We start from the raw sequence: 57671 nt of genomic DNA on the forward strand, positions 1-57671 counted from the left end.
CCACCCGGTCGTCGAGCACCACCACCGAGTACTGGCCGTCGACATCCCCGGCGTCCTTCTCCGCCGCCACCGGGTCGACGGTCGGCACGGACCGGTCCCGGGAGTTGGCGACCTGCAGCGCCGCAGCGATCCGTCGCATCGTGCCGGGAAGATCGGCGACCTCCCGGGTGTCCACCTTCAGCCGCCACTGCACCCCGGGGGTGAGCAGCACGGCACCGTCAGAGCCGACGACGTCGGCGGTCTTCGCCTCGACCCTGCGCAGCTCCAGGTGCTGCCCGTTGCCCAGGTCGGGGTGGAGCACGGTCGGAGCCCACCTCACCGACCAGTTCTCCCCGGACTTCGTCGCGGTGAGCGTGGCGTCATAGGTGAAGTTACGGTCCCCGGGCAGGTCCCAGTCCAGGGTGTAGGACGCCGTGGCCACGTCCCCGTCGGTCGTCACCGACTTCAGGGAGGACGCCAACCCCTCCGCCTGCAGCCCCGTCCACGTCGCGTCGATGTCCGCCGCAGCAGAATCCTTCATGTCCGTGTCGGAGGCGGCCGAATCGACGTCACGGTGGGACAGGGCGTCGAGGAAGTCGTCCACCGCGTCATCCGGACTGTCCGGACGGGGCGTGCAGGCGACGGTGGCGGCCACGGCCACGGCCAGGACAGTCGCGGAAACGGTACGGAGGGTGTGGCGCATGACCCGAGATTATCCGCCGAACCCGCCCCGGCCGCGAATCACGGCCGGTGAGTCGTCACCCCGTCGTCACCCCGTCAGCACCCCGTCAGAACAGCCGCACCGGGTTCACGACATCCGCGACCATCACCGTCAGGCCGAAGACGAGCAGCACAGCACCGACGACATAGGTGACCGGAAGCAGGCGGGTGTAGTCGGCGGGACCACCGGGGGCCAGGCCCCGACGCCGGCGGAACCAGTCACGGATCTTCTCGTAGACCACCACCACCGCATGCCCCCCGTCCATCGGGGGCAAGGGCACGAGGTTGAACGCCGCGAGGAAGAAGTTGAGGTTCGCCAGCAGCAGCAGGAACGCCATCCACTGGTCATGCTCGACAAGTTCCCCGCCCGCCCTCGACGCGCCGACGACGCTCACCGGTGAATCCTCGGCGCGCTGACCACCGAAGATGGACTCCACCACCGGCCAGTACCTGGACGGCAGATCCACCAGGGCCTGGGCCGTCTGGGCCACCACATGTCCGGAGTAGGCCAGGGATCCGCCCACCGCGCCGGGCACACTGTAGTGGATGAGTCTGGTGTTGGGGTTGTCCGCCCTCACGCCGATTGCCCCGGTGGACACTTCCCTGCCTGCCTCGTCGAGACGTTGGACGACCTCGACCTGCAGGTCCACGGTCACGGGGCGTCCGTCCCTCTCGACGGTCGCCGGCACCGTCACCCGGTCACCGACCGCCACACCGCGGGACGCCGCGTCCGAGCCGATCTTCCCGAGAACCTCGGCCATCGAAGAGAAGTCCGTGACGCCGGTCCCGTCGACCGAGGTCACCGTGTCCCCGGCACGCAGGCCGGAGTCGGCTGCGGGCCCCTGCCCGTCGCAGCTGCCGGCGCCGTCGTTCGCGCGGGCGTCGGCGACCGTGACCGGGGCGCACATCGTCTCGGCGACGACGGCGGGAACCGGGACCGTCTTCGTCGGCGGGAGCCCCCAGGTCAGCGCGACGCCGAAGATGATCGCTATGCCCAGCACGATGTTCACGGCCACTCCCGCGAGCATCACCGCGATGCGCTGCCACGCCGGACGGTCGACCATCAGGTACGGCTTCTCGTCCTCGGTGTACGGGTCGAGCGCGGTCATGCCGGCGATGTCACAGAAACCGCCGAAGGGTACGGCCTTCAGCCCGTACTCGGTGTGCCCTTTCTTCGTCGACCACAGCGTGGGGCCGAATCCGATGAAGTAGCGGCGCACCCTCATGCCGAATGCGCGGGCGGCGGCCATGTGGCCGGCTTCGTGAAGTGCGATGGTCACCGCGATGCCCGCGGCGAAGAGAATGACCCCTAGCGCGTAGTCCACTGACGCATCCTTTCGTGCGCGGCGGCACGGGCCGCACGTTCCGCCTCGAGCACGTCGTCGAGGTCACGGGGTCGGCCGGTGAACCGGGAGCAGTCGTCGAGTACCGCGGCGACGGTGTCCACGATCCGCGGGAAACTCAGCGTCCCCGCCAGGAACTCCACGGCGGCCTCCTCGTTCGCGGCGTTGTAGACCGCGGACATGCAGCCGCCGGCCGCCGCCGCTTCGCGGGCGAGCCTCACCGCAGGGAACACCTCGTCATCCAGTGGTTCGAAATGCCAGGTGAACGCCTCGCTGACGTCCAGCGGTACGACAGATCCGGGAATCCGCCGCGGCCATCCGAGTGCCACGGCGATGGGCAGCTTCATTGACGGTGGGGACGCCTGGGCGATGGTCGCCCCGTCTGTGAAGGTGACCATCGAGTGGACGGTCTGCTCGGGGTGGACGGTGACCTGCACCCGGTCCGCGGGGATACCGAACAACAGGGACGCCTCGATCACCTCCAGGCCCTTGTTCACCATCGTCGCGGTGTTCAGCGAGTTCATCTGCCCCATCGACCAGGTCGGGTGGGCCGCGGCCTGCAACGGGGTGACCGGTTCCAGCTGTTCCCGGGTCCAGCCCACGAACGGCCCGCCGGACGCCGTGAGCACGAGACTGTCCACCTCGTCCCGGGTGCCGGCGCGCAGGCACTGTGCGATCGCGGAGTGCTCCGAGTCCACCGGCACCAGCTGTCCCTCCGACGCCGTGTCGAGGACGAGCTGCCCCCCTGCCACGAGGGACTCCTTGTTGGCGAGCGCGAGCTGGGAGTCGCCCTGGAGTGTCGCGAGGGTGGCGTCCAGTCCCAGGGAGCCGACAAGGGCGTTGAGCACCACATCGCAGCCCCGTCCGCCGGCATCCTCGGCGAGCCGGCGGGCCGAGTCCGTGCCCCGGAGGACATGTCCGTCCAGTTCACGGTCGATCATGTCGGCGGCTATGTCACTGGCCACGGCAATTCTCGAACAGTCGAGGCCGAAGTCCCTGGCCTGCCGGAGCAGTGTCTCGGGACGGGACCCCTGGGCGGAGATACCGACGAGCTCGAACAGGTCCGGGTTGTCCGCGATGATCTCCAGGGCCTGCGTACCGATACTTCCGGTGCTGCCGAGCACCACTACACGCTTCTTCACCCGGACCATTGTTCCACGGATCGCGTCCTACCCGATCGGGGGCACCGTCCCGGCGGCCGGTGTTCGTCCCGCCACGCAGGATATGCAAGAATGGGAGCACCATATCTGGCAGTTGACTACTGCCGCTTACTTCAGGAGGAACACGAAGTGGCTGACCACGGCACGAAGGTCGAAGTGTACAACGGCGTTTCCACGGAGGACGAGCCCTCCGCCGGATGGGGCTGGCACCAGTTCCCGCGCAAGACCACGATCATCATCGGGTATGTCGCAGGGCTCAGTATCTTCGGCTTCCTCTTCGGCAACCACAAGGGCAGGATCGAGGACATCTACGTGGTCGTCCTCGGACTGGCGGTGCTGGTCGGCGTGACCCTCTACGCCCGTCACTCCTCCCCGAACTGGAAGCCGCGTCCCGCCCGCTCCACCCTGACCTCGCACAACAGGCCCGCCGGGCACGTGGAGCCGAACTGGACCGCAGACCAGCACAACCTCACCGGCCGGTACGCGGACCTCACCACCGCGGAGCTGCGGGCCTGGAACCTCCCCGGAGTCGGCGTGGACGGTGTCGAAGACATCCCCACCCCGTCCTACGGTCTCCTCCACCACAAGTAGGACAGGGGGCGGGCGGGGCCGACCTGATCTCCGCCTCCTGAGACAACGGACCCCGGTCGCAGGATTCTCCTGCGACCGGGGTCCGTTGTCTCTGTCACCGCTCCTCTGCGGCCAACTGTCCGCAGGCCGCGGCGATCTCCTGGCCCCGCGTGTCTCTCACGGTGCAGGCTACCCCCTGCTCGGTGACCCTGCGGACGAACTCCTCCTGGACCGGCCGCGGTGACGCGTCCCACTGTGAACCCGGTGTGGGGTTCAACGGGATGAGATTGACGTGGACCCGGTTCCCCAGCTTCCTCCGCAGCTTCTTCCCCAGCAGGTCCGCACGCCACGGCTGGTCGTTGACCTCCTTGATCAGCGCGTACTCGATGGAGACCCGGCGACCCGACGCATCAGCGTAGTAGGACGCCGCGTCGAGGACCTCGTCGACCGACCACCGGTTGTTCACCGGGACGAGAGTGTTCCGGAGTTCATCGTCCGGGCAGTGCAGGCTCACGGCCAGCCGCATGTGCATCCCCTCGTCGGCGAGACGCCGGATCGCCGGCGCCAGTCCCACCGTCGACACGGTGATACTGCGCTGGGAGATGCCGAAGCCCCCCGGGGCGGGAGAGGTGATACGCCTGATCGCCGCGATCACCCTCCGGTAGTTGGCCAGGGGCTCGCCCATGCCCATGAACACGATATTGGACAGGCGGCCTTCCCCGCCGTCCACCTCACCGTCGCGCATCGCCCTGGCTGCCGCGCGCACCTGCTCCACGATCTCCGCTGTCGACAGGTTCCGGTCCAGTCCGCCCTGACCGGTGGCGCAGAACGGACAGGCCATTCCGCAGCCGGCCTGGGAGGAGATGCACAGTGTCGCCCTGTCGGGGTAGCGCATCAGCACCGATTCCAGCAGTGTGTCGTCGTGGAGGCGCCAGAGAGTCTTGCGGGTCTGCCCGTCATCGCAGGAAATATGACGGACGGGCGACATGAGGGTCGGGAACAGTGCCTGTCTGACGGTGTCACGCAGGCTTTCCGGAAGATCGGTCATTGCACCGGGGTCGCCCTCGAGGCGACCGTAGTACTGCCGGGCGATCTGGTTGGCGCGGAAACCTGGAAGGCCGGCGTCCTTCACGGCGGTCGTGATCTCCTCGTCAGTGAGATCGGCCATGTGGGTCGGTGGCATGCCCCGGACAGGGGCACGGAACTGCAGTTTTACGGGTTCAGCCATGATCGGACCATTATTGCACCCCACAGGGGGCAGGAGCACATCGACGCACATCTGCCTCCACCACCGCCTACAATTGGCGCCATGACGAACAGGGAACGCGACTTCGCCGACGACACCACCCCCACCGCCGCCGGGACGCCGGACGCCCCACAGCCCCACCGTCCGACACTGGAGAGCACCACCGAGCCTGAACGGACGGGCAAGGCTGCGGTCACCCGGGGCGCGTCAGGTCACGGGCAGGTGGAGGACGCCGCGGCTTCCGGGGAGCCGGGTGACAGTGCAGGCACCGGCTCCGCCGGCAGCGAGGTGGGCCCGTCGGTGGCGGGTTCGACCTGGGTCGGTCTGATCATCGGGGCGGTGATCCTGGTCCTGCTGCTGGTGTTCATCCTCCAGAACGGTGACAGTGTCCAGCTGCACATGTTCGTCTGGCAGTGGAACTTCCCCATCGGTGTGGGGATGCTGATCGCTGCTGTCGCCGGAGCACTCATCGCCGCCTGTGTGGGAACTGTCCGCATTCTCCAGCTGCGCCACCAGGTCCGCAAGGGACGCTGACCGGTCCAACTGGCGGGATCCAACTGGCGCGTTCTTTCTGGCGGGTTCTTTCTGGCGGGGCCGCCTCTGTGACAGTGCCGGGGTGACGGTGACCGGCCCTGTCAGGACACGGCGTTGAGCATGACCCAGGTCAGCATCGCCGCGGGCAGCATCCCGTCGATCCTGTCCATCATCCCCCCGTGGCCCGGCAGCATGCGTGACATGTCCTTGATACCGAGATCCCTCTTGAACTGGGACTCCACCAGGTCCCCGAGAATCGCGCACAGGGACAGTCCCGTCCCCAGCCCCAGGCCCAGCACGATGTGCAGTGGGTCGTGGAACTTCAGCAGCAGTGCCATGCAGGCGACACCGACCGCAGATGCCAGCAGCAGTGAACCCGCGAAACCCTCCCACGACTTTGACGGGCTGATCGCCGGTGCCATCGGATGACTGCCGAAGAAGACCCCGGACGCGTAACCACCGACGTCAGAGGCGATGACACAGAGCATGAAAGTGAGGATGAACGCCCAGCCGGAGACCTCGTCACGGGAGATCAGTGACAGCATCGCACCGAATCCACCGCACAGCGGAATCCAGATGAGCACGAACACGGACACACCGGCATCCCTGAGCCAGTTCACCGGCTTGACGTCATTGCCCTTGTGGAACAGTCTCGCCACCACAGTGACAAGGGCGGACACTCCGAACGCCGAGAGCAGTCCGGTGGCGCCGAAAGGCCACGACAACCAGATCATCGCCTGTCCCCCGGTGAACAGTACCGGGAACTGGACGTCGTAGCCGTTCTCGTTGAGACGCCGGCACACCTCCCAGGTCGCCAACCCCATCGCCACCGCGATAAGCGGGTACCACGCGTGAGGGACGATGAGGCAGGCGACCACGAGGATCCCGAGACCCACGGCGACGCTGATGGCGACCGGCAGAGAACGGCCGGCAGAATTCTTCGGCTGCGGAAGATGGAACCGGCCGGAATCGGGGCGGGAGTCCACTAGACCTCCATCAGCTCCTTCTCCTTCGCCGAGACAACATCGTCAACCTGTCCGACGTAGGAGTGGGTGATCTTGTCGAGCTCCTTCTCCGCGGCCTTCACCTCGTCCTCGCCGGCATCCCCGTCCTTCTGGATCTTCTGCAGTGCGTCCATCCCCTTACGGCGGATGTTGCGGATCGAGATCTTGGCGTCCTCCCCCTTGGAGCGTGCCACCTTCACCAGGTCCCGGCGACGCTCCTCGGTGAGCTGCGGAATGGTCACACGCAGGACCTGGCCGTCGTTGGTGGGGTTGACGCCCAGGTCCGAGTTGCGGATCGCATTCTCGATGTCGTTCATCACCGACATCTCGTACGGCCGGATGATGAGCATCCGCGGCTCAGGCACACTGATCGTCGCCATCTGGGTGACAGGGGTCCGGACGCCGTAGTACTCGGCGAAGACACCGTTGAACATCGCCGGATTCGCACGACCGGTGCGGATGGTGGTCAGGTCCTCACGGATGTGGTCCACAGAGCGGGTCATGTGGTCTTCAGCGTCGAGCAGGATGTCGTCAATCATGATTGTCCTCATGTACAGGATTCGGGTTCAGTGTTCGCCCACGGCCGTCAGGCCGGGTTCCGGGACAGGTGCCGGGTTCTCGTCCTGGCGTGTGTGCATGTGTGCGGCGCCCGGGGGACGGCCACGGCAGATATTTCAACCGTGAACTTACCAGGTCCCCCGGACGCCCCGGGCCGGACCGCTCAGGCAGCGGGGGTGACGACCAGGGTGCCGATGTCCTCACCTGCGACAGCGCGGGCGATGTTGCCCTCCGTCAACAGGTTGAAGACCAGCATCGGCATCCGGTTGTCCATGCAGAGGCTGAACGAGGTGGCGTCCGCGACCTTCAGCCCACGCTCGATGACCTCACTGTGGCTTATCCGCGTGAACAGTTCGGCGTCGGGATGGGTACGCGGGTCGTCACTGTAGACGCCGTCGACAGCCTTGGCCATGAGCAGGACCTCACAGCCGATCTCCAGGGCACGCTGGGCGGCGGTCGTGTCGGTGGAGAAGTACGGAAGACCCATACCGGCACCGAAGATCACCACCCTCCCCTTCTCGAGATGGCGGACGGCACGCAACGGCAGATAGGGCTCGGCGACCTGCGCCATGTTGATCGAGGTCTGCACCCGGGTGTCGATGCCCTGCTTCTCCAGGAAGTCCTGCAGTGCCAGGCAGTTCATCACCGTCCCCAGCATCCCCATGTAGTCCGAACGGGCCCGGTCCATTCCCCGCTGCTGCAGTTCCGCTCCACGGAAGAAATTCCCCCCGCCGATGACCACCGCGATCTCCGTACCCCCGCGGGCGACCTCGGCGATCTGACGTGCGACATTCTCGACGACATCAGGGTCCACACCGACTTTCCCACCGCCGAACATTTCGCCGCCGAGTTTCAGCATCACCCGCTTGAAGCCGGGCCGTCTGTCGGAATTCTCGCTGCCAGTCACCGTGGGATCTCCTTGGGGAACTAGTGGGGATGTGGTCAATTGGTCCGGTGGTCAATCCTAGCCTGCCCGCAGTACCTCGTCGTGCACCAGCTCACGGTGCGCCGCGGGTGAATCCGTGAACTCCACACCCCGTACCGTCTCCACCGTGTCGGCGCGAGCATACGGCAGAGCCCGCCGTCCCACACTGTGGTGGGACGACGGGCTCTGTCAGCCTCAGGTGGTCTCCGGGACTGCTGCCCCGGCCGATCCCCTAGTTCTGGCCGACCTCGTAGCGGACGAACCCGGTGAGGGTCACGCCGGCCTCGTCGAGGACCTGCTTGACAGTCTTCTTGGACTCCGTCACGGACGGCTGGTCCAGCAGGCAGACATCCTTGAAGAAGCCCTTGAGGCGACCTTGGACGATATTCGGGATGATCTTCTCCGGCTTGCCTTCCTCGCGGGCGGTCGCGGCGGCGATCTCCCGCTCCTTGTCCTTGATCTCCTCAGGGACCTCGGCGTCGGTGAGGTACTGGGCCTTCAGCGCGGCAACCTGCATGGCAGCGCCCTTGGCGGCAGCTTCGTCGTCACCGGTGTAGGCGACGAGGACGCCCACGGCCGGGGGCAGATCCGCCGAACGGTGGTGCAGGTACACGGCGATCTTGTCACCGTCGAGGGTGACGGCGCGGCGCAGCTGCAGCTTCTCACCGATCTTGGCGGAGAGCTCGTCAAGAGCCTCCTGGGCGGTCTTGCCGTCGACCTGGACAGCAGCGAGCTCCTCGGCGGAGTTCGCACCGGCGGCCGCGGCAGCCTCGGCGACACGGTCGGCGAAGGCGATGAACTCCTCGGTCTTGGCGACGAAGTCGGTCTCGGAGTTGATCTCGATCATGGTCGCACCGGAAACCGCGATGAGGCCTTCGGCGGCGGTGCGCTCGGCGCGCTTACCGACATCCTTGGCACCCTTGATACGCAGAATCTCGACGGCCTTCTCGAAATCGCCCTCGGCCTCGTCCAGCGCCTTCTTGCAGGCCATCATGCCGGAGCCGGTGGTCTCACGCAGCTTCTTGACGTCAGCGGCGGTGTAGTTCGCCATGTGCGGCGATCCTCCTTGTACTTGAAGTTGTGGGGTCGGGGTCGACCCGACCCTAAGGTACTGCAGGAAAGGGGTACTACTCGGCGGACGGGGCCGACTCTTCCGCCTTGACCTCGGCCTCGGCGATCTGCGCGGCCTTCTCAGGCTCGGCCTGCTCGGCCTCGACGACGATCTCGGCAACCTCGGCGTCCCCGGCGGTCTCCTTGGCGGCAGCTTCCTGACGCTCGGCGCGCAGCTTGCGGCCCTCCTCCACGGCGGAGGAGATGATCGAGGTCAGGAGGTTGGTCGCACGGATGGCGTCATCATTGCCCGGAATCGGGAAGTCGACGACATCAGGGTCGCAGTTGGTGTCGAGGATGGCGACGACCGGGATGTTGAGCTTCTTGGCCTCGGCAACGGCAATGTGCTCTTTGTTGGTGTCGACGATCCAGAGTGCGGAGGGGACCTTGGTCATGTCCGCGATGCCGCCCAGGACGCGCTCGAGCTTGTTGCGCTCGCGGGTCAGCATGAGGACTTCCTTCTTGGTCCGGCCTGCGTAGCCGTCCTCCGCCGCATCCATGGCCTGCAGTTCCTTGAGGCGGTGCAGACGCTTGGCGACAGTCTGGAAGTTGGTGAGCATACCGCCGAGCCAGCGGTGGTTGACGTAGGGCATCCCGACGCGCTGCGCCTCGGAGGCGATGCCCTCCTGGGCCTGCTTCTTGGTGCCGACGTAGAGAATGTTCCCGCCGTGGGCGACGGTCTCCTTGACGAACTCGTAGGCCTCGTCGATGAAGGTCAGCGTCTGCTGGAGGTCGATGATGTAGATGCCGTTACGGTCGGTGAAGATGAATCGACGCATCTTCGGGTTCCAACGACGGGTCTGGTGACCGAAGTGGACGCCGGCGTCCAGCAGCTCGCGCATGGTGACAACAGCCATGGTGTTTCAGGGGAGTCCGCTGCCGGACCACCATCCCGGTGACCGGTGCCTCTCCCCTTCCTCGCTTTCACAAAGTCTGGGTTGACGGTTTTTCTCGGCCGGGCACTTCCCGTCCCTGTGACGGGGTCGTGCATCGGCTGACCTGGCAGGCATCCTGGATTGTCCCCGCCCAGTAGACCCCGCACGAGTGCGGGGAACCGTTGACGGACGGGCCCTTTGAGGATCACGCTGAACCTGCGCGATGTCAGCACACCTGTGACTGTGACCGTGAACTCAGGACCGTGTCGTCCGACCTTCTGCGTGGGAGGTGACAGATGACACGGCAGACCTGCCGACCACCGGACGGGCATACTGCAGGGACAGATACTACTCCTTGAGTGCATCATTCCCAAGTCCGCTGACCCTGCCTGTGGACACCCGCGGCAGCCCGGTCCACCGTGACACGGATCCTCCGGTCGAGCCCGCCCGGGCAGTCCATGCTGGAGACATGTCGCGTACCTCCGCCTTCTGCCTCCGTCTGCTCGTCCTGCCGGTGCTCCTGACCGGTCCGACCAGCGGATTCTCCGCCGCCTCCCTGGCAGCGGCACAGGAACGTCCACCGGTCGTGGTCACCCGCTCCGCAGACACTCCCGCGGTCTCCCCCACCCACACCAGGCCGGTCTCCGGTACTGTCCTGGTACCCGCGGACATTCCGGAGCAGAACTGGAGACCGGGGCACCGTGGCGTCGACCTGGACGCCCGGGCCGGTGACGAGGTGCGTGCAAGCGAGTCCGGGACTGTCCGCTTCGCCGGCGTGGTCGCCGGTACCCCGACGGTGTCCGTGGACCACGGCAACGGACTGCGCACCACCTATGAGCCGGTCATCGCCGCCGTGTCGGAAGGTGAGAGGGTGATCCGCGGCCAGGTCTTAGGCAGTCTCGCGGACGCCGGCACCTTGCCTGACTCCGCCCGGAAGGACGCCGGACTGCACTGGGGAGCTGTCCTGCAGACGGCTGAGTTCCCGGACTCCGGCACGGCCGGTGACGGTGCGCCGGGTCCGGAACGGTACATCGATCCGATGATGCTGCTCGCCCCGGTCCATGTCCGCCTGTGGCGCTGACCCCGGCGGTCGGGGACGTTGACAGTAACCGGGTGCGTGCTGTGACGCCCTCTTTCTAGTCCCGCGACCCGGAGCGGGGGTGGGCCCGGCGGTACACCTGCTGCAGTCTTTCGGCACCGACGTGGGTGTAGATCTGCGTGGTGTTCATCGAGGAGTGTCCGAGCAGCTGCTGGACGACCCTCAGGTCCGCTCCCCCGTCGAGTACCGCGGTCGCCGCGGAGTGTCTCAGCCCGTGCGGTGCGATTTCTGGGACACCGGCACCTGCGGTGGCACGGTGGACGACGGTACGGACCTGACGGACATCGATGCGCCCTCCCCGGACCCCGAGAAACAGGGCGGGACGACCGGTTCCTGCACCGTGTTCGGGCAGCAGTTCCGGGCGGACGGACAGCCAGTGTCTCAGGGCGTCTTCGACGGTGGGGCCGTAGGGGACGACCCGTGTCTTCCCGCCTTTTCCTCTGACGCGGAGGCTGCGCGCCCCCGGATCTCCGTTGCCTCCAAGGTCGGAGGTGTCTGCACCGGCGAGTTCCGAGACCCTGATTCCGGTGGCGTAGAGCAGTTCGAGCATCGCCCAGTCACGGACCGCCACCGGGTCAGGTGTGCCGGGTTCCCCCGCCGGTTCTGCACGGTTGTCTTCTGTGTGACCGTCACCGGCTCCGTCTTCTCCGCTGTCCCTGTGGTCCGCGGGTGCGCCCAGGGCGCGTGCGCGCGCCTCATCGAGCACCCGTGCGACCTGGTCCGTCCGCAGTACACGTGGCAGTGTTCTCGACGTTTTCGGGGTCTGCAGCGAACCGGCCGGGTTCGCGGGAACCTTACCGGTGTGCACCAGCCATGCTCCGAATCCGCGGAGACTGGAGGCGATCCGGGCGAGTGTGGTCTTCGAGTCTCCGTTCTCCACCGCCCAGTCCAGGACGTTCCGGCAGTGTTCGAGGGTGAATCCCTCCAGGGTCGGGACACTTTCGAACGCGGCACGCAGGTCTGAACCGTAGGCCCGGACTGTGTTCGCGGATCGGCCTTTCACCAGTTCGAGGTACTCCAGGTAGGTGTCGACCGCCCGGAGTGTCTCGGAACGGGTGCCAGCGGATGCGCCGGGCTGTGTCTCGGCATGTGTCTCGGCATGTGTCTCGGAGGACATGTCACCACCCTAGTTCAGTGTCCGGTCAGCACCCGGTGCGGCAGCGGTGGGCCGACTGCCGGGGAGCCGACGGGGTATCTGCCTGATTCTCCTCCCTCCACCCGGCGGCGTTCATCGGTCGTTCTTCAGCCACCGGTCTCCACTGCGCACGATCAGGCCGATATTCTCCAGTTCCCTTAACGTCCGCACCACCGCCACCGGTGGCAGGCCTGTCTGTCCGGCGATCTGTTCGATGCGTCCGGTGTCGTCGGAAACTATGCCGCAGCAGTCGAACACGGACAGCTGGTCACGGCTGAGCTGTTGTACCGGGGACGCGGTGAACTCCAGGTCAAGTTGACCGTCACAGTCCACACTGCCGAGCGGTTCAATGATCTCCCGTATCTCCGAGGAGCGGGTCACCAGTGTGCCGGCACCGTCTCTGATCCGCCGGTGGCATCCCACGAAAGCTGCGGAATCGACGGGCCCGGGGAGCACCATCACCGGCCGAAGCATGGCATCTGCCCAGTTGGCGGTGTTGACCGCGCCGGAGCGGTATCCGGCAGCCGCCAGGAACGTACCCCGTGTGAGCGCCGCGACCAGTCGGTTTCTGGTGAGGAACCGGTACCGTGCCGGAGTTGTCCCGGGCGGGTACTCGGTGACCAGTAGTCCGGTCCCGGCAATCTGCCGGAACAGGTCCGCATTGCTCCGGGGGTACACCACCCCTGGCCCGCAGGCCGCGACCATGACGGTGCTCCCGTCCGCCTCGAGTGCACCCCGGTGCGCTGCTGTGTCTGTTCCCAGGGCTCCACCGGAGACTACGGTGTAGCCGGCGGCGGCGAGTTCCCCGGCGAACCGGTGGGTGGTGCGTTCCCCGTAGGTGGTCGACGAACGGGTCCCGACGACAGCCACGCTCCTTTCCACCGTTCCTGACAGTTGTGCGGGACCGAGGCCCCACAGTGCGAAAGGTCGTGCCGCTGACCTGCGGACCCCTGTCTCCGGGGCATCCGAGGCGGTGACTCCCTGCCGTGCCCCGGCCTCTGCGCCACGCGGGCCCGGGGCCGTGTCTCCGTCATCAGCCGGTTCAGCGGTGTCCAGATCACCGATACAGTTGAACGCCTCATCCAGTCTCATGGTGGGCCACTCGTCGTCGTCCGGGGTGATCAACCGCCAGTGGTGGACGGAAGCCCATTCCAGATCCTCACGGGCACGACGAAGCACCAGTGCCGACCTGGCAGGTGTCAGCCCTCTCAGCGCCGGGGGTAGACTTCCGTTGCCCTTCCCGAGGGCGGAGACGACCCGCTCGACCTGGGCCGGGGCCGATGAATCCCCGTCCGGCCACAGCAGCCGGACAATGTCGGTCCGTGACGCCTCGACCAGTCTACGCAGCACCGCCCACGCCTCCCTGCGCGACAGTCCCTGCCCCTTCTTTCCCGTCACACCCCCACCTCCCCGACAGCTCCGGTGAACATCTCCACGGCGTCCATCACCTCGCCCACCCCGGGACGTCCCGCTTCCGCCAGGTCCGCCAACGTCCATGCCACCCTTAGCGCCCGGTCGACACCGCGCTGGGACAGGTCGCCGTGACGCAGTCGGTCCTGGAGCAGGAGCATCGCGGCGTCCGTCGCCGGGAACTCCCGTCGAAGCAGTGGACCCGGAACTCCTGCGTTGGTGCGAACACCGGGGTCCGTGCAGGTTCCGGGACTCCCGGAACACCCGGCACCACGGAAACTCTCCAGACGGGCGACAGTTCTTTCCCTTGCCGCACAGACCCGGTCACGAACCGACGCCGAACTGTCCACGGTGCCGGAGACGTTCACCGAACGGCCTCCACCTGTCCGTGCCAGGATGTCGATCCGGTCACGTAGCGGCCCGGAGATTCTCTGGAGGTAACGGTCCCGTGCTCCTGCCCTGCACCTGCAGTCCGCTGCTTGCTCCGCACCGCAGGGACAGGGGTTGGAAGCGAGGACCAGCTGGAAACGGGCGGGAAGGGTCACTGTCCTGCGTACCCGTTCAATGTTGACTGTGCCACGTTCCATCGGCACCCTGAGGCCTTCCAGCACTCCTCTGTCGATTTCCGGAGCCTCGTCAAGGAAGAGGACTCCGTGGTGTGCCAGGCTCACAGCTCCCGGACGTACCCGGCCGGACCCGCCGCCGATCAGGGCGGGCACTGTGAGGGACGGGTGCGGGGCGATGAAAGGACGGACGCGTGCCCAGATCCCGTCCATCCCTCCTTTCTCTGCTGCGACGGAGTGCACCGCGGCGGCCTCCAGTTGTTCAGGTTCGCTCAGTGGGGGCAGTATGCCGGGCAGGCGCCGGGCGAGCATGGATTTCCCCGTCCCCGGTGGCCCGGACAGCCAGAGATGGTGGCCGCCTGCCGCGGCAACTTCCAGTGCCCGGCGGGCGGCGGACTGACCTGCGACGTCGGACAGGTCCGGAATGCGGTGTCCGCCGTCGTCGACTGTGGGATCGGGGTCCTGCCGTTCATCTGTCAGAGCGCCGGTCGCCCAGGGTTGCAGCTGGGTGAGGTGACTGAGACCGGTCACCTCGATTCCGGGTACCCTGCGGGCCTCCCGGAGGTTCGATGCCGGAACGACAGCTCTGAGGAAGCCCGCCTGCCGTGCCGCGAGAAGCATGGGAAGGACTCCCGCCACTGCCCTGACGGTCCCGTCGAGCCCCAGTTCGCCGACGGCGACCGCCTGTCTGACACTCTCCGCGGGGACATCACCCTGTGCCACCAGGATGCCCAGGACCATCGGCAGATCGAATCCGGAGCCGGACTTCGGGACAGAGGCCGGGGAGAGACTCACCACTATCCGTGACCTCGGCCACCGCATCCCGCTGTTGATGACTGCGGACCTGACCCTGTCCCGTGCCTGGACCACTGCCGCGTCACCCAGCCCCACGATGCTCATTCCCGGCAGGCCTCTGCTGATGTCACAGTCGATGGTCACCGGTATTCCTGTGAGCCCGTCGATTCCCATGCCGTGGGACTGGCCGACACGTACCCGTGAGTGGTCCCCCACGGTCACCATTCTCCCACCCCCTCGTAGTGGGTGATCTCCTTCTCGGTGATGTCGAGGACGTCGAACCGGAGGTTCTCGGTGCGCTCCCGGGGGTTTTCCGCGAGCCACCGCACGGCGGCGTGCCGCATGGCGGCCAGTTTGACCGGGGTGACCGCTTCCGCTCCCCGGCCGTAGCGGTCGTCAAGTCTCCACTTCACCTCGACGAACACCAGGGCCGGGTGGTCCGGGTCTGACTCCGGGGTCCGGAGGATGATGTCGATCTCCCCCCGTGAGGTGAAGTAGTTTCTGCAGAGCAGTTCATACCCTCGGCCGGTGAACCAGGCTGCGGCTGTGTCCTCGCCCGAGGCGCCGACCTTCCGGAGGTTACGGCTGTGCTTGACTGTGTGATGGTCCATGTCCTGCACTGTGGCACCCGGTCCGGCGCGGCATGTCCTGCTGTCGACGGTCCCGCCTGCACCTTGTGGACAGGTCGACGCCTGTGGACAACAGCACAGGCGTGCCCTGGCCGTCCGCAACGATGTCAGGCCCGTCCACCTGTGTAGATTCCCCCCGACGATGCCGGTCGCGGTACCGGTACCGGTACCGTCGACAGCCGGTGAGGGCAGGCTGTCCGAAATCCGGCCCGGCAGGTAGGATGACCCGGGTCCACTGATCCCACGAAGGAGCCGTCCAGTGCCGGATACCGCACCGTCACCTGTCCGGGACAGGCAGCCCGTGTCCCCGGACAGACAGATCCGGGTACTCCTGACAGTCACCTTCATCACGGTTGTGGCACAGATGTCGCTGAGTCCCGTGATCGCACCGCTCGCCCGCACAGTCGGACTGGCCGACTGGCAGGTCGGGGTCACCGTCAGCGCGGCGGCTCTGATGGTCGCACTGACGAGCCCGGCGTGGGGACGTCGTTCCCAGTCCGCCGGACGCCGTAGTGTCCTCACCGCCGCGCTGGCGGCTGCAGCGGTCACGACTGCCCTGTTCGCCGGGGTAGCGGTTCTCGGCACTGCCGGAATTGTCGGGGGAACCGGTCTCTTCGTGCTCTTCCTTCTCCTGCGCGGGGTACTTTTCGGCGCCTCCGTCGCCGCGGTACCGCCGACCGCGCAGGCGGCGGTCGCCGACGCCACCACCTCCGCCGACGGCAGTGTCGACAGTGATGCGAGGGTCACCGGCATGGCCCGTCTCGGCGCGGTACAGGGTGTCGGTCAGATAGCGGGCTCTGCCCTCGGGGGCCTGCTCGCCGTGTTCGGGCTGGTGGTTCCCCTCGTGACGGTACCTGTCCTGCTGGTTCTGTCGGTACTGCTCGTACGGACCAGATTGCACAGTCAGCCTCCTGCGGAGCTTGTCAGGCGTCCCCGCCCGGTGCGTCCCACGGATCGTCGCGTCCTCCCGTTCCTGGTCTGCGGCTTCGGGATGTATCTCGCGCTCGGCTTCATTCAGATCATCGTCGGATTCCTGGTCCAGGACCGCATCGGTGTCAGCGAGGACCGCGCAGGCCTGCTCACCGGACTTGCACTGCTCACCGCCGGTGCCGGGGTTGTCACCGCACAAGTACTCGTCGTGCCACGGTCAGGGTGGTCCCCCGGGAAGCTGCTGCGCGTCGGGGCGACCACCGCGGCAGCAGGTTTCGTGGTCCTCATCCCGGAAACGTCCTCCGTCCCGCTGACCACCGCGCTGCTCTACGTGGGGGTCGCTGTGGTCGCTGTGGGAATGGGAACGGCAACTCCCGGATTCACCGCCGGCGCGAGCCTCCAGGTGACACAGGCGGAACAGGGAGGCGTCGCGGGTCTGGTGACAGCCACGATGGGGCTGACGATGGTCGTCGCCCCGACTCTCGGTACCGTGCTCTACGGCGTCGGGACCTCGGTACCGGTTGCCGCAGGTGCGGCGGTCACCGCGGCGGTGGCGGTGTGCACTGTCATCAGTCCGCGGCTCAGGAACTCGGCGAAAACGGGTGGACCGTCTATTCGGGAAGCCTGAGCTCCGGCTTGTCGAGTTCCTCGATGTTGACGTCCTTGTAGGTGATGACCCGGACGTAGCGGACGAACCGGGCGGGACGGTACATGTCCCACACCCAGGCGTCGGACATCCTCACCTCGTAGTAGACCTCCCCGCCAGAGTTACGCGGTATCAGTTCCACGGCGTTGGCGAGGTAGAAGCGCCGCTCCGTCTCGACGACGTAGCTGAACTGGCTGACCACGTCGCGGTACTCCCGGTACATGGAAAGCTCGACATTGGCTTCGTAGTCTTCAAGATCCTCGGCACTCACGGTGTACGGATCACCCTTTCTGCTGCATCTGAAGCCACCGCGCATGTGCGGTCGCCACGTTCGAGTAAGTGTAACGGTGTTCCGGCGTCCCACCGAGACGACTCACCGACTCCATGTGAGCCTTCGTCCCGTACCCCTTGTGCTCCGCCAGCCCGTAGCCTGGGTAGGCCCCGTCCAGGTCGACCATCAGTCTGTCCCGCGACACTTTCGCCAGGACACTGGCCGCGGAGATGCACCGGCACACCAGGTCACCCTTGACCACCGGAAGGTGGGGGCGGGTGAAACCGTCGACTTTCATCGCGTCGGTGAGAATGTAGCCGGGGCGGTGCGTGAGCCGGGCCACCGCACGCCGCATCCCGCCGAGATTGGCGTGCTGGATACCCCAGGTGTCCACGTAGGACGCCGGAATGTGAACTACCGCGTAGTCCACGGCGACCTCGACTATCGCCCCGAACAGCTGTTCCCTCTTCACCGGACTCAGTTTCTTGGAGTCGGTGAGTCCCCGCAGGGACGGCAGTGGGCCGGGAGGCAGGATGCAGGCCGCGATCGTCACCGGTCCGCAGCAGGCACCGCGGCCCGCCTCGTCCACTCCTGCGACGGGGTCGAGACCGGCCCTGTGCACCGCCCACTCCAGTGTCCGCCCGTCCGGCATGGAGCGGACGGGAACGGCACGTACCGTCGCGGTCACCTCAGGTCACCTCTGGATGTCCGGGTCGTCGACCCCGCCGATCCTGCCCAGCGGCCACACCCGGGCCTCGACCTTGCCCACGACGTTGGCGACCGGGACGGTCCCCTGCAGTTCATCACCGACGTGGTAGCGGGAGTCACCGGAGTTCGTCCGGTTGTCGCCCATCATCCACAGGTTTCCCTCCGGAACAGTGACCGGGCCGAAGTACGCTCCGCCACAGGCGTCGGACCCTGTCATCGGGTCCACCGGATACGTCGCAGGATCCTGGATGTAGGAACTGTCGACCTGCCGACCGTCGACCATGACGCCGGGATCACCTTCGATACAGCGGACAGTCTGCCCGCCTGTCGCAATGACTCGCTTGACCAGGGTGTTCTCGTCAGGTGCGAGGATCCCGATGTAGGACAGTCCGGTCTGGATCCCCCGGGTGAGGCTGTTGTCCGAGCGTTGGGAGACGTACCTGTCATTCCAGGAGTCGGGGCCCACGAAGACCACGACGTCCCCGGGTTCCGGCGTCCTGCCGAAATCGTAGGCCAGCTTGTTGACGAAGATCCTGTCGCCGGTGCACCCCTCACAGCCGTGGAGAGTGGGCTCCATGGACTCGGAGGGGATCTGGTAGAGCCTGCCGACGAAGCTGTTGAACAGTGCCAGCAGTGCCAGGGCGATGACGAGGATGACGGGAAACTCCACCCACCAGGGGTAGGTCTTCCTCTTCCCCCGCTTCTCCTCCTCGGCACGTCGCCGGGCGGCCACTTTCTCCCTCTCGGACATGGGTCGGGTCGGCTCTCCGGGGGCGGCGTCGCTGGGGTAGGTCACACGCCGTCACTTTACCAGCCGGTGCCGGCAGTTCCCGATCTCCACAGTTCCCGGGCCACGTGTTCTCCGCCCCGGTATCCCGTGCCCCGGCTGAGCCTCCCCCGGTGCTCCCCGGGTCTCCCCACCCAACTCCACCACCCAACTCCACCACCGGTGGCGGGGGCTGACCCGGATACGGCGAAACCCCGCCGTCGACAGTTCCGTGGGGGAACGGTACGACGGCGGGGTCTGCGGCTACCGCACGCCTGGGGCGGTGCGGGGCTAGCGGCGTTCCTTGATCTTCGCCTTCTTGCCCCGCAGGTCGCGGAGGTAGTACAGCTTGGCGCGACGGACCTTGCCGCGGCTGAGGACGTCGATGTGGTCGATGTTCGGGGAGTGCACCGGGAAGGTACGCTCCACGCCGATACCGAAGGAGACCTTGCGGACGGTGAAGGTCTCACGGATTCCGGAGTTCTGACGGCGGATGACCACGCCGCGGAACACCTGGATACGGCTCTTGGAACCCTCGATGACCTTGACGTGGACGTCAAGGGTGTCGCCGGGGCGGAAGTCCGGGATGTCGGACCGCAGCTGTGCGGCGTCGACCTTGTCGAGATAGTGCATGTGGCACTCCTAAAAGTTCATTTCGATCGGACAGAGGACCTACGTACCGCCTGTCCGGGAACCCCGTCGACGGTCAGCGCGTTCATGCCCACACCATTGAATTGTCCTTGTTGCCGGGCCGGGTCTCCGCGGACGGAGAATTTCACCGGTGAAGGTGACGTGGCACGCAACCGGTCAAGTATGCCAGTGCCGTGACCTCCCGGCCAAATCCGGGAGGACGCCGACACCGCACTACGTCACCGTCCGAAACCTGCCCGGCGCAGGGCCTCGGCCATCGACCCCGCAGCGGGCCCGCCGGTCCTGTCGCCGCCACGGCTGTCTCTGCCGCCACGGCCGCCGCGACCTTTCCTGCCGCTGTCTCCGTTGCCGCCGCGACCACCGGAACCGTGACCCGCATCGCGCTCCCCGCGCTGCCGGGGACCTGCTGCTGACTTTCCGCCGTGGCCCCGTCCTCTTCCATCTGCGGAGCCGCCCGCAGAAGCTCCGGCCGGACCGGGTTCGTCGTTGAGGCGTAGAGACAGACCGATACGCTGACGTTCCACGTCAACGTCCATGACCTTCACCTTGACCACCTGACCCGAGTGCACCACCTCGTGCGGGTCCCTGACGAACCTTTCCGACATCGCCGACACGTGCACCAGCCCGTCCTGGTGCACCCCGACGTCGACGAACGCTCCGAATGCGGCGACGTTGGTCACCGTTCCCTCCAGGATCATGCCCGGGACCAGGTCGGAGACCTTCTCGATGCCCTCAGCCAGGGTGGCGGTCCGGAACTCGGGTCGCGGGTCCCGTCCCGGCTTGTCCAGTTCGGCGAGAACATCGGTGACCGTCGGTACACCGAAAGTCCCGTCGGCGAAGTCTTCCGGCCGCAGTGAGGACAGCACCCTCGAATTGCCGATCAGGTCGGTGACCTCCACTCCGGTGGTGGAGGTGATCCTGCGGACCAGCGGATATGCCTCGGGGTGAACGGCAGATGCATCGAGCGGGTCCTCTGCCCCGTGGATACGCAGGAATCCGGCGCACTGCTGGAAGGCCTTCGGGCCGAGCCGCGCGACATCCAGCAACTGTCTGCGTGAGATGAACGCTCCGTGCGCCTCACGGTGCCTCACGATGTTCTCCGCCAGGGTGGGGCTGACACCGGCCACCCGGCGCAGCAGTGGTGCCGAAGCGGTGTTGACGTCGACCCCCACCGAGTTCACGGCGTCCTCGACGACAGAGTCGAGACTTTCGGCGAGCATCGCCTGGTTGACGTCGTGCTGGTACTGTCCCACACCTATCGACCGGGGGTCGATCTTCACCAGTTCCGCCAACGGGTCCTGCAGGCGGCGTGCGATCGAGACTGCTCCCCGCAGGGCGACATCCATGTCAGGGAACTCCTCCGCGGCGAGTTCGGATGCGGAGTACACGGATGCACCGGCCTCGGAGACGACGACGGGGGTCGGCCGGTGGCCGGTGGCGGCGAGGACCTTCTCCGCGGTCTCCCTGGCCAGTTTCTCGGTCTCGCGTGAGGCGGTGCCGTTGCCGACCGCCATGAGGTCCACCCGGTGTGCGGCGCACAATCTGGCAAGGGCGCCCACCGACTCCTCCCACCGGTTCCTGGGTTCGTGCGGGTAGATGACCACTGTGTCCAGGACTTTTCCGGTGGGGTCCACGACAGCGCATTTGACGCCGTGGGCATATCCGGGGTCAAGGCCCAGCGTGGCCCGCTGTCCCGCCGGAGCGGCGAGCAGCAGGTCCCTCAGGTTCCGGGCGAAGACATCCACGGCCGCGGCGTCGGCCCTCTCCTTCAGTCGCATCCGTACATCCACTCCTGTGGAGACCTGGAGCCTGGTGCGCCATCCGAAGCGGACGCATTCCGCCCGGAACCTGTCCGCGGCGTCACCCCGGGGTTCCAGGCCCCTGGCCGAGGCGATCATCGACTGGTAGACGGCGTCCTCCCCCGGGTCCAGGGTCAGCTGGAGGATTCCCTCGTTCTCTCCGCGGAGCAGTGCCAGAACCCTGTGGGAGGGAAGGTCGGTGAAAGGTTCGGAGAACTCGAAGTAGTCACGGTACTTCTGGGCTTCCTTCGAGGTCTCCCTGCCTTCGACGACGCCGGCGGACATGGAGCCGGTGGTGTAGAACCTCTCCCTGACCTCACCGACGAGGTCGGCGTCCGTGGAGATCTCCTCGAGCACTATCGCCCTGGCACCGGTGAGGACCGCCTTGGGGTCGGCGAATCCTTCGGTGACATAGGACGCCGCGAGCTCGGCAGGGTCCGTGGTGCAGTCCGACAGCAGACTCTCCACGAGTGGTTCCAGCCCTGCTTCACGAGCGACGGTGGCACGGGTACGACGGGTGGACTTGAACGGAAGGTACAGGTCTTCGAGACGGGCCTTGGTCTCGCAGGCGAGAATCCGCCCGCGCAGTTCGTCGGTGAGTTTGCCCTGCTCCTCCACCGCGGCGAGGACGACCGCCTTGCGGGCACCGAGTTCGCGCAGGTAGGTCAACCTGGTTTCGAGGGTGCGGAGCTGGGCGTCGTCGAGCCCGCCGGTGACCTCCTTACGGTAACGGGCGATGAAGGGCACGGTGTTGCCCTCGTCGAGCAGTGCGACAGTGGAGGCGACCTGAGTCTCCGCCACTCCGAGTTCGCGGGCTATCACCTCTGTCACAGGTGTCCCTGCGGTCGCTGCGGTCAACTGTCCGTTGTTCTCACGTACGGTCATTCGCAATATCGTAGCCGGACCCGGTGGCGGGTCTGCAGCCGCCGGCACCACCCGCCGGCGACACCCGCCGGCGACACCGGGCACGCGGCTACCGGTGTCCCGCAAGGACACCGACCGCCTCATCCGCCGCTCTGTCGACCACAGTGCCGAGACGGTGCACCGTCAGCACCGGCCCCGGGCCCTGCCGATCGGACGTGTGATCCGCAGAACTGGTCCGGGGAACTCCGCGCATCCAGTCGAGCACCTCTTTCTCGACAACCTGGTCGATGTGCAGGCTCCGGCCGTTCTCCGGTTCAGGGAGCCCTGCACCGCTTGATGCACCTCCTTCTGCACCGTCAACTGTGCCTCCTTCTGTTCCGCCATGGCGGATGCCGTGGTGGCCGGCATCGATCCTGGCCCTCACCCCGGGGTGCCGGTCAAGACGACGCCATACAGTGTCGAAATGGTCGATCGTCATTCTTCCGTCCTGCAGTGCCTCGGCGAACAGGACCGGCATCCGCCAGGACAGTTCAGTGGTGTGACGGAAACGGGCCAGATAGGCGGCTCCCCGCGTCCGCACCGCCTCGTCCACCGCACACCGTTCGGCGTACGGCCGACCTCTCAGATCAATGTCCGCCAGGCGCAGCTCGGCCCGGTGGAGCGGATAGACAGTCATCTCCCCCACCACCGAGCTGCTCCGCACCTCCCCGTACAACACCGGTCATACACCCCCTCCTGCTTGCTCAGACACCCCACGTGTCTGCTCCGGACATTCCGGACGCCCTGGCACGGACTCTATCGCCTGCAACGACGGCCGGACCCCGGCACCGGGCACAGAACACCGGACAGCTGTGGACAACTCCGCGGTTGTGGACCACGGGTCTGCCCGGGGCCGTGGCGTCCCCCAACCCGCCGATCAGTGCCCCACGCCACCCTGTGTCGACGGCTGCGCCCCGTCATCCCCGACCACCGTCGCCGGATCACGCCATGGCTCCGCCCCTTCCAGGGACGCCAGGACACGACGGTCCTCTCCACCCAACTCACCGGCCCTGTCGCAGGCGTCGACAAGCTCGGGTCGGACGGACAGTGTCCGGTGCAGTGACTGGTCCCTGCGCCACCTGTCCACCCGTCCGTGGTCACCGGAAGTGAGGATCTCCGGAACCTCCAGCCCACGCCAGATCCGCGGTTTCGTGTAGCAGGGCCCCTCGAGCAGCCCGTCCTGGAATGAATCCTCCTCGTGGCTGACACGGTTACCCAGCACTCCCGGAATGAGGCGCACCACCGCCTCCGTCATGACCAGGACCGCCACTTCACCGCCGATGAGCACGTAGTCTCCCAGAGACACCTCCTCGACCCGGTAGCGCCGGGCAGCGTCGGTGAAGACCCGCTGGTCGATACCCTCATAGCGTCCGCACGCGAAGACCAGCCGGTCCTCCTCCGCCCACCGCCGGGCGGTCTCCTGGGTGAAGGGTTTTCCGGCGGGCGTCGGGACGATGAGCAACGGCAGATCGCCGGCGTCCCCCGCGGCAGTACCGTCTGACCGTTCGACGGTCGCTTCCTGTCTGCCCGCCCTCAGCCCGGAACGGACATGCGGTGACGCCGTCTCCAGCAGAGGATCATCCGCAGCCGGTCCGGTCAGTGCCGCGACATCGTCGAGCGCGGGGCCCCACACTTCAGGTCTCATCACCATCCCGGGACCACCACCGAACGGGGTGTCGTCGACGGACCTGTGCACGTCGTGGGCCCACTCCCTGAGATCGTGGACACCCACACGGAGTATCCCCCGCTCAATCGCCCTGCCCAGGAGCGCATGCCGTAGCGGATCAAGGTAACCGGGGAAAATGGTGACGACGTCGATGCGCATTACTCAGATCCTAGCGGGGCTCACTCCAGCTCGAGCAGTCCCTCCGGCGGAGTGACAACCAGGGCCCCGTTGTCCGTGTCCACGATCGGCACGATCTCGCGACGGAACGGGACCAGGACCGTGGAGCCGGCGGTGGGAAGCGCGGCGTCCTGATCGACGGCGACTTCCAGCAGCGTCCCTGCCGGACCGTGGGTGACCCCGGTGACCTCGCCGATGTCCACCGGTTCCGGCTCGGCCCCCTCATAGGCCCGGGCGTTGGCGGTCGCGGCGTCCACCGGTCCGCAGTTCAGGACGCGCAGACCCTCAAGTTCGTGGTCGTAGTACGCGTCGTCGTCGCCGTCGAAGACGGGGGGCGCGAAGAAACGCAGTCCACGCAGTGACTCCGCGGCTGTCCGGTCGGTGATCTCCTCCACCGTCACGAGCAGGCGGTTCTGGTGGGGTCGGACGGAGCGGACGGTGAGGGAGACCTCCCGCCCCGCCCTGCCGGCGCCCCCCTGGCGTCCGGTCAGGACCGTGCCCACGGCGAATCGGTGGGACGGGTCGTCGGTGGTGGGGTCGACCACCAGTTCCCCACGCACCCCGTGAGGCTTGATGACCCGTCCGATCTGCAGTTCTGTCATGTCCTACAGACTAGATGACGCCCTGGGCGATCATCGCGTCGGCGACCTTCTTGAACCCGGCGATGTTGGCGCCGACAACGTAGTCGCCCTCCACCCCGTATTCGGCGGCGGTGGACGCCGCGTTCTTGAAGATCTTGCGCATGATGTTCTGGAGACGCTTGTCGGTGTACTCGAAGGTCCAGGAGTCCCGGGACGCGTTCTGCTGCATCTCCAGCGCCGAAGTTGCCACACCTCCGGCGTTGGCTGCTTTGCCGGGGGCGAAATCGATGTGGCGCTTGTGGAACACCCGGACTGCATCATGGGTACAGGGCATGTTCGCGCCTTCGGTCACGTACTTCACACCGTTGTCCGCCAGCAGTTTCGCGGACTCGTCGTCCAGTTCGTTCTGCGTGGCGCAGGGCAGTGCGACATCCGCCTCGAGCTCCCAGATGTTCCCTCCCTTGTGGAAGGTCGCCCCCGTGGCCTCCTTCGCGTAGTCGGAGACCCGCAGACGGCGTACCTCCTTGACGTCCTTGAGCAGTTCGACGTCGACTCCGTCGGGCGTGGACACGTAGCCGGAGGAGTCGGAGAAGCCCACGACAGTGGCCCCGAGCTCCTGGGCTTTCTCGATGGCGTAGATCGCGACGTTTCCGGACCCGGACACGATCACGCGTGCCCCGTGGAGGCGCTCCCCGCGTGCCGCCATCATCTCCTGGGTGAAGTAGACGCACCCGTAGCCGGTGGCCTCGGTGCGCACCAGCGATCCGCCCCACTGAAGACCTTTACCGGTCAGGGTGCCCGACTCATGGCGCCCGGTCATCCGGCGGTACTGGCCGAACAGGTAGCCGATCTCACGGCCGCCGACCCCGATGTCCCCCGCCGGAACATCGGTCTTGTCCCCGATATGCCGGTGGAGTTCAGTCATGAACGACTGGCAGAACCGCATGACCTCCAGTTCACTGCGGCCTTTGGGATCGAAGTCGGAGCCACCCTTTCCGCCTCCGATGGGCAGACCGGTCAATGAATTCTTGAAGATCTGCTCGAATCCGAGGAACTTGATGATACCGAGGTTCACGGAGGGGTGGAACCGCAGACCACCTTTGTACGGTCCGAGAACTGAATTGAACTGGACACGGAATCCGCGGTTGACGTGGACCTGTCCGTCGTCGCCGATCCACGGGACCCGGAAGATGATCTGCCGCTCCGGCTCCGCGAGACGTTCGATGAGGCCGAGGTCGGTGTAGTGGGGATCCTGGCGGAGGACGTAGCGGAGGCTGTCCAGAACTTCCGCGACCGCCTGGTGGAACTCCGGCTCCCCCGCATTGCGCTGCAGAATCTTCTCGTAGTAGCCCTTGACTGTGGAATCGACGTCCATCGCTCTCCTAAGGTGCGTAACAGGTACGTAACATTGTAACCTGTTCAGTTTACAGTGAGGGCACTACGTGCGTAACACGTCTGCAATATCCGGAGCATTGATTTACCTGTCCGTAATAATAGTTCCACAGTGTGAGATGACGGGGGTGGGCAGCGGCACCGGACCGGGGGAGGGACGCCGGATCCCTTAACATTCGCGCGTCCGACGGTGGTCACGGGTGCCGTGTCCTCCCGGTCTTCCCACGAATCAGCCCGGGCATGAAGAAACCCCACCGTCGCAGCACTGCTGCGGTGGTGGGGTCACGTACCGAACCTCATGTCGGCCCGGGGAACTACGCCGGAAGAACCGAGAGAAGAGGTCGGGGGCGGCGGAGAAACTACTCCGCAGACTCCTCGGCGGGAGCGTCAGCCTCTGCAGCGTCCGCAGCCTCGGCCTCTTCGGCGGCCTTGGCCTCGGCAGCTGCCTTGGCCTCACGCTTCTTGGTGGTGATGGCCTCCGCAGTGGGGCCGTCGGCGGCCTCAGCCAGGGCGGCGTTGAAGAGATCGAGCTTCGACGGCTTCGGCTCTGCGACGCGCAGGGTACCCTCGGCACCGTCGATGCCCTTGTACTTCTGCCAGTCACCGGTGACCTTCAGCAGTGCGAGGACGGGCTCGGTCGGCTGGGCACCGACGGAAAGCCAGTGCTGCGCACGCTCAGAGTCGATACGGATCACCGAGGGGTCGGCCTTCGGCTCGTAGATGCCGATGTTCTCGATCACCTTGCCGTCACGGCGGGTACGGGCGTCGGCGACGACGACACGGTAGTGGGGGGTCCGGATCTTACCGAGACGCTGGAGCTTGATTTTGACGGCCATGACTGGTCCTCTTTCTGTTGACGGTCACCGGGCAGTTCAGACACCCGGCGCCCTCTCAGAGGCACCGGGCCGGTTCAACCCTTGGATTTATCCTGCGCGTGACCACCGGCCGACCGTGGTCGGTGACGGTGTTACGCAGACCGTCAAACGATACCCGACAGGTCGCCGTCCGGACAAACCGTCGGACACTCCGGCTCACTTGCCACCGAAGTTGAGCTTTCCAAGGTCGATGTTCTCGAAGCCGGGCGGCATCTGCTGCTGCATCTTCTGCAGGTCGGCCATCGACGGCATCGCCTGGGGCATGCCGGCCCCCGGCAACCCCTGCGGCAAACCGGCGGCACCGGGCATCCCCTGGGGGAGCCGGTTCTGGCCGCCGCCCTTCTTCGCCGGCTTCCGCTTACCGTTCTTGCCCTTGCGGCCCTTCGGCTTCTTCTTCGTCGCCGAACGGTTCATTCCGCCCATCCCGAACTGTCCTGCCATCCGGCCCATCATCTTCTTCGCCTCGAAGAAACGGTTGACCAGCTGGTTGACCTCCGAGACGGAGACACCCGACCCGTTGGCGATACGCTTACGCCGTGACGCGTTGAGGATGTCCGGGTTCTGCCTCTCCGCCGGGGTCATGCCCCGGATGATGGCCTGGATCCGGTCGAGCTGCTTCTCGTCGACGTTGTCCGCCATCTGGCTCATCTGCTTGCCGCCGGGCAGCATCTTGAGCACATTGCCCAGCGGGCCCATCCGCCGGATCATCATCATCTGTTCGAGGAAGTCCTCCAGGGTGAGCTCCCCGGATGCCATACGCTCGGCCGCGGTCTGGGCCTTCTGCTGGTCCATGACCTGTTCGGCCTGCTCGATGAGGGTGAGCACGTCACCCATTCCGAGGATCCGGTTGGCCATGCGGTCAGGGTGGAAAACGTCGAAGTCGTCGAGCTTCTCCCCTGTCGAGGCGAAGAGGATCGGCTTGCCGGTGACCTCCCGGATCGACAGTGCCGCGCCACCGCGGGCGTCACCGTCGAGTTTGGTGAGGACGACACCGGTGAAGTCCACACCGTCGCGGAAAGCCTCTGCGGTGGTGACGGCGTCCTGGCCGATCATGGCGTCGATGACGAAGAGGACTTCGTCGGGGTTGACCGCGTCGCGGATGTTGCGCGCCTGGGTCATCAGTTCTTCGTCGATGCCCAGACGGCCTGCTGTGTCGATGATGACCACGTCGTGCTTCGTCCGACGGGCTTCCTCGATACCGGCCCTGGCCACCGCCACCGGGTCACCGTGGCTGGTGCCCATCTCATGGTCGAGGGAGTCGAGGGAGGTTCCCGGGTCGGGTGCGAAGGTCTCGACCCCGGCCCGTTCCCCGACGATCTGAAGCTGCTGGACGGCACCGGGCCGCTGGAGGTCACAGGCCACGAGCATCGGCGTGTGGCCCTGTTTGACGAGGTGCCGGGCCAGCTTGCCGGCCAGGGTGGTCTTACCTGCACCCTGCAGGCCGGCGAGCATGATGACGGTGGGCGGGGTCTTCGCCAGGTTCAGCCGGCGGGTCTCACCTCCGAGGATCTCCTTGAGTTCCTCGTCGACAATCTTGATGACCTGCTGGGCGGGGTTGAGTGCCTCGGAGACGACGACACCGTTGGCCCTGTCCTTGACGCGTCTGATGAATCCGCGGACGACCGGGAGGGAGACGTCCGCCTCCAGCAGCGCCAACCGGATCTCCCTGGCTGTGGCGTTGATGTCGGCTTCGGTGAGCCGCCCTTTGTCCCGCAACCCCTTGAGGGCGCCGGTGAGACGGTCGGACAAGGACTCAAACACTGTGGAACTTCTCCCTGCAGGTTACGGACGACACGTGACCCCACCACACTACCCGGTGACCGGAGGAGAGGAACACCCGGGAGAGGCCGGGAGCAGGGTCAGCCCTTGGTGGACGCACCCGCGGCGTCCTGCTCGACCTCCAGGGCGGTCAGGTTGCCCATGTGACTGTCCCCCGAGTAGGCGGACTCGGCGTGGAGGACGGAGTCGATGCCGGTGACCTCCTCGTCGCCGGAGATACGCCACCCCATGACCTTCTTGAGGATGACCGCGATGACTGCAGTGACGATCGCGGTGTAGACCAGGGCGACGACCGCGATGACGATCTGGACGACGAAGAGCTTGAAGCCGTCTCCGCCTCCACCGGTGAGGAGTCCGTCGTCGGTGGCCAGCAGGCCCACACCGATGGTTCCCCAGAGGCCGGCGACCAGGTGCACACCGACGACGTCGAGGGAGTCGTCGAACTTGAACCGGTACTTCAGCCCCACACCGACGGCCGAGAGGGCACCGCCGATCGCGCCGAGGATGATGGCCGTGACAGGGGTGAGGTTACCGGCGGCCGGGGTGATGGCGACCAGACCGGCGACCACGCCGGACGCGGCGCCGAGGGAGGTGACGTGCTTGTCACGGAGCTGCTCGACAGTCAGCCAGCCCAGCATCGCGGCACAGGTCGCCACAGTGGTGTTGAGCCAGGCAAGGCCGGCGTCACCGTTGGCTCCGAATGCGGAACCGCCGTTGAATCCGAACCATCCGAACCACAGGAGTGCGGCCCCCAGCATGACGAGGGGAAGGTTGTGCGGCCGGGCCTCTTCCTTCATGAACGAACGGGACCGTCCGATGATGAGGGCCAGGATCAGGGCAGCCATGCCGGCGTTGATGTGGACGACGGTACCGCCGGCGAAGTCGATCGGGGCGATGGTCGCTTCACCGTCGGTGGTACCGAACATCTTCGCGGCGAGACCGTCCTCGGAACCGGAGAGCAGGCCGCCGCCCCAGACCATGTGGGCCAGGGGGAAGTAGGCGAGGGTGACCCAGATGCCGGCGAAGACCATCCAGGTGGAGAACTTGACGCGGTTGGCCAGCGAACCGGAGATGATGGCCACGGTGATCACCGCGAAGGTGAGCTGGAATCCGATGTCGATGACATTGGCGTATCCGGATGAACCGGCGATGTAGTTGCCGTCGGCGTCGGTGACAGAGTCCCTCAGGCCGAAGAACTCGAAGGGGTTGGAGAACCATCCGGCAAAGGACTCGTTGCCGTAGGACATCGACCAGCCCCAGAGGACGTAGATCACGCCTACGAGTCCGAGGGTGCCGAAGGACATCATCATCATGTTGATGGCGGACTTCTGCCGGGACATTCCGCCGTAGAACAGCGCCAGGGCCGGTGTCATGAGGAGCACCAGGGCGGCACTCATCAGCATCCAGGCAGAGTCGCCTGAAGCGGTCACCATTTCCTCAGGGGTCATTTTCCATCTCCTCGTGGGTCATGTCACCGGTGTCATCGACCGGTCACTGTGCCCCAGTCAAGTGCAGCCGTGTTTCCTGGGTCCGACCCTGTATATTTCGCCCCGGTGAAATGAGCACCCCTGACTGTTACGGACACATTTCACCCTCCCGCGCGGGGGGACACACTGCCGACACATTCCGGCGCCGCACTCCGGTCTGCCGGAGGCACCGGCGTGACCCCGTCGTCAGCCCAGCAGGGCGTCGACGAAGCTCTCGACCTCGAACGGGGCGAGGTCGTCGGCCCCCTCCCCCAGCCCCACCAGTTTGACGGGGACGCCCAGTTCCTCCTGCACCTGGAAGACGATTCCGCCTTTCGCCGAACCGTCGAGTTTGGTCAGCGCGACTCCCGAGATGTCCACGACGTCCCGGAATGTCCTCGCCTGTGTCAGTCCGTTCTGTCCCACGGTGGCGTCGAGCACGAGGATGACCTCGTCAACCTTCGCCTTTTTCTCGATGACCCTCTTGACCTTCCCCAGCTGGTCCATCAGCCCGACGGAGGTGTGGAGTCGCCCGGCAGTGTCGACGACCACGACATCGACACCCTCCTCGACTCCCCTGGCGACCGCGTCGAAGGCGACGGAAGCCGGGTCCGCACCTTCGCGTCCCCGGACGGTCTGTGCACCGACGCGACGCCCCCATGTCTCGAGCTGGTCAGCGGCAGCGGCACGGAAGGTGTCGGCTGCACCGAGCAGCACCGAGTGTCCCATGCCGACGAGCACCCGCGAGAGTTTGCCGGTGGTGGTGGTCTTGCCTGTCCCGTTGACGCCGACGACCATGATCACCGCGGGCTTGCCGTCATACGGCACGGCGTGAATGGAACGGTCGAACTCGGGGTGGCACGCCTCGATGAGGCATTCCCGCAGCATCGCGCGGGCCTGTTCCTCACTCTGCACGCCACCTGCGGCGATGCGGTCGCGCAGTTTCTCGACGACGCTGACTGTGGTCCTGGTACCGAGGTCGGCCATGATGAGCGTGTCCTCGATCTCCTCCCAGGCGTCCTCGTCGAGGTCGCCTGCCGAGAGTATCCCGAGGACGCCTCGACCGATGACATTCTGGGACCGGGACAGGCTGCCCCTGAGCCGACCCAGCCTGCCTTCGACCGGGGCGATGTGCTCGATCTGGTCGCCTTCGTGGGCCGCCACGGGTGCCGCAGACTCTTCAGGCTCTGCGGGCGCCTCGGACCGTCCGGGAGCTGCGGGTGCCTCAGGTTCTGCAGAAACTTCAGGCTCTTCAGGCTCTTCACGAGACGCAGGCTGTTCGGTCTCCACACTCTCAGCAGACTGTCCGGGCTGAGGGGAAACCTCTGCGGTATCCTGTTCCGACTCAACCGGCTCAACCGACTCAGCCGGCACATCCGACTCGACCGGCGCATCCGGCGCATCCGGCGCATCCGGCGCATCCGGCACCTCTGCCACAGTGCCACCGGTCTTCCCGGCTTCCGGAACGTCCACGGGCCGGCCGACGGGCGGCACCACGGGATCGTTCACCACTTCCGGTGCACGGACCTCCTCCACCAGGCCGGCGGCGGTCCCCGAGCTGAAGTTGAAGCCACCCTTGGCCTGGTAATCACCCGAAGTGGGCTTCTTCTGCTCGAGCTCCGCCTCTTTCTCGAAGGAGATCTGCCTGGCCTTCCCACGGCGGAGGCCGAGCAGGACCAGCAGAGCGAGTACGACTATGACCGCGACTACGGCGACAATGATCCAGATGACCGAGTTCATGGCCTCCAGTGAACCAGAGGAGGCGGGAACGGCGCTGCGGCACCCCGGTCACGGGGGCTTCACCGTGGTCGCGGCGTCCTCGGTGTCCTGCCCTGCCGTGGGGTCCGCGGAGCCCGTCGGTCCGCACCGCCTTCCCCGGTCACGGCATCCTCCCCGGCTGTCCCGGCTTCCCCGGAGGTCCCGGCGTCCCCGGCGTCCGAGGAGCCCCCTGCCCTGTCCGTCGCCGGTTCCTTCCCCGGTGCAGCAGGCTCCGTCGGCAGGACCGGGTCGGCGGATTCGTCCGGGCCGAAGACCCCGAGGACCATCGCGTCGGCGGAAACGAGGTCACCGGTGACGAGATCCGGGACGATCCGGGCGAGCTGTGCCCACCCGTGGTAGGAGGAGGTGAGCTGGCCGGGCGAACCGAACCGGCCGTGTGCGCGCAGCCTGGCCGCGATCGCCAGCACCATGCTGATCACCGGGGCGAGGGCCCACCGGTTGGCGGGGTTGTCGGTGTCGACGTTGTCGAGTTTGTCGAACCGCACCCGGGCGGAGGTGAACAGCTGCCGGTTGGTCTGACGGATTCTGCGCAGCAGCGCCAGGGCGGCCCGCAGCAGCTCCGGGTCTGCGAGAACCTCGTTGAGCTCGTCGCGGCGGCGGAAGGTCTCGAACACCGCGATGAGTCGGGAGTTCTCCTCCGACAGTGCCCCCGGGACCAGACCCGATCCCGCGAAGAACGCACTGAGCACCGCATCCTGCTGCGCCGGATCCAGTTGCGCGATCTGCACCGTCGTCGCGTCGATGCACGCCGTTTCCAGGGTGGCGTCCCTGCCGGATTCAACGGTGCGTGCCAGTTCCGCTCCCCCGACCGTCGTCAACCGTTTCCCGATCTCACGGCGTGCGGTCGTGTCCTCGTCGTCGGTGGCGGCCAGTTCACCGAGGATCTCCAGCGCTGCGATCCACGCCACACCCGGAGTCGGGTCAGATTCGTCGGTGCGCAGCGGTGCGTGCACCAGTCCGGAGAGAATGAACTGGGCGGGACGGTCGGTGGAGGGCACCAGTGACCGTGACATCGCACGCAGAGCCTCGCGCGGGTGGTGCGCCAGGGCGGTGCGCATCGCATGCCCGGCGGAGTCCGGGGTTCCGTCGGACAACCAGCCCGCCAGCACATCCCACAACGTGGTGAGCACGTCGATGTCGTCGGGGGCTTCGTCGGACTCCCCTGCGAGGAATGCCGAGAGCCTGGTCCAGGGCCCCCCGTCATCCGGGTGGGCGTGGCCGGGGGCGTCCGCGGTCAGGGCGGAGGGGCCGGGGGTCGCCGGGGCGTGAAGCGAGGAGAACCGGTCCCCGTTGAACAGCTGGACCCTCAGCGGTCCGGAGTTGACCAGCTCGGAGGGGAGGGTGACCCGGCCGTTGTCGAGGGTCACCGCCGTAGCGGACCTCCACGGCGCCGTGAGCTGCCACAGCCAGGCACCCGCTGGACGGTCCGGGGCTGTCTCCGGGGCCGGGCTGACGGTGAGGACGTCGTCAACGACTGTGACGGACCGTTCCACAGGCGGCCTCAGGGCCGCCAGACGCACCGAATGGGACCTGCCGTCGGCGACGAACTCCAGCTCGCAGGCGCCCTCGCGCAGCAGCGACAGGGAACCCTCCAACGGCTTCAGCGACACCGACCAGGTCACGTCGTCGACGGTGCCGAGGCGCAGGGTACGCACCGGGGCACCGTGTCGGTCGCGGACCACCAGCCGGGGGGATTCGACGGGCAGCCCGGGGCGGATCCGGAAACGTGTGGAGACGTCGACCGAGTCCGCGGAGATACTCACAGCCTCCGTGCGCCACATCGGGTCCTCCCCCGTGAGGGGGAGCTGGTAGCGCAGTCGCGGCGGTTCGACGATGAGGGGCAGGGCGTCCCCGGCGTCGGTCTCGGCGATGACCCGGACCTGCTTCTCCATCGGGCCCAGTTCCACACTCCTGGCGATGACCAGGGGTTTGTCCCCGCCGCGGAAGGTCACCGTCACCGGTGACAGTCCGGCGGCACGGGCCAGTCGCGGAGCCTCAGGTGCGTCGACGTGGAGATCTTCGACGATCGCGTACTCGTGGCGGAAGGATTCGTTGCGCGGTCCCCGCAGCCGGACAAGGTACTCGCCGACCCAGGGGGTGTCGTAGGCCTCGGGGTCGAAGACGTCGAACAGGCCGCCGTCGGCGGGCACCTCCAGGGGCTCCTCCTCGGTGACCTCCTCCCCTGTCTCCTCCGGGCCCGCCCACGAGCTCACGGACAGGAACCAGATCTCCGGCGCGCCGGAGACCGTCGGGGGGAACACCGCCTGCAGGCTGACGGAGTGCACGGGCAGTCCGCCGAGGGAACGCAGCGACGGGCAGGGCTCGTCAGGTTCGGCGAAGACGACCCGTTGACGTGGGTCGACACACCGCACCCTGCCCATCGGGGGCCGTTGCACCCCGGGCCGGTCGATGTGGAGGGACACCGCGCCCGAGAGGTCGATGTCCCGGATCACCCACCCCTGCCAGGTCTTCATCTTCCACTGCCCCAGCACCGGGAGAACACGGTCGCGTACCACGTCGACCGCGGTGGAGTCCTCGGGGCAGACCACGAGGACGCGGTCGTGGTGCAGGGAGACCCGGTCGGTGAGGTCCTTGCCACGCCGGGTGAACACCAGGACGGGGTCGTAACTGTCGACCCCCTGGACGACCCATGCGTCGTCGTGGGTGAGGTCCCGGACCCCGATCTCGCGCACGGGCCGGCGCATGGGGATGTCGAGGACGCCGGTGACCGGGCGTCCCGGAGAGTCCGAACGCCGGGTCCGGAAGCCCGTCGGGCGTCCCTCGACATCGATGTGCCACCGCACCTCGGGGGATTCGTCGGCGTCGAGGAGCACCTCGGGCAGCCGCAGGACGACCCTCTGCCGGGCCAGGTCGAGGGAGAGGCGGGGCTGGGTTTCCCGGGACCCGACACCGACCCGGTGACGGCGGGCGGTCGTGCCGGCGGGGCGTTCGGAGAGCTCCTCGACGACGTCCTCGAGGATCAGCGGCGGAACCTCCGCCACCGCCCCTGAGGTCAGACCGTGACGCCAGTGACCGGGGTGGGCTGCCGCGTACCTGACGACCCGTACGACCGGGGCGATCAGTCCGGCCGCCAGCTCCGGAAGCACCGCGCACAGGGGGCCCGCCTGCAGCGACTCCTCGGCGAGGACTGCGACCACGGCGTCTGCCTCGGCGTCCGCGTCAGTGTCCGCTGTCCCGTCGAGCCGGCGTGAGTCGATCAACTCGATGAGTTCCGGAACCCAGTCGGTGGCGATGCCGACGTGGGCGAAAAGGCGTCCCTTCTCCCCGTCCGATCCCGTCGCGGCGATGTCGACGGGGTCGAGCCCGGCGCGGGTGAGGATCCCGGCGTAGGTGTCCGGGGCGACGAGGGCGGTCCGCTCGGGGGTGGGTTCCAGCCCCAGGCCGGACCAGAATTCGGAGGCCAGTTCACTGACGTCGTTGAGCCTGGCCGCGCGGAACAGCAGGGTCGAGGCGGTCAGTGCGGGGCAGGTGGCCAGCAGCTGGCCTTCGTCTCCGCCGGCGGCGAGCTGGCGGGCGAGGAAGGTTCCGTAGAAGGTGGTGATCCGTTCGAGCTCGTCACCGGTCGTGTCGAGCCGGACGAAGATCGGCGGAGTCCCGGGAAGTTCCCCCAGCCGGCGGGTCAGGTCCAGTTCGGTACCGGAGGCCCAGGCGAGAAGGGGGTCCGACAGGTCTGCGATAGGGCTCGGTGCACTCACGACGACTCATTCTAGGGCGCGTCGGATGCGGCGACATCTGCGGGGGCGTTCTGCCCGTCTGCCCTGTTCACGGGGGTCTCGACCGGGTGCATGCGCTGGGATATGACCCTGGTCACCCCGTCTCCGCGCATGGTCACCCCGTAGAGGACGTTGGCGGTGTCCATGGTGGGCTTCTGGTGGGTGATCACGATGAGCTGTGAATCCTGCCGCAGTTCGAGGAACAATGCGATGAGCCGTCTCAGGTTCACGTCGTCGAGGGCCGCCTCCACCTCGTCCATGACGTAGAAGGGGCTGGGGCGGGCACGGAAGATCGCCACCAGCAGTGCCAGCGCGGTCAGAGACTTCTCACCACCGGACAGCAGTGACAGTCTCCTGACCTTCTTGCCCGGCGGCCTGGCCTCCACCTCGATTCCCGTGGTCAGCATGTCGTCGGGGTCTGTGAGAACCAGTCTCCCGGACCCTCCGGGGAAGAGTGTGTCGAAGACTCTGGGGAACTCCGCCTCCACGTCGGCCCAGGCGTCGGTGAACAGCTGGAGGATCGTGGAGTCCACGTCCCTGATGACCCCCTCCAGGTCTGCCCGGGCCTTCTCCACGTCGTCGAGCTGGGTGGCGAGGAAGCGGTGGCGTTCCTCCAGGGCCGCGAACTCTTCGAGGGCGAGCGGGTTGACCTTGCCGAGGGAGCGCAGTGACTTCTCCGCGGCGGCGAGCTCCCTGGCGGCGGTGTCCCTGTCGAAGTCCTCGCCCGGGGCTTCGGCGAGGAGCTGGGGTGCGGACATGCCCAGCTGTTCCATGGCGCGTTCCAGTGCCTGTTCGATGCGCAGCTGTGCCTGGCTGCGGGTGATCTCCGCCTGGTGTGCCCGTTCGTTGAGGTGGTTGAGGCGCAGGGTGAGGGTGTCGACCCGGTCGCGGCAGCGGGCGAGTGTCTCCTGCCAACGGCGGTGGGCTTCGGCGGTGCGGGTGCGCGCGTCCTCGGCTCTGCCCAGGGCGTCCCTGATCCGCAGGTCGACCCGCTGTGCCAGGGCGTGGACCACGTCGGCACGGTGGCGGGCGGCCCGTCGCCGTGAGGCGGCCTGTTCGAACCGTTGCCGGGCGGCCTGCTCCTGACGTGCCTGGCGGCGCAGCGCCTCCGCCCTGCCCCGGTGGTTTCCGGCCCGTTCCTCGGCGGTGCGCAGGGACAGACGGGCCTCCATTTCCATGGCTCGGGCCTGGGTCAGGGCCCTGGCCGTGGCATCACGTTCGGCGGTGGAGGGTTCTTCTCCGGTGTCCTGTTCCCCGACCCGGGCCAGTCGGTCGGCGACCTCGTCGGCTTCGACGTCGAGTTTCTCCCGGCGTTGCTCCGCCTCGTCGCGGGCGGCCGTTGCCCTGGCAAGGAGTCGGGCCGCCTGTTCTGCGGCGCGGGAGGACGCCTCGACCCTGCGTTTCGCCGCGGCCAGCCGGACCTCGTGGTCACGTACGGCGGCTTTGGCGGAGGCGGCGGCGGTGCGCAGTTCCTCCGCGGCCTGCCTGGCTCCCTTCAGTGAGGCCTGCAGGTCGGAGAGTTCACCGCGCACCCGGTCCGCCTCCTCGGCCGCGCCTGAGATCGCGGCGGCCAGCTCCACCGGTGCCGTGCCTCCGGAGCCGGCGGCGGTCCAGCCGGTGCCCAGCAGAACTCCGTCGCGGGTGACGACGCGGAGCCGGGGGTCGCGTTCCACCAGGTCTCTGCCGGTGGCGACCGGGTCGGCGGTGTCCACTGCGACGACGTCGACGAGCAGTGCGGTGACCGGTGCGGTGACCGCCGGGTCGATGTCGAGGTGGTCGAGGAGCCATGTGACGCCGGTGTCCGGTGCCGCAGGGACCGCCGGGGAGTCCAGACGCCACGGGCGGGTGTCGGGACCGTCCCCGGAGGTGGCGGTGACGAGCATGGTTCGTCCCCGGGCTGCGGTGACGAGGGCCCGGGTGACGGTGCCGAGCGTGGCGGTGTCGAAGATGTCCCTGCCGGCGACGAGTCCTTCAGGGAGGACGGCCGCGACCGCGGTCTCCCACCCGTTCTCCACCGTGACCTGCCCGGACAGTCGGCCGGGTTCACCGCGGCCGAGTTCCCGCACGGTCTCGACCGCCACGGCGGCACCGTCGGTGGGGCGCAGCCGGTCGCGCCACCCGTCGATGCGGGCCTCCAGGGTGGCCAGTTCTCTGTCGAGGTCGCGTTCGCGGCGGCGCAGGGACTCCACCCGGGCGTCGGCGTCCGCGGACTCTTCGGCGGCACGGGCGGCTGCACCGGCGAGCCCGTCCCCGGCGGCCTCTGTCTCGTCGAGGGCTGCCACGGCGTCGTCGAGTTCGGCCCCGGTGCTGTTGTCCATGGCGTCGCGTTGTTCGGCGACGGTCTGTTCCAGCCGGGTGATCTCCTCGTCAAGGGCGGTGCGCCGCTGGGTGAGGGAGTCCTGCTGTGCCAGGAGTCTGACGATCCCTTCTCTGCGGTCGGCGACGGCCCTAACCCGGGCGAGATGTTCCTGCTCCGCTTCGCGGGCGGCGTCGGCACGGTCCTCGACCTCCTCACGGACCTGTTCGAGCTTCTCGGTGGCGATCTCCACCTCCTCGTCGAGCAGGGCCTGCTCCTCGTCCGCTTCCGTCGCGCGGGCGAGCAGTTCCTCCGGGTCGGCGCCGGTCCAGGTGTCGACCGTGCCGTTGTCGGAGGCCCGGTCGGCGGCGATGCGCAGGGTGGCGGAGTTCTTCTCGGCGACGGTGGACAGCCTGAACCACAGGTTCTTCGCCGCCTCAGCCTCCTCCAGGGCGGTGCGCAGACCTTCCTCGGTGGTGGAGAGTTCCCCGGTGTACTCCTCGAGTTCGGCGCGGACGGCACCGGCGTCAGCGGTGAGTTCTGCAAGTTCGGCGTCCGCCTCCTGCAGTTCCCCGGTGAGACGGCGGACGGTGTCGGCGGTGAGGAGCAGCCGGTTCTCCCGGATCGTGGACTGGACCTTCTCCGCCCTGCGGGCCGCCTCCGCCTGTCGTGCCAACGGCTTGAGCTGGGTGGACAGTTCGTCGGTGAGGTCGTGGAGGCGGTCGAGGTTGCCCTGCATGGACACGAGCTTGCGCTGTGCCTTCTCCCTGCGGCGCCGGTGCTTGAGAACCCCGGCGGCCTCCTCGATGTAGGCGCGGCGTTCCTCGGGGCGGGACTCGAGGATCTGGGCCAGACGCCCCTGACCGACGATGACGTGCATCTCCCGGCCGATACCGGAGTCCGAGAGCAGTTCCTGGATGTCCATGAGCCGCGCCCGGGCACCGTTGATCTCGTACTCGGACGCCCCGTCGCGGAACATCCGCCGGGTGACGGACACCTCCGAGTAGTCGATGGGCAGGGCTCCGTCGGAGTTGTCGATGGTTAGTGTGACCTCCGCCCTGCCGAGGGGTTTACGGTCGCCCGCACCGGCGAAGATGACGTCCTCCATCTTCCCGCCGCGCAGGGTTTTCGCCCCCTGCTCCCCCATCACCCAGGCGAGTGCGTCGACCACGTTGGATTTGCCGGAACCGTTCGGACCGACGACCGCGCAGATACCCGGTTCGAACTTCAGGGTCGTGGCGGAGGCGAAAGACTTGAAACCCTTGAGGGTGAGGGACTTCAAATGCATCGGGTGACGGGGACCTTCCGGGGCGCAGGGACCGGACAGGAGGGCCGGTGGTGTGGATCAACGGATTTCGAAGTCATGGTACCCGCCGCGGGGCCGGCCCACGGCGTCCACCACGGTGTCCACCCGGCCCGGGGTTGACCCGCCGCGCAACCAGGCGGCCAGGGCGCGGGTACTGTCGGCAGGTCCTTCCGCGACGACGAGGACGCGACCGTCCGGGTAGTTCGAGGCGAAGCCGACCAGGCCGAGAGACAGGGCCGTACTCCGGGTCGCCCAGCGGAACCCCACGCCCTGGACGTGTCCGTGGACCCAGGCGGTGAGGCGCACAGCAGTCTGACCGGCAGGAGCCTGACCGGCAGGGTGCGGGGCACCGTTGTACGGGGCGTCGTGGTCCGGGTGAGTCACAGTTCCGAGCCTAGCGCCCGGGACTGCGGCCCCGCTGCCGGCCGCCGCCTCCCCCGCCGCTGACATTCCGGGCAGAAGTGGGACGACCTTCCCCCCGTCACCGTCCTTTCGATCGGGGTCCCGCACCGGTGACAGGGCAGTCCCGTACGCCCGTAGACGTGGAGGGAACGGGAGAAGTACCCGGACGCGCCGTTGACGTTGACGTAGAGATCGTCGAAGGAGGTGCCTCCGGCTTCCAGTGCCTTCAGCATTGCCCCCGCCGCGCAGTCGAGCAGGTGGACGACGTCACGTTGCCGCATTCCGGACGCCCGCCGGTGCGGGTGGATCTGCGCCGACCACAGGGCCTCGTCGGCGTAGATGTTCCCGATCCCGGAGACCACGGTCTGGTCCAGCAGCACCCGCTTGATCTCGGAACGGCGGGTCCGGATCCGCCGGGCAACCGCCGGTGTGTCGAAGCCGGGGGTCAGCGGGTCGTCGGCGATGTGCGGGACCGGATCGGTGACGCCGTACCCGGTCAGCTCCCAGCGTCCGAAGGTGCGCTGGTCGACGAAACTCAGTTCCAGGACGGACCCGTCGGCCGTCACCAGGCGGGAGCGGATACGCAGGTGGGGCGAGGTCACCTGACCGGGGGCGCCCAGGAGCATCTGGCCCGACATGCCCAGGTGCACGAGAAGGCAGCGGGTGTGGCCGGGGCGCCCCAGTTCCGCCCACAGGTACTTTCCCCGGCGGTGCAGGGCGACCACCAGGGCATTCTCCAGTCCCTGCTCCAGTGCGGCCGCCCCGCCGGGCTGGCCCCGGACGGCGCGCGGGTGCAGCACGGTGGTTCCGATGAACACCGCGCCGGTGAGATGTTCGGCCAGTCCGCGGCGCACCACCTCAACTTCGGGCAGTTCAGGCACCGGTCAGCTCACCCCGGCGGTGACGGGGACGCCGCCGGCGCCCGGAGCTGCCGGTCTCCGGTTCAGTGGTCGAGGCCACTGAAGTACCGGTAGGCGGCACGGGCGGCATGGTGCTCAGCCTCTTTCTTCGTGTGACCGGAGCCGGTTCCACGGACTTCCCCGTCGACTGTCACCGTGGCGTTGAACGTCTGGTCGTGGTCGGGTCCCTGCGCTGTGGCCTCGTACACGGGTTCCGCGTGGAGCTGCAGATCGGACAGCTTTTCCAGCAGCACAGTCTTCCAGTCCATCGTCAGTCCGGTCGACGGTGCTGTGGTGATCCTGCGTTCGAAGATTCTCAGGACGGTGGACCTGGCGACATCGAAGCCGTGTTCCAGGTAGATGGCTCCGAGCATCGCCTCGACGGAGTCGGCGATGATGGAGTTCTTGTCCGATCCGCCGGTGAGCATCTCACCACGTCCGAGGATGAGGTGGTCCCCCATCCCCAGTTCCCTGGCGACGTCGGCCAGGGCGTACATGTTCACGACACCCGCGCGCATCTTGGAGATATCCGATTCCGAACGGTCCGGGAACTGGCGGTAGAGCTGCTCTGCGACGGACAGTCCGAGGACGGCGTCACCGAGGAACTCGAGGCGTTCATTGTTGGGCAGGTTCCCGTTCTCGTTGGCGAAGGAACGGTGTGTCAGTGCCAGCCGGAGCATGTCGTCGGACAGCTCGACGCCCCACGCCCGGAGCAACGGGGTGTGGTCGATCCGTCCGTACGCGGCATTGAGTGCAGCCTCACCGGTGAGGCGACGTCGTCTCGACATCAGGCGTCATTCCTTCTGTCCCTGGCTTCGCCGGCGCCCTCGGCACCCGCACCTTCCCCGTCATCGGTGAGGTCGCCCGCCAGTTCGGCCAGTCCCGCCCACCGGGGATCGGGCGCGGCATCGTCGCCACCGGAAACACCGTCCGGGGCGGGGGTGTCGCCGGCGCATTCACGCCCGTAGTCACCGCACACCGGGCTGAAGGGAAGGGTCAGCCCCGCTTCGTCGAGGACGAGCTGGGTGATGTCGACCATGTCGTCGTCGACCATGAGGGGTTCGAAGTCATCGTCGTCGTCACCTGCCTCCGCACCTGACACACCGTCGCGGGTGATGAAGTCCGGGGTGGTCCCGAAGACGTCACTGACATGCACCGAAAAAGGTTCGTCAAGGTCGGCGAGGCAGCGGGAGCACTGGCCGGTGGCCCTGGCGTACACGGTCGCGTCCACCAGGAGCGACTCACCGAGGTTGGAGACGTCGGCGACGACCTCCACGGGGGTCCCCTCCTCCACGCCGAGCATCTCACCGCCGAGCCGGACCGGTGACGGCCCGGTGGCGGTCAGGTGCTGGGGCAGGCCGGTGGCACGGAGTGCCTCACGGACTTCGAGCTGGAACGGATCTGTAGTCACCCCGTCATTCTTACCCTTGACCCGTAGCGCGGGCTAATCACCGTGGGCCCCGGCGTGCCGCCGTCTCAGAGGCGGGATCCGCGTTCCCCCCGGGGCTCGGCGTCACCGCGACCGTCACCCCATCCGTCGGCCCTGCCGTCACGGGGTTCACGGGGGTACCGGTTCCCTGAGACTCCGGCCCCCTTGCGCAGGGCGGAACGGTCCCTGGACACTGTCCGCAGTGAACCGTTGAGGGACTCCTCGAACTGCGCGAGAGTGCTGTCGACGTACTGGTCGCATTCCCGCCGCAGTCGGTCAGAGTCGGCGTGGGCGGACTCGATGATGCGCCGCGCCTCGGCGTCCGCCTCCCTCACGACCTCAGACTCACTGACCAGCCGGCGCTGTTCGGCGATCCCCTCGTTGACCGCCCGGTCGTAGAGGTTGTTCCCCTCCTCGATCAACCGAGCCTTCTCCGCATCCGCCCTGGAGGTGGTCTCCTGGTACTCCCGGCGCGCGTCCTCCTCCAGACGCACCGCCTCCGCCTCAGCACGGGCGACGGTGCTCTGGGCCCGCTCCTCGGCGTCGGCGATCATGTCCTCGGCACGCTGACGGGCCTCGTCGAGGATCCGGTCACGCTCCGCTTCAGCCTCGGCGACCAGTGCGGACGCCTTGTCCTCCGCCTCCGACAGGATGGCGTCCTCCCGGTCCAGCACGTCCTGGGCATCGTCCAGGTCGCCGGGGATGGAGTTACGGATCATGTCAAGAAGCTCCGCGGCTTCGCCCCGGGGGACCATGCAGTTCGCTGTCATGGGGACGCCGTAGGCGCGCTCCACCATATTCTGGAGCTGGTCAATGCCCTCGAAAGTCTTGTACATGACTGCCAGCATGCCAGAAAACTGCCCCGCGACCACGCTGTGACACGCTCTGTTGTCCGGCTCATCGGGGCTCATCGCCCGGGCGCGCTCACCGGCCGGCGTACTTCTCCCTCACCGCTGCAGCGACACTGTCCGGCAGCAGTCCCCGGACATCACCTCCGTACCTGGCAACCTCCTTGCAGATCGTCGAGGAGACGTACCCGTACTCCGGATTCGTCAGGAGGAAGAAGGTCTCCACCCCGGTGAGACGCTGGTTCATCTGCGCCATAGGCAGTTCGTACTCGTAGTCGAGGGAACTGCGCAGACCCTTGACCATCGCGGGGATCCCGTGTCCGTCCAGGTAGTCGACCAGGAGACTGTCCCAGGTGTCCACGGTGATCCTGGACGTCTCCGGCCGGCCGGTGGCGTCCAGGGCGTCACGGATCAGGGCCATCCGCTCCTCGGCGGTGAACAGTCCGGACTTGTTCGGGTTGTAGGTCACGAGGACGGTGACTTCGTCGAACATCCTCGCGGCCCTGGTGAAAATGTCCAGGTGGCCGTTGGTGACAGGGTCGAAGGATCCGGGGCAGCAGACTCGCATGCCCACAGTCTAGGTCCTCATCTCCTGCCGTCGCCTCACGCCGCGGGCCCCCGCCAGATGGCCATGTCCATCCTGGCGATGCCGAAGGTGCGTTTCTTCAGCTTCTGACCGGTGGTCTCGAAACCTTCCGGCCAGTCCACCTCCGCAGAGTCGACGTGACGTTCCACCACGACCACGGCGTCCTTCCGGAGCACCGGGACCAGGGCACGGACCATCTCGTCGACGGCGGTGTCACTGAGATCGTAGGGGGGGTCGGCAAGCACCATCGTGTAGTGGTCGCGGGCCGCTCCGGCCAGGAATGCGGAGGCCCTGGACTCGACCACCCTGACGGCAGGATGGCCCACCACCTCGGCATTGGCGCGGGCAGTCTCGCACGCCCTGTGGTTGTCGTCGACGAGGGTGACCTCCGCCGCGCCACGGGACGCCGCCTCCAGTCCCAGTGCACCTGTACCTGCGAACAGGTCCAGGACGATCTCACCGTCGAAGCCGAAACGGACCTGCAGGGACGAGAACAGTCCTTCCCTGGCCCTGTCGGAGGTCGGACGGGTGCCCTCGGGCGGGACCTTCAGTTTCCTGCCTCTGGCTGATCCCGAGATGATGCGGGTCACAGCTCTGCCCCGCCGGTCCGGTCCCGGGTGTCGGGAAGCTCGTCGAGGTGCAGGAGCAGGTCTCCTCCGGCCACGGCGCTGAAGTTCTCCGCGGCGTCCCGGCGCACCACCCCGGGCCCGGGTGCGGCGACGGGGGCCTCGATCTTCACGGCCTCGACGACGGCGAGATGCTCTCCGGCGGCGACGGACTGCCCGTCCACCACCTCGAACCTGACATGCCCGGCGAACGGAGCGAAGATATCCATGCCTGGCAGTGTAGTAGGGCTGTGACATGCCCGGGCCACGTGACCGGCGGAGCTGTGTCCGGAGCAGCGGGGACGCCCTCCCGCCGCGCTGTCAGCTGCGTTCGATGTACTCCTGGTCGTCGTCGGCGATGTCTGCGACGAGGGCCCGGGACAGGTCCGTGTCATATTCCACGAGAGCTGCGGCGTACCGACGGGCCTCGTCGACGATGTCCGCGTCGTCTGCCAGGGACAACAGGGTCACCCTGCGGGCCCGGGACCCGGACTGGGTCTCCCCGAGCACATCCCCCTCGGTCCTGGTCCGCAGGTCAAGTTCAGCCAGCTCGAATCCGTCACCTGTCCGGGCGACGGCCTCCAGCCGACCGTATGACGGTTCCCCCTCCTGCACCCCGGTACACAGGAAACACCAGGAGTCCGCTGCCCCGCGACCGACCCGGCCACGCAACTGGTGCAGCTGTGAGACGCCGAAGTTCTCGGCGTCCATCACCGCCGTCACCGTGGCTTCGGGGACGTCGAGTCCGACCTCGATGACGGTCGTGGCGACCAGCACGTCGAGCTCACCGTGGGCGAACGCCTCCATCACCTGGTTCTTGTCCCCGGTTCTGCCGTGCAGGCGGCCGATCCTCAGTCCGGACAGCGGACCGGACTCCAGACGGGACGCCACATCGTCGACACCTCCCTCACCGTCGATCCGGGGAACGACCACATAGGCACGGCGACCGGCGGCGACCTGCTCACGGATGACCTCGAAGACCCGCTGCACCCACCGTGGTCTCGAGGTGGGGACCACGAAACTGTGCACGGTCCCGCGACCGGCCGGAGCGCCGGTGAGGGTGCAGACCGACAGGTCACCGAACACGGTCATGGCCACAGTACGGGGAATGGGGGTGGCGGTCATCACCAGCAGGTGCGGTGTCCTGTCCACCGGTGCCCTCTCCCTGAGCCGGTCACGCTGGCGGACGCCGAAGCGGTGCTGCTCGTCGACCACCACCAGTCCCAGGTCGAAGAACTCGACCGAGTCCTGGATGATGGCGTGGGTTCCGACGACAATGTCCGCGGTACCGGAGACGGTGTCGAGCAGGGCACTCCGACGTTCGGCCGCGGACATCGACCCGGTCAGCAGAGTCACCGTCACCCCGAGTCCGTCGAGCAGCCCGGTGAGGGTGTCCGCGTGCTGTGAGGCGAGGACCTCCGTGGGAGCGAGGAAGGCACACTGCAGACCTGAGTCCACGACCCTCAGCATCGCCAGCAGCGCCACCACCGTCTTTCCGGATCCGACGTCGCCCTGCAGCAGCATGCTCATCGGGGTTGTCGCCCCGTCGCCTCCGGCGGCGTCAGCGGCGTCTGCGTCGGCACCGCTGTCCGGCCCCATGGCCCTGCCGATGGTCTCCAGCGCCGCCTTCTGGGTGTCGGTGAGTTCATAGGGGAGGTTCGCTGTCAGAGCCGCATAACGCGAGTCTGCGGTGACCGGCACCACGGACGGCGCGGACCTCGCCGTGGACTCGGACCTCCTCAGCGCCATGACGATCTGGAGTCCCAGAGCTTCGTTGAACTTCAGACGGGTGCGGGCCTCCTCCGGCCCCTCCTCCGGAGGCTGGTGGACCTCGTGGAGGGCCCTGCTGAAACTGATGAGGGGCCGCCCCCGGAGACGGGGCCACTCCGGTGCCCCGGGATGGTCGGGCAGCATCTCGGACGGTTCCCCCGTCGCGGCGAGCACCCGGTCCATCACTGCGGTGACCTCGGCGGTGGTGGTCCCCGGCCGACGTCGGTACATCGGCAGCCAGGGCCGGGACAGCAGTTTCTGGGCCGCTCTCATCCCCCCGGCGACCTCGACGACGGTGGCGAGGGGACCGTAGGCCCCGAACGCGGCCTCATGCTCCTCCGGGGTACGCCGGGCACCGCCCTGCGGGGGCGCAGGCTGGAGGGTGATGTAGGAGGGGTTCTTCAGCTGCCACTGGTCCCGCCAGACGCCGAGTGTTCCGGAGAGCATGAGCTTCGCCCCGGCGGCGACGAAGGGCACGTGCATGCGCACATTGCCGAACAGGGCCGAGGAGAAGACCGTGTCCCCCACCCGGAAGGTGAACGAGAGGATTTCCCGGGGTCCCCGGCGTCCCCGGTTGTCCTGGACGTGTGCCCCCGTCACTTCGGCGAGGCAGGTGAACCTGTCACCCTCCCCCGGGGCGTCCGGTCCGTCATCCGTGAAAGCGCCGGTACCGCTGCTGTGGACGTAGGAGACGGGGAAGTTCATCAGGGCCTGTCCCATGGTGGCCAGCCCGGGCCGGCCCGCCAGGGCCCTGGCCCTTTCGGGTGGAATGACCAGGCTCAGTGGCCGGGGATCGTCCCAGCCCAGCATCTACTCCACCCCCACCTGGGCGTCGACAGGCAGACCCGGCACGGTGACGACGTGGACCTCGGCGTCCGGGTGTGCTTCGCGGACCGCCCCGGCGACCGCGTCGCCGATCCCGGGACCGCATTCGGCACGGCAGAGAACCGTGACCAGTTCCCCGCCGTCGGCGAGCAGGGCATTGACCGCCGCAGCGACCGCCTCCACGACGTCCACCACGTCCACCACGGGGTCCTGACCGGTCTGCTGCCCCGCCGGCGGCACGGTCACGTCAGTCCACCGCTGCCCGTGCACGGCGTCCGCCATGTCCTCGGCGTCGTCGTCAGGGTCCGCTCCCGGACTGTGCACCGCCAGTGCGGCGAGCCCTCCGACGAAACTGCCGGTGTCCACCACAGTGACCTCCCGGCCGAACTCCCTGCCGACCCGGTCAAGTCCGGCGAACACCTCAGCGGTGTCCTGACCGTTGGTCAGCACGATCCCTGGTCCGGGCAGTGCACCGAGCGCCTCGGCGAGCGACTCCGAGGTGTCGCACACCTCCGCGCCGGCGCCACGGAAGAGATCGGCCAGCCCGCCGGTGGCGGCACCGGCAGGAAGGAGGGCGATGACCGGGGAGACGGGTCGGACGCCACGGGCCGCAGGCTGTTCGGGCAGCGCCTCGACGCGCAGTCCGGTGACACTGCCCAGGGCGAAGATCCGCTCGATGAGCTGACCCGGGTGACGGGTGTGGACGTGGGCACGGTGCGCGTCAGCGCCGTCACCGACGACCACCACGCTGTCTCCGAGTTCTCCGAGGGCGGTACGCAGGGCCGCCGCGTCACCCCGGAACGTGAAGACCAGTTCGAGGTGGGGTTCGCTGCCTGCACCGTGGGACGGGTCGGCGGGCCCGGTCCCGACGGACCCCCGGAAACTCCCGGTACCGCCTGCTGCGCCCGTTTCTGTGCCTGTTTCCGTGCCTGTTTCTGTACCTGTTTCTGTACCTGTTTCCAGGGCGTCGACCAGTGCCTGGAGGATCACGACGAGGCCACGTCCGCCGGCGTCGACGACTCCTGCCTCACCAAGGACGTCAAGCTGTCCGGTGGTCTGTTCCAGGGCGGTGACGGCCGCGTCACGCGCGGCGGTGACGACTGTGCCCAGAGAAGCCTCCGGGTCAGCGTCGACGACCGCCTGCGCACCGTCACCGGCCTGCCGCAGCACAGTCAGGATCGTCCCTTCCACAGGGTGCGACAGCGCGTCGGTGACCAGCTTCCCTGCCCTGGAGAGCATCACCGGGACCGCCCTGGCCGACAGGTCACCGGTGGCCGACATGGCGGCGGTGTCCGCGACGGCCCGGAGAATCTGGCTGAGCACCATGCCGGAATTTCCCCTGGCCCCGGTAACGGCGCCGGCGGCCAGAGCGGCGGCTGTCTCCGCGGCGTCGGCGTCACCGGTGGAACCGGCGGAACCGGCGGAACCGGTGGCGTCCTCCAGCCGGGCGACGGCACATTCCATGGTGGCGGTCATGTTCGTGCCGGTGTCGGAGTCCGGGATGGGGAACACGTTGAGCCGGTTGATCTCGTCACGGTGACGCCGCAGTCCCGCGAGCGCCCTGACTGCCCAGGACCTGAGGTAGGGCCCCGTGAGTGCGGTGGTCACCGGACCACCTCCTGGTCCGCCAGCGACCAGTCCACCGGTTCCGCCCCCTGGGCGACGAGGATACCGTTGGCCCGGGTGAACGGACGGGAGCCGAAGAAACCGCGGTAGGCGGACAGGGGTGAAGGGTGGGCGGAGAGCACGCACCGGTCCCGGCCCACCGTGCCGGCCACCTCCCCTGCCTGACGCCCCCAGAGAACCGCGGCGAGAGGCCGGGTGGACAGGTGTTCCACCACTGCCCCGGTGATCTCCTCCCAGCCGGTGCCGCGGTGGCTCGCCGGGGATCCGGCACGCACGGTCAGGACCCTGTTCAACAGCATCACCCCGTGGCGTGTCCAGGGGCTGAGGTCGGCGGACGCAGGCCGGGGCAGTCCCAGGTCCGACTCATACTCGGTGTAGATGTTCTGCAGGGACTTCGGCAGTGGCACAGTGGTCGCCGCCGAGGAGAAGGACAGTCCCACGGCATGCCCGGGGGTCGGGTACGGGTCCTGGCCGAGGATCAGCACGCGAGTCTCCTCCGCCGGCCGGGACAGGGCCCGGAAGATGTTCTCCGGGGCGGGCAGGACCGGTTCGCCGGCGATGATGCGCCCGGCTGTGTTCTCCGCGGCCGTCGGCAGGTCTGCCCCGGCATCGTCGAGGATATTGCGCCACGACGGGTGGACGGTCGCGAGAATCCGCCCGGCCAGCGCATTCACCGGGTCCACGGAGGTCGCCTCAGGGTTCACAGTGAATCCCACCCGGCCGTGTACACCGGACGTTGACCGTCGACTGTCACCGGCTCGCCCTCGCCGGCCTCACGGATCTCCCCGATGACCCGGTAGCCTGCCGGCGGTTCCCTGTCGGTGGTCCCCAGCAGGGTGTGGTCCTCCCCTCCGGTGAGCACCCATTCCCAGGGGTCACCACCGGTCACCTCGGCCGCGTAGTACAGCTGCGCGTCCGGGGTCAGGGAGGCTCCGTCGAGGTCGACGTGGACCCCTGACCTGTGTGCCAGGGTGGTCAGGTCATGGACCAGCCCGTCGGAGTTGTCGGTCATCGCGGACATTCCCGCCGCCCGTGCCACGGTGCCCCTGCCGACGATGAGCCGGGGCGCGCAGTGGCCGGAGACGAGATCCCGGAGCACCGGGTCGTCCGGTACCGCCTCCCGTGATCCGAAGTACTCCAGCAGTGCCAGACCGGCAGCGGAGTGCCCTATCACCCCGGAGGCGACGACGGTGTGGCCGGGGCGTGCGGCATCGACGGTCAGCGCGGGGTCCGGACCGGTGAGGACGCCGATCGCTGTGACGGCGACAATGAGCTGGCGGGAGGTCACCACGTCCCCTCCGACCAGTTCGACCCCCCATGGTGCAGCGGTGGCCGACATCCCGCGGGCGATACCGGTCACCACACTGACGGGAAGGTCCCCCGGCGCGGAGAGGGACATCAGTACCGCTGTGGGGCGACCTCCCATCGCCTGGATGTCGGCGAAGTTCTGGGTCACCGCCTTGGCACCGACCTCGAAGGGGGTCGACCAGTCCAGCCGGAAGTGTTCCCCGTCGACGAGGACGTCCGTGGTGGCGACATGCCGGGAGTTCGGGGGCACGGGGTCGAGGACCGCGGCGTCGTCACCGTTGACCTCACTGGGGGCGGCGGCCCGGATCGCGGCGATCGTCGCAGCCTCCCCGACCTCGGAGACGGTCGGGTCCCCTGACGTGTGTCCACCGTAGTTCGTGGCCATCAGCACCTTCAATCGTCGTCCGTCCGGTCCTGCCCCGGCACACCCTGCCCCGGGGAGGGGCGGGCGGCCACGGCGCCCGTATGATCGGGGCCATGGCAGAGCAGCGTTCCGGTTCCCCGGAAGTCACCGATCAGGGTAGCAGCACCTCCGGACAGCGCCGCACCACCACCGTGCTCGCACTGGTCCTCGCCGTCGTCTTCGCCGCCGCAGTTCTCGGTGGCGCGAAGATCCTCGTGGACCGCAATGTCTACACCCCGGTGTCCATGGGACCTGTCGACGCCCCGGAGGCGGAGTCGGAGACCTGTGCGGCGGTTGTCGCGGCCCTGCCCGACCGTACCGGTGACTACCGTTCCGTGGATCTCACCGACCCCGCCCCCGCCGGAGCGGCAGCGTACCGCAGTTCCGGCGGCGACGAGCTCACGGTCCGCTGCGGAGTCTCCGTGCCCACCCAGTTCACCGAGATCAGTGAACTGGTCTCCCACGGCGGCACCGACTGGCTGCGGATCGACGACGCGACCCGGGGTTCGGACCTGTCCACCTGGTACTCCCTGGGGGGCAGCCCGGTCGTCGCGGTCACCGGGAGCACCGGGCCGGACACCCCGCTGGACAAGGTGATCGACATGGACGGTATCGGCTCCGCGGTATCCTCCCACACGGACGGCCCCGCACCGGTCGCCGGCGATGTCCCCCTGACCGGACTGTCGGCCGGGGACGCCGGAGGAGCCGGGGACGCCGCCTGCGCCGCTTTCGCCGGAGAACTTCCCGAGACTCTCGGCGAGTACGGCAGGATCACCTCGACCACGGTCGACGGCGAAGGCACGACCGCGGGAACTGCACTGGACTCCCTGGCAGGCTCCGGTTCCCTGGCGGTGTGGACCGCGCCGGGCCGGGAGCCTGTGGTCGTGCGCTGCGGGGTCGCACTGCCCGGGTCCTACCGGGCCGGGGCCCAGCTCACGCAGGTTGACGAGGTGCCCTGGTTCGAGGACACGGCGCTGGGCAACGGCTCCACGGCGGGTGTCTGGTACGCGCTGGGGTATGCCGGCACCGTGGCGGTGTCCCTGCCCCTGGACGCCGGGGATGTCGTCCTCCCGGTGCTCAGCGGCGTCATCGCCGGTTCAATGGAGAAGACCGGAAGCTGATCCGGTCCGGACCCGGGAGGTGGTCCCGGTCATTTCCGGGCGAAGGCCCTGGCGATGAGGATGTCGAGCAGTTCCGTGTAGCTGACCCCGGTGGCCTCGAACATCTTCGGGTACATGCTGATGGGGGTGAATCCGGGCATGGTGTTCGGTTCGTTGAGCACCGGCCCGTCGGCGGTGACGAAGAAGTCGACCCGCGCCAGTCCTTCGCAGTCCAGTGCCCGGAACGTCTCCACCGCCCAGCGCCGTACCGCATCCACCTGCCCGTCGGGCAGGGGTGCGGGGATCTCATAGGTGATGATGTCGTCGAGGTACTTCGTGTCGAAGCCGTAGAACCCTTCGGGTCCGTCCTCGGTCCCCTTCAGCAGTGACGGCAGGGAGGCGTGGACGGTGCCGTCCGGGTACTGGAGGACGCCGCACTCCACCTCCACCCCGTGGAGCATGGCCTCGACGAGGATCTTGGAGTCGTGGGAGAACGCCAGGTCCTCCGCCGCCGCCAGGTCCGCCCAGTCACTGACTTTCGAGATTCCCACGGAGGATCCTCCGCGGGCGGGTTTGACGAAGACCGGAAGGCCGAGCTTCTCCTTCTCCGCGTCGGTGAGGTCACGCGGTTCGGTGAGAACCACCTCATCGCCGACGGGCACTCCGGCGGCCCGGGCGATGAGTTTGGTGTACTGCTTGTCCATGCACGCCGCCGAGGCGAGGACGCCGTTGCCCACGTAGGGCACGCCCGCCAGTTCGAGCAGTCCCTGGACGGTGCCGTCCTCACCGTTGCGTCCGTGGAGGACGGGGAAGACGACGTCGACCTCTGCGTAGAGGGATCCGTCACCGAATCGGAACTGGCCCCGCCCCTCGGACGTGGTGCCCGGGACGAGGGTGACCCCCCGGGACATTTTCACGGTGGGGAGGTCCCGACCGTGGGCGGACAGGGCGTCGCTGTCCGTCGTCCCTCTGACCCAGTGCCCGTCCTGGGTGATGCCGACGGGGACCACCTCGTAACGGTCGGGGTCGAGTCGGCTCATCACCGCTGCCGCGGACAGGCAGGAGATGCTGTGTTCGGAGTTCCGGCCTCCGTAGAGGACGGCAACGACGGTTCGGGGCGCGGGAGGTGTCGGTTCAGTGATGGTCACCCCGGTCAGTCTACCGGGGTGTCATTCCGCTTTCCTGGTGCGGCCCAGTAGTGAACGTACCGCGCCGGTCACGCTGCCGCCGTGGTGGCAGACGTCGACGACGGCGTCGGTGATGGGCATGTCCACCGAGTTTTCCCGGGCGATCTCGGAGACGGCGATCGATGAGACGACCCCTTCGGCGACCTGTCCGTGGGTCGCCTCCCTGGCCTGGTCGAGGCTCTCTCCGCGGCCGAGCCGTTCCCCGAAACTGCGGTTGCGGGACAGTGGTGAATTGCAGGTGGCCACGAGGTCTCCGAGTCCGGCGAGCCCGGACATGGTCCTCTCGGATCCGCCGAGGGCCACGGCGAGCCTGGTGATCTCCGCCAGTCCCCTGGTGATCAGCGTTGCGTTGGAGTTGTGGCCGAGGCCCATCCCGACCCCCATACCGCAGGCGAGGGCGATGATGTTCTTGCAGGCACCGGCGATCTCGCAGCCGATGACGTCGTCGTTGGTGTACGGCCTGAAGTAGGGTGCGGCCGTGGCTTCCTGGACTGCGACGGCCCGCTCCGCGTCGGTGCAGGCGACGACGGTGGCGGCGGGTTGACTGCCCGCGATCTCGTAGGCGAGGTTGGGTCCCGACAGGACCGCGACACGCGATTCGGGGATGTCGGCGACCTCGGCGATGACCTGGCTCATCCGGCGTCTGCTGTGGTGTTCGATGCCTTTGGTGAGGCTGACGACCGTGGCGTCCTCCCCGATCCTCTCCCGCCAAGCCGCGAGATTGGTCCGCATGGTCTGGGACGGCACCCCGAGGAAGACGATGCCGGCACCGTCGAGGGCCGCGGCGGGGTCGGTCGTGGCAGTGAGCCCCTCGGGCAGGATGATCTCGCGCAGGTAGGTGCTGTTGGTGTGACGGTCGTTGATCTCCGTGGCGATCTCCGCCCTGCGGGCCCACAGGGTCACGTCCCCGCCCGCGTCAGCGCACACTTTCGCCACCGTGGTCCCCCACGATCCTGCCCCCATCACCGCGACCTTCGCCATCCGGCCCACTCTCCTGTCCCTGATCCGGTCACCTGACTCCGGCCACTGTACTTCCGGACCGTTCCTGGCCTGTTGACCGGTCTCCCGCTGTCCGTCCCGGCGGCGGCCGGTACGATGCTTCATTGAACCAGACTGCCATCCCGAAGAAGGAAACTCCTGTGATCAGCCATTCCGGCATCGGTGACCTCTCCACCTCCGTATCTTCACGCACCCTGGGCAGCGGACCGGACACTCTGCCCGTGTCCCGTATCGGTAGCCGTCCGACAGACGAGTTCGACAACCCCACTTTCGCCGCAGGTGCCGTGCTGTGGCGCAGGACCGCGGAACCTGACCACACCGCCCCGGAGACCGCCGCCGAGGGTGAGATCGAGATCGCGGTGGTCCACCGTCCCCGCTACGACGACTGGTCCCTGCCCAAGGGCAAGGTCGACAAGGGTGAGGGCATCGTGGAGACCGCGGCCCGTGAGCTTCTCGAGGAGACGGGCTGTCCCGCCACCCTCGGGTGGTTGCTGGGGTACGTCCACTATCCGGTGGGGACGTCGACGAAGGTGGTCTGGTACTGGACCGCCGAGGCGAAGGACCGCTCCGCGACCACTCCCCTGGACACCGGGGAGATCGGTGAGCTGCGGTGGGTCTCCCCCTCCGAGGCGGCGGAACTGTGCAGCTACGACGCCGACCGTGAGGTCATTGCGGCCGCCCTGGAGCGGCTCTCGCTCGGGACCGTCCGCCGGGTGCTCTACATCCGTCACGGCAAGGCCGCCGACCGGCGGGGCTGGCAGGGTGAGGACGCCCGTCGTCCGCTGACCCGGAAGGGCCGGCGTCAGGCAGAGGCCCTGGTGCCGGTGGTGCAGGGTTACGGGGTGCAGCAGTGCGCGGCCGCCTCACCGGACCGGTGTGTGGACACCCTGTTCCCGGCGGCCAGGGCCCTGGGCCTGGAGGTCGAGGTCGATCCGGCTCTCGGGGACGCCGCGCTCACCGAGGGGCCGCGGACCGTGATGGACGCTCTGGTCCGGGCCTCCACTGCCCGGGTCAGTGCGGTGTGTGCCCAGGGCGAGGTCATTCCCGCGGTGGTGGAGGGACTGTCCCGTGAGGCCGGTGCGGAGATCGAGGATCTCAAGGCCAAGAAGAGCAGCGTGTGGGTGCTGCACTTCTCCGCGGCGGAGAAGCTGGTCGGGGCGGACTACCTGGCGTCTCCGCTGCCGGTGAGGTGAGCGTCGACCGGGCGGATGACCGGTTTGAAGGCCGGCCGGCGTGACTCGTAGTCGGCGATGGCGTCGGCGTCCTGCAGTGTGATGGCGATGTCGTCGAGTCCGTTGAGGAGTCTCCAGCGGGTGTCGTCGTCGACGTCGAAGGGGAACACGTACTCACCGAGGGTCGCCGTCCGGCTCTCAAGGTCGACGGTCATTTCTGCGCCGGGGTTCTGTTCGAGGAGTTTCCAGATCAGTTCTATCTGTTCCTCAGGCATGACTCCGGCCAGCAGCCCGTTCTTGGCCGTGTTGCCGCGGAAGATGTCTCCGAAGCGTGGGGAGAACACCACCCGGAACCCGTAGTCGAGCAGTGCCCAGACCGCGTGCTCGCGTGAGGATCCTGTTCCGAAGTCCGGGCCTGCGACGAGCACGGAGGAGTGGATGTAGGGCTCCTGGTTGAGGATGAACTCCGGGTCGCGTCGCCAGGATTTGAACAGGCCGGACTCGAACCCGGTCTTCGTCACCAGTTTGAGGTACTCGGCCGGGACGATCTGGTCGGTGTCGACGTTGGACCGCTTCAGCGGCAGTGCGGTGCCGGTGTGGACGGTGAATGGTTCCATGTCGTTTCCCTGTCTCTTCCCTGTCTCTCGCTGTTGCGGGTCGGTGCTACCGCCCGGACGGCCGCTCTGCCTGCTGCTCTGCCTGTCCCGCCGGCGGGTCAAGGTCGGCCGGACCGGCCAGGTGACCGAGTACCGCCGTGGCGGCGGCGACCGGAGGGGAGACCAGGTGGGTGCGTCCGCCTTTGCCCTGGCGTCCCTCGAAGTTACGGTTGGACGTGGACGCCGACCGTTCCCCGGGGGCGAGCTGGTCAGGGTTCATACCCAGACACATCGAACAGCCGGCGGTCCTCCACTCGGCGCCCGCGTCGATGAAGACCCTGTCCAGTCCCTCCTCCTCCGCCTGGAGCTTGACCCTGGCGGAGGAGGGGACGACGAGCATGCGGACGCCCCTGCCCACCCTGCGGCCACGGATAACTTCCGCGGCGGCCCTCAGGTCCTCGATCCTGCTGTTCGTGCAGGAGCCGAGGAAGACTGTGTCGACGGTGATGTCACGCATCGGCGTGCCTTCCTCCAGACCCATGTACTCCAGGGCGGATTCCGCGGCGGTGCGCTGCGTCTCGTCGGTGATGTCCTCGAGGTAGGGGACGTGCCCGGACAGGGGGACGCCCTGGGAGGGGTTCGTCCCCCAGGTGACGAAGGGGGCGAGGGAGGAGCCATCGATCTCGACGACGGTGTCGTACACCGCACCTTCGTCGGTGGCCAGTGAACGCCAGTACTCCACGGCGTCATCCCAGTCCTTTCCGGTGGGGGCGAACCTCCGTCCCTTCAGGTAGTTGAAGGTCGTCTCGTCCGGGGCGATCATCCCGGCCCTGGCACCGGCCTCGATGCTCATGTTGCAGACGGTGAGCCGGCCTTCCATGGACAGCTTCCGGATCGCCTCGCCGCGGTATTCGATGATGTGCCCCTGGGCGCCGCCGGTTCCGATCTTCGCGATGACGGCGAGAATGAGGTCCTTGGCGGTGACGCCGGGCCGCAGCTCACCGGAGACCTCGACAGCCATCGTCCGGAACGGCCGGAGGCGCAGGGTCTGGGTCGCCAGGACGTGTTCGACCTCGCTGGTTCCGATGCCCATGCCGATGGAGCCGAATGCTCCGTGGGTGGAGGTGTGGGAGTCGCCGCAGACGATGGTCATGCCCGGTTGACTGGCCCCGAGCTGGGGGCCGACGGTGTGGACGATGCCCTGGTCGGCGTCCCCCATGGGGTGAAGTTCGACACCGAATTCCCGGCAGTTGTCCCGCAGTGTCTCGACCTGCAGGCGGGAGACCTTGTCCCGGATCTCCAGGAGGTTGCCGGTGTGCACGCCGAGCGTGGGCACGTTGTGGTCCTCGGTGCCCAGGGTCAGGTCGGGCCGCCGGACGGGGCGTCCTGACTTCCGGAGTCCGTCGAATGCCTGGGGGCTGGTGACTTCGTGGATCAGGTGGAGGTCGATGTAGAGGAGGTCCGGTTCACCGTTCTCCCCCTTGACCACGACGTGGTCGTCCCAGACCTTCTGGGCCAGGGTGCGGGGTCCTGTGGTCCGGTCGGTCCTGTTCCGGTCCTGCTGAGTCACAGCGGTCACGGTCTCTCTCCTCATGTACGCCTCACTGTCGACGCTTCTTCCACGGTATTACGGTGTCTCCTGCCAGTCTCGCCGGTTCCGTCGCCGGTGCCGCCGGTTCCGGTGCCGGCGGTTGCGGTGCGGGCGCGCAGTGGCGACGACTCCCGGGCAGTCACTCCGGGGGCCGGTCCTGGCAGTTCCACTGGATGGAATGTAGGATACCAGATTATGGGAAATACCTCCGACACCCCGGTACCCGTCACCAGCGGCATCCAGGTGCTCGACCGCGCTCTGCTCATCCTGGGTATTGTCGCACGCCGACCACACAGCCTGTCCGAACTCTGCGAGACCACCGGCCTGCCCCGCGCCACCGCCCACCGTATCGCCGTGGCCCTGGAGAAGCACCGTATGGTCACCCGTCTCGACGACGGCCAGTGGACCGCCGGGCCGGCGCTGGCAGAGCTCGCGCCGAAGTCGTCGGCGCGGCTCGACGAGGCCGCCGAGTACGTTCTTCCGGCCCTGGTCCGCAGGACGGGCGAGTCCTGCCAGCTCTACAAGCTCTCCGGCACCGAGCGCATCTGCGTCGCCACTGCCGAACCGCCGCTGGGCCTGAGGGACACCGTCCCTGTCGGTGCCAGGATGACTCTCGCCGCAGGATCGGCGGCGAAGGTTCTCGTGGCCTACTCCCCGAAGAGTTTCCAGGACGAGATCCTGCAGAGCGCCTCGTACACGGCCGCCGATCTCGAACAGATCAGGATCTCCCGCATCGCCGAATCCATGGGCGAACGCGAACCTGTGCTGGCCAGCGCCTCAGTTCCGGTCCGGGACGCCACGGGCGTCATCGCCGCACTGTCGATCTCCGGGCCGATCGACCGGATGGGGCCCTCCCCCGCCGCCAGGCACCGCGAGGCCCTGCATGAGGCGGCCGAGGACCTGGAGGAGCACCTGCGTTAGCAGGCTGTGGGCGTCACCGGGGGG

General features: G+C 67.7%; 51 protein-coding genes (1 of these 51 only partly in view). 7 read left to right on the top strand and 44 right to left on the bottom strand.

Features of this window, described 5'->3' with window-relative positions; genetic code table 11:
* From E0E18_RS03235 to dxr, 3 genes are all read right to left on the bottom strand, one after another.
* A protein-coding gene (locus E0E18_RS03235) for a penicillin-binding transpeptidase domain-containing protein (RefSeq protein WP_130839325.1) crosses the window boundary here: on the bottom strand, nt 1-682 show its start. The gene continues 1163 nt to the left of window position 1, outside the view; the window shows 682 of its 1845 coding nt (coding positions 1-682); it begins with the start codon at nt 680-682; its stop codon lies beyond the left edge, outside the window.
* Between the two features lie 85 nt (nt 683-767).
* Nucleotides 768-2024 (bottom strand): M50 family metallopeptidase, encoded by a 1257-nt coding sequence (locus tag E0E18_RS03240; protein WP_110481293.1) that lies wholly within the window; start codon nt 2022-2024, stop codon nt 768-770.
* Complete coding sequence (gene dxr / locus E0E18_RS03245; protein ID WP_130839326.1) at nt 2009-3193, bottom strand: 1-deoxy-D-xylulose-5-phosphate reductoisomerase; 1185 nt, start codon at nt 3191-3193, stop codon at nt 2009-2011. The genes E0E18_RS03240 and dxr overlap by 16 nt, the downstream gene beginning before the upstream one ends.
* Nucleotides 3194-3331: 138 nt before the next feature.
* Between dxr and E0E18_RS03250 the strand changes: the two genes are divergently transcribed.
* A complete protein-coding gene (locus tag E0E18_RS03250) occupies nt 3332-3793 on the top strand; it encodes a DUF2631 domain-containing protein (RefSeq protein WP_066582965.1) in 462 nt (153 codons plus the stop codon).
* A gap of 94 nt (nt 3794-3887) precedes the next feature.
* On the opposite strand, the gene rlmN is transcribed toward E0E18_RS03250, so the two are convergent.
* Nucleotides 3888-5000: a dual-specificity RNA methyltransferase RlmN gene (rlmN, locus tag E0E18_RS03255; RefSeq protein ID WP_130839327.1), complete on the bottom strand. Its 1113-nt coding sequence runs from the start codon at nt 4998-5000 to the stop codon at nt 3888-3890.
* A gap of 81 nt (nt 5001-5081) precedes the next feature.
* Between rlmN and E0E18_RS03260 the strand changes: the two genes are divergently transcribed.
* Nucleotides 5082-5552 (top strand): lipopolysaccharide assembly protein LapA domain-containing protein, encoded by a 471-nt coding sequence (locus E0E18_RS03260; RefSeq protein ID WP_237559612.1) that lies wholly within the window; start codon nt 5082-5084, stop codon nt 5550-5552.
* 101 nt (nt 5553-5653) lie between these two features.
* Here E0E18_RS03260 and E0E18_RS03265 read toward each other — a convergent pair whose 3' ends face one another.
* The 5 genes from E0E18_RS03265 to rpsB all read right to left on the bottom strand — a co-directional run bounded on the left by E0E18_RS03265 (nt 5654) and on the right by rpsB (nt 10006).
* Nucleotides 5654-6538 carry a phosphatidate cytidylyltransferase gene (locus tag E0E18_RS03265; RefSeq protein ID WP_066582970.1) on the bottom strand — a complete coding sequence of 295 codons (885 nt, stop codon included), beginning with the start codon at nt 6536-6538 and terminating at the stop codon, nt 5654-5656.
* Entirely contained in the window at nt 6538-7095 is a 558-nt protein-coding gene (gene frr / locus E0E18_RS03270; protein ID WP_130839328.1) for a ribosome recycling factor, read from the bottom strand. The genes E0E18_RS03265 and frr overlap by 1 nt, the downstream gene beginning before the upstream one ends.
* A gap of 182 nt (nt 7096-7277) precedes the next feature.
* Nucleotides 7278-7973: a UMP kinase gene (gene pyrH / locus E0E18_RS03275; protein ID WP_066585674.1), complete on the bottom strand. Its 696-nt coding sequence runs from the start codon at nt 7971-7973 to the stop codon at nt 7278-7280.
* Nucleotides 7974-8271: 298 nt separating this feature from the next.
* Nucleotides 8272-9090, bottom strand: a complete 819-nt coding sequence (gene tsf, locus E0E18_RS03280) for a translation elongation factor Ts (RefSeq protein ID WP_066582974.1) — start codon at nt 9088-9090, stop codon at nt 8272-8274.
* A 76-nt stretch (nt 9091-9166) separates the two neighbouring features.
* Nucleotides 9167-10006 carry a 30S ribosomal protein S2 gene (gene rpsB, locus E0E18_RS03285; RefSeq protein ID WP_066582975.1) on the bottom strand — a complete coding sequence of 280 codons (840 nt, stop codon included), beginning with the start codon at nt 10004-10006 and terminating at the stop codon, nt 9167-9169.
* A gap of 487 nt (nt 10007-10493) precedes the next feature.
* Between rpsB and E0E18_RS03290 the strand changes: the two genes are divergently transcribed.
* Nucleotides 10494-11105 (top strand): M23 family metallopeptidase, encoded by a 612-nt coding sequence (locus E0E18_RS03290; RefSeq protein ID WP_130839329.1) that lies wholly within the window; start codon nt 10494-10496, stop codon nt 11103-11105.
* A 55-nt stretch (nt 11106-11160) separates the two neighbouring features.
* On the opposite strand, the gene E0E18_RS03295 is transcribed toward E0E18_RS03290, so the two are convergent.
* The 4 genes from E0E18_RS03295 to E0E18_RS03310 all read right to left on the bottom strand — a co-directional run bounded on the left by E0E18_RS03295 (nt 11161) and on the right by E0E18_RS03310 (nt 15637).
* Nucleotides 11161-12240 (bottom strand): tyrosine recombinase XerC, encoded by a 1080-nt coding sequence (locus E0E18_RS03295; protein WP_130839330.1) that lies wholly within the window; start codon nt 12238-12240, stop codon nt 11161-11163.
* A 111-nt stretch (nt 12241-12351) separates the two neighbouring features.
* Nucleotides 12352-13656 carry a DNA-processing protein DprA gene (gene dprA / locus E0E18_RS03300; protein WP_237559613.1) on the bottom strand — a complete coding sequence of 435 codons (1305 nt, stop codon included), beginning with the start codon at nt 13654-13656 and terminating at the stop codon, nt 12352-12354.
* Nucleotides 13653-15242, bottom strand: coding sequence for a YifB family Mg chelatase-like AAA ATPase (locus tag E0E18_RS03305; RefSeq protein ID WP_474077496.1), 1590 nt, complete (start codon nt 15240-15242; stop codon nt 13653-13655). Before E0E18_RS03305 ends, dprA begins: the two co-directional genes overlap by 4 nt.
* 2 nt (nt 15243-15244) lie before the next feature.
* A complete protein-coding gene (locus E0E18_RS03310) occupies nt 15245-15637 on the bottom strand; it encodes a YraN family protein (RefSeq protein ID WP_130839333.1) in 393 nt (130 codons plus the stop codon).
* Between the two features lie 277 nt (nt 15638-15914).
* Here E0E18_RS03310 and E0E18_RS03315 point away from each other — a divergent pair, with 277 nt between their 5' ends.
* Nucleotides 15915-17213, top strand: a complete 1299-nt coding sequence (locus E0E18_RS03315; RefSeq protein WP_237559614.1) for an MFS transporter — start codon at nt 15915-15917, stop codon at nt 17211-17213.
* Here E0E18_RS03315 and E0E18_RS03320 read toward each other — a convergent pair.
* From E0E18_RS03320 to E0E18_RS03450, 27 genes are all read right to left on the bottom strand, one after another.
* Nucleotides 17197-17502 carry a DUF2469 domain-containing protein gene (locus E0E18_RS03320; protein ID WP_066582981.1) on the bottom strand — a complete coding sequence of 102 codons (306 nt, stop codon included), beginning with the start codon at nt 17500-17502 and terminating at the stop codon, nt 17197-17199. The genes E0E18_RS03315 and E0E18_RS03320 overlap by 17 nt on opposite strands.
* Before the next feature lie 10 nt (nt 17503-17512).
* A complete protein-coding gene (locus tag E0E18_RS03325) occupies nt 17513-18154 on the bottom strand; it encodes a ribonuclease HII (RefSeq protein WP_130841177.1) in 642 nt (213 codons plus the stop codon).
* 42 nt (nt 18155-18196) lie between these two features.
* Nucleotides 18197-18961, bottom strand: coding sequence for a signal peptidase I (lepB, locus tag E0E18_RS03330; RefSeq protein ID WP_066582988.1), 765 nt, complete (start codon nt 18959-18961; stop codon nt 18197-18199).
* A 306-nt stretch (nt 18962-19267) separates the two neighbouring features.
* Complete coding sequence (gene rplS / locus E0E18_RS03335; protein WP_066582990.1) at nt 19268-19609, bottom strand: 50S ribosomal protein L19; 342 nt, start codon at nt 19607-19609, stop codon at nt 19268-19270.
* Between the two features lie 236 nt (nt 19610-19845).
* Nucleotides 19846-22311, bottom strand: a complete 2466-nt coding sequence (locus E0E18_RS03340) for a Tex family protein (RefSeq protein WP_130839334.1) — start codon at nt 22309-22311, stop codon at nt 19846-19848.
* 88 nt (nt 22312-22399) lie between these two features.
* Nucleotides 22400-22966: a hypothetical protein gene (locus tag E0E18_RS03345; RefSeq protein ID WP_130839335.1), complete on the bottom strand. Its 567-nt coding sequence runs from the start codon at nt 22964-22966 to the stop codon at nt 22400-22402.
* A gap of 240 nt (nt 22967-23206) precedes the next feature.
* Nucleotides 23207-24154, bottom strand: coding sequence for a tRNA (guanosine(37)-N1)-methyltransferase TrmD (trmD, locus tag E0E18_RS03350; RefSeq protein ID WP_130839336.1), 948 nt, complete (start codon nt 24152-24154; stop codon nt 23207-23209).
* A 20-nt stretch (nt 24155-24174) separates the two neighbouring features.
* Nucleotides 24175-24774, bottom strand: a complete 600-nt coding sequence (rimM, locus tag E0E18_RS03355) for a ribosome maturation factor RimM (protein WP_130839337.1) — start codon at nt 24772-24774, stop codon at nt 24175-24177.
* A gap of 10 nt (nt 24775-24784) precedes the next feature.
* On the bottom strand, nt 24785-26128 hold the full coding sequence (gene gdhA, locus E0E18_RS03360) for an NADP-specific glutamate dehydrogenase (protein WP_066583004.1): 1344 nt from the start codon (nt 26126-26128) through the stop codon (nt 24785-24787).
* A 376-nt stretch (nt 26129-26504) separates the two neighbouring features.
* Nucleotides 26505-26981: a 30S ribosomal protein S16 gene (gene rpsP / locus E0E18_RS03365; RefSeq protein ID WP_066583005.1), complete on the bottom strand. Its 477-nt coding sequence runs from the start codon at nt 26979-26981 to the stop codon at nt 26505-26507.
* A 195-nt stretch (nt 26982-27176) separates the two neighbouring features.
* The gene (gene ffh, locus E0E18_RS03370) at nt 27177-28781 is read right to left on the bottom strand and encodes a signal recognition particle protein (protein WP_066583006.1); all 1605 of its coding nucleotides are present in this window, start codon (nt 28779-28781) and stop codon (nt 27177-27179) included.
* A gap of 98 nt (nt 28782-28879) precedes the next feature.
* Nucleotides 28880-30247: an ammonium transporter gene (locus tag E0E18_RS03375; protein WP_066583010.1), complete on the bottom strand. Its 1368-nt coding sequence runs from the start codon at nt 30245-30247 to the stop codon at nt 28880-28882.
* 225 nt (nt 30248-30472) lie between these two features.
* Nucleotides 30473-32005, bottom strand: coding sequence for a signal recognition particle-docking protein FtsY (gene ftsY, locus E0E18_RS03380; protein WP_130839338.1), 1533 nt, complete (start codon nt 32003-32005; stop codon nt 30473-30475).
* A gap of 59 nt (nt 32006-32064) precedes the next feature.
* Nucleotides 32065-35760 (bottom strand): hypothetical protein, encoded by a 3696-nt coding sequence (locus tag E0E18_RS03385; protein ID WP_130839339.1) that lies wholly within the window; start codon nt 35758-35760, stop codon nt 32065-32067.
* Between the two features lie 11 nt (nt 35761-35771).
* Nucleotides 35772-39362, bottom strand: coding sequence for a chromosome segregation protein SMC (smc, locus tag E0E18_RS03390; RefSeq protein ID WP_130839340.1), 3591 nt, complete (start codon nt 39360-39362; stop codon nt 35772-35774).
* A gap of 57 nt (nt 39363-39419) precedes the next feature.
* Nucleotides 39420-39686: an acylphosphatase gene (locus tag E0E18_RS14130; RefSeq protein WP_066585687.1), complete on the bottom strand. Its 267-nt coding sequence runs from the start codon at nt 39684-39686 to the stop codon at nt 39420-39422.
* Nucleotides 39687-39760: 74 nt separating this feature from the next.
* Nucleotides 39761-40663, bottom strand: a complete 903-nt coding sequence (mutM, locus tag E0E18_RS03400) for a bifunctional DNA-formamidopyrimidine glycosylase/DNA-(apurinic or apyrimidinic site) lyase (RefSeq protein WP_130839342.1) — start codon at nt 40661-40663, stop codon at nt 39761-39763.
* Between the two features lie 62 nt (nt 40664-40725).
* Nucleotides 40726-41469: a ribonuclease III gene (gene rnc, locus E0E18_RS03405; RefSeq protein ID WP_066583017.1), complete on the bottom strand. Its 744-nt coding sequence runs from the start codon at nt 41467-41469 to the stop codon at nt 40726-40728.
* On the bottom strand, nt 41469-42092 hold the full coding sequence (locus E0E18_RS03410) for a YceD family protein (protein WP_237559615.1): 624 nt from the start codon (nt 42090-42092) through the stop codon (nt 41469-41471). Before E0E18_RS03410 ends, rnc begins: the two co-directional genes overlap by 1 nt.
* 65 nt (nt 42093-42157) lie before the next feature.
* Nucleotides 42158-42946 carry a DivIVA domain-containing protein gene (locus E0E18_RS03415; protein WP_261796791.1) on the bottom strand — a complete coding sequence of 263 codons (789 nt, stop codon included), beginning with the start codon at nt 42944-42946 and terminating at the stop codon, nt 42158-42160.
* 88 nt (nt 42947-43034) lie between these two features.
* Nucleotides 43035-43526 carry a pantetheine-phosphate adenylyltransferase gene (gene coaD / locus E0E18_RS03420; RefSeq protein WP_066583019.1) on the bottom strand — a complete coding sequence of 164 codons (492 nt, stop codon included), beginning with the start codon at nt 43524-43526 and terminating at the stop codon, nt 43035-43037.
* Between the two features lie 35 nt (nt 43527-43561).
* Nucleotides 43562-44134, bottom strand: coding sequence for an RsmD family RNA methyltransferase (locus tag E0E18_RS03425; RefSeq protein WP_066583020.1), 573 nt, complete (start codon nt 44132-44134; stop codon nt 43562-43564).
* Entirely contained in the window at nt 44131-44379 is a 249-nt protein-coding gene (locus E0E18_RS03430; RefSeq protein ID WP_066583021.1) for an acyl-CoA carboxylase biotin carboxyl carrier protein subunit, read from the bottom strand. The genes E0E18_RS03425 and E0E18_RS03430 overlap by 4 nt, the downstream gene beginning before the upstream one ends.
* Nucleotides 44380-44470: 91 nt before the next feature.
* Nucleotides 44471-46729: an ATP-dependent DNA helicase RecG gene (locus E0E18_RS03435; protein WP_130839343.1), complete on the bottom strand. Its 2259-nt coding sequence runs from the start codon at nt 46727-46729 to the stop codon at nt 44471-44473.
* A complete protein-coding gene (locus E0E18_RS03440) occupies nt 46730-48352 on the bottom strand; it encodes a DAK2 domain-containing protein (protein WP_066583024.1) in 1623 nt (540 codons plus the stop codon).
* Nucleotides 48349-49086, bottom strand: coding sequence for a uracil-DNA glycosylase (locus tag E0E18_RS03445; protein WP_078057008.1), 738 nt, complete (start codon nt 49084-49086; stop codon nt 48349-48351). Before E0E18_RS03445 ends, E0E18_RS03440 begins: the two co-directional genes overlap by 4 nt.
* Nucleotides 49071-50063, bottom strand: coding sequence for a thiamine-phosphate kinase (locus E0E18_RS03450; protein ID WP_066585693.1), 993 nt, complete (start codon nt 50061-50063; stop codon nt 49071-49073). The genes E0E18_RS03445 and E0E18_RS03450 overlap by 16 nt, the downstream gene beginning before the upstream one ends.
* A 92-nt stretch (nt 50064-50155) precedes the next feature.
* On the opposite strand from E0E18_RS03450, the gene E0E18_RS03455 reads away from it, so the two are divergent.
* Nucleotides 50156-51202, top strand: a complete 1047-nt coding sequence (locus E0E18_RS03455) for a DUF3515 domain-containing protein (protein WP_227871219.1) — start codon at nt 50156-50158, stop codon at nt 51200-51202.
* A 29-nt stretch (nt 51203-51231) separates the two neighbouring features.
* On the opposite strand, the gene E0E18_RS03460 is transcribed toward E0E18_RS03455, so the two are convergent.
* Both E0E18_RS03460 and E0E18_RS03465 read right to left on the bottom strand, forming a co-directional pair.
* On the bottom strand, nt 51232-52329 hold the full coding sequence (locus E0E18_RS03460; RefSeq protein WP_078057010.1) for a D-alanine--D-alanine ligase family protein: 1098 nt from the start codon (nt 52327-52329) through the stop codon (nt 51232-51234).
* Between the two features lie 21 nt (nt 52330-52350).
* A complete protein-coding gene (locus tag E0E18_RS03465) occupies nt 52351-53349 on the bottom strand; it encodes an NAD(P)H-dependent glycerol-3-phosphate dehydrogenase (protein WP_066585699.1) in 999 nt (332 codons plus the stop codon).
* Nucleotides 53350-53507: 158 nt separating this feature from the next.
* Between E0E18_RS03465 and E0E18_RS03470 the strand changes: the two genes are divergently transcribed.
* Nucleotides 53508-54560, top strand: a complete 1053-nt coding sequence (locus E0E18_RS03470) for an NUDIX hydrolase (RefSeq protein WP_110482477.1) — start codon at nt 53508-53510, stop codon at nt 54558-54560.
* On the opposite strand, the gene leuD is transcribed toward E0E18_RS03470, so the two are convergent.
* Both leuD and leuC read right to left on the bottom strand, forming a co-directional pair.
* On the bottom strand, nt 54530-55156 hold the full coding sequence (gene leuD, locus E0E18_RS03475) for a 3-isopropylmalate dehydratase small subunit (RefSeq protein WP_066583028.1): 627 nt from the start codon (nt 55154-55156) through the stop codon (nt 54530-54532). The two genes, E0E18_RS03470 and leuD, sit on opposite strands and share 31 nt — an antisense overlap.
* A 46-nt stretch (nt 55157-55202) precedes the next feature.
* On the bottom strand, nt 55203-56714 hold the full coding sequence (gene leuC, locus E0E18_RS03480; protein ID WP_237559616.1) for a 3-isopropylmalate dehydratase large subunit: 1512 nt from the start codon (nt 56712-56714) through the stop codon (nt 55203-55205).
* Nucleotides 56715-56921: 207 nt separating this feature from the next.
* Between leuC and E0E18_RS03485 the strand changes: the two genes are divergently transcribed.
* Nucleotides 56922-57647, top strand: a complete 726-nt coding sequence (locus E0E18_RS03485; RefSeq protein WP_110481270.1) for an IclR family transcriptional regulator — start codon at nt 56922-56924, stop codon at nt 57645-57647.
* The last annotated feature ends 24 nt before the right edge of the window (nt 57648-57671 follow it).

The organism is Corynebacterium neomassiliense (assembly GCF_900626215.1).
Lineage (GTDB): Bacteria > Actinomycetota > Actinomycetes > Mycobacteriales > Mycobacteriaceae > Corynebacterium > Corynebacterium neomassiliense.

What these genes read in the sequence shown, in the direction of transcription:
- dxr (WP_130839326.1), bottom strand. Translation starts at nt 3,193, where the DNA reads ATGGTCCGGGTGAAGAAGCGTGTAGTGGTGCTCGGCAGCACCGGAAGT.
- rlmN (WP_130839327.1), bottom strand. Translation starts at nt 5,000, where the DNA reads ATGGCTGAACCCGTAAAACTGCAGTTCCGTGCCCCTGTCCGGGGCATG.
- E0E18_RS03260 (WP_237559612.1), top strand. Translation starts at nt 5,082, where the DNA reads ATGACGAACAGGGAACGCGACTTCGCCGACGACACCACCCCCACCGCC.
- frr (WP_130839328.1), bottom strand. Translation starts at nt 7,095, where the DNA reads ATGATTGACGACATCCTGCTCGACGCTGAAGACCACATGACCCGCTCT.
- pyrH (WP_066585674.1), bottom strand. Translation starts at nt 7,973, where the DNA reads ATGCTGAAACTCGGCGGCGAAATGTTCGGCGGTGGGAAAGTCGGTGTG.
- tsf (WP_066582974.1), bottom strand. Translation starts at nt 9,090, where the DNA reads ATGGCGAACTACACCGCCGCTGACGTCAAGAAGCTGCGTGAGACCACC.
- rpsB (WP_066582975.1), bottom strand. Translation starts at nt 10,006, where the DNA reads ATGGCTGTTGTCACCATGCGCGAGCTGCTGGACGCCGGCGTCCACTTC.
- E0E18_RS03290 (WP_130839329.1), top strand. Translation starts at nt 10,494, where the DNA reads ATGTCGCGTACCTCCGCCTTCTGCCTCCGTCTGCTCGTCCTGCCGGTG.
- E0E18_RS03295 (WP_130839330.1), bottom strand. Translation starts at nt 12,240, where the DNA reads ATGTCCTCCGAGACACATGCCGAGACACATGCCGAGACACAGCCCGGC.
- E0E18_RS03310 (WP_130839333.1), bottom strand. Translation starts at nt 15,637, where the DNA reads ATGGACCATCACACAGTCAAGCACAGCCGTAACCTCCGGAAGGTCGGC.
- E0E18_RS03325 (WP_130841177.1), bottom strand. Translation starts at nt 18,154, where the DNA reads ATGCCGGACGGGCGGACACTGGAGTGGGCGGTGCACAGGGCCGGTCTC.
- lepB (WP_066582988.1), bottom strand. Translation starts at nt 18,961, where the DNA reads ATGTCCGAGAGGGAGAAAGTGGCCGCCCGGCGACGTGCCGAGGAGGAG.
- rplS (WP_066582990.1), bottom strand. Translation starts at nt 19,609, where the DNA reads ATGCACTATCTCGACAAGGTCGACGCCGCACAGCTGCGGTCCGACATC.
- E0E18_RS03340 (WP_130839334.1), bottom strand. Translation starts at nt 22,311, where the DNA reads ATGACCGTACGTGAGAACAACGGACAGTTGACCGCAGCGACCGCAGGG.
- E0E18_RS03345 (WP_130839335.1), bottom strand. Translation starts at nt 22,966, where the DNA reads ATGACTGTCTATCCGCTCCACCGGGCCGAGCTGCGCCTGGCGGACATT.
- trmD (WP_130839336.1), bottom strand. Translation starts at nt 24,154, where the DNA reads ATGCGCATCGACGTCGTCACCATTTTCCCCGGTTACCTTGATCCGCTA.
- rimM (WP_130839337.1), bottom strand. Translation starts at nt 24,774, where the DNA reads ATGACAGAACTGCAGATCGGACGGGTCATCAAGCCTCACGGGGTGCGT.
- gdhA (WP_066583004.1), bottom strand. Translation starts at nt 26,128, where the DNA reads ATGGACGTCGATTCCACAGTCAAGGGCTACTACGAGAAGATTCTGCAG.
- rpsP (WP_066583005.1), bottom strand. Translation starts at nt 26,981, where the DNA reads ATGGCCGTCAAAATCAAGCTCCAGCGTCTCGGTAAGATCCGGACCCCC.
- E0E18_RS03375 (WP_066583010.1), bottom strand. Translation starts at nt 30,247, where the DNA reads ATGACCCCTGAGGAAATGGTGACCGCTTCAGGCGACTCTGCCTGGATG.
- ftsY (WP_130839338.1), bottom strand. Translation starts at nt 32,005, where the DNA reads ATGAACTCGGTCATCTGGATCATTGTCGCCGTAGTCGCGGTCATAGTC.
- smc (WP_130839340.1), bottom strand. Translation starts at nt 39,362, where the DNA reads ATGCATTTGAAGTCCCTCACCCTCAAGGGTTTCAAGTCTTTCGCCTCC.
- rnc (WP_066583017.1), bottom strand. Translation starts at nt 41,469, where the DNA reads ATGTCGAGACGACGTCGCCTCACCGGTGAGGCTGCACTCAATGCCGCG.
- E0E18_RS03415 (WP_261796791.1), bottom strand. Translation starts at nt 42,946, where the DNA reads ATGTACAAGACTTTCGAGGGCATTGACCAGCTCCAGAATATGGTGGAG.
- coaD (WP_066583019.1), bottom strand. Translation starts at nt 43,526, where the DNA reads ATGCGAGTCTGCTGCCCCGGATCCTTCGACCCTGTCACCAACGGCCAC.
- E0E18_RS03430 (WP_066583021.1), bottom strand. Translation starts at nt 44,379, where the DNA reads ATGGATATCTTCGCTCCGTTCGCCGGGCATGTCAGGTTCGAGGTGGTG.
- E0E18_RS03435 (WP_130839343.1), bottom strand. Translation starts at nt 46,729, where the DNA reads ATGCTGGGCTGGGACGATCCCCGGCCACTGAGCCTGGTCATTCCACCC.
- E0E18_RS03450 (WP_066585693.1), bottom strand. Translation starts at nt 50,063, where the DNA reads ATGGCCACGAACTACGGTGGACACACGTCAGGGGACCCGACCGTCTCC.
- E0E18_RS03455 (WP_227871219.1), top strand. Translation starts at nt 50,156, where the DNA reads ATGGCAGAGCAGCGTTCCGGTTCCCCGGAAGTCACCGATCAGGGTAGC.
- E0E18_RS03465 (WP_066585699.1), bottom strand. Translation starts at nt 53,349, where the DNA reads ATGGCGAAGGTCGCGGTGATGGGGGCAGGATCGTGGGGGACCACGGTG.
- leuD (WP_066583028.1), bottom strand. Translation starts at nt 55,156, where the DNA reads ATGGAACCATTCACCGTCCACACCGGCACCGCACTGCCGCTGAAGCGG.
- E0E18_RS03485 (WP_110481270.1), top strand. Translation starts at nt 56,922, where the DNA reads ATGGGAAATACCTCCGACACCCCGGTACCCGTCACCAGCGGCATCCAG.